The sequence below is a fragment of the Stenotrophomonas sp. 3(2025) genome (assembly GCF_052665395.1).
On record NZ_JBQOIF010000005.1, the window covers coordinates 115,344 to 172,150 of the forward strand.

The window sequence follows — 56,807 nt, forward strand, 5'->3', positions numbered from 1 at the left end:
GCGCGTGTTCGGTGACGGCCTGCACCTGGAGCTGACCCGCACCGGCCGCGATGGCGAAGAGAGCTTCAACCAGTTCGCGCTGATGGCCGCCGGCCAGCGTGGCCTGCCGGTGATCGCCAGCAACGACGTACGCTTCCTGTCACCGTCCGATTTCAGCGCGCACGAAGCACGCGTTTGCATCTCCACCGGCCGCGTGCTGGATGACCCCAAGCGCCCGCGCGAGTACAGCGACCAGCAGTACCTGAAGTCGGCCGAAGAGATGTGCGCGTTGTTCGCCGACATTCCCGATGCGATCGACAACACGCTGGCGCTGGCCGAGCGCTGCAACATCGAGATGCGCCTGGGCACCTACTTCCTGCCCGACTATCCGGTGCCCGACGAGGAGACGCTGGACAGCTGGATCCGCAGCGAGTCGCGCAAGGGCCTGGCCGCACGCCTGGAAAAGAATCCCATCGCGCCCGGCATGACCGCGCAGGATTACAGCGACCGCCTCGAGTTCGAGCTGGACACCATCATCAAGATGGGCTTCCCCGGCTACTTCCTGATCGTGGCCGACTTCATCCAGTGGGGCAAGGCACAGGGCATTCCGATCGGCCCGGGCCGTGGTTCGGGTGCGGGTTCGCTGGTGGCCTGGGCACTGCAGATCACCGATCTGGACCCGCTGCCGTACAACCTGCTGTTCGAGCGCTTCCTCAACCCCGAACGCGTGTCGATGCCCGACTTCGACATCGACTTCTGCATGGACCGCCGCGACGAGGTCATCGACTACGTTGCGCGCAAGTATGGCCGCGAGCGGGTCAGCCAGATCATCACCTACGGCACCATGGCGGCCAAGGCGGTGGTGCGCGACTCCGGTCGCGTGCTCGGCTTCCCCTACGGCCTGGTCGACGGCGTCGCCAAGCTGATCCCGAACATCCTCGGCATCTCGCTGAAGGATGCGATGGGTGAGGGCAAGGACAGCGAGATGGCTTCGCCCGAGCTGATCCAGCGCTACCAGAGCGAGGACGACGTCCGCGACCTGATCGACCTGGCACGGCAGCTGGAAGACCTCACCCGCAACGCCGGCAAGCACGCCGGTGGCGTGGTGATCGCGCCCGAGCCGTTGAGCGAGTTCTGCCCGCTGTTCGCCGAACACGATGAAGACGGCCGCGGCAAGAATCCGGTCACCCAGTTCGACAAGAACGACGTTGAAGAAGTCGGCCTGGTGAAGTTCGACTTCCTCGGCCTGCGCACGCTGACGATCATCGACTGGGCGGTGAAGGCGATCAACAAGCGCCACGAGCGCGCCGGCATTCCGCCGGTGGACATCACCCAGCTGCCGCTGGACGATGCGCCCACCTACAAGGACATCTTCGCCTCGGGCAATACCGGTGCGGTGTTCCAGTTCGAATCCTCGGGCATGCGCCGCCTGCTGAAGGACGCCAAGCCCGACCGTTTCGAAGACCTGATCGCGCTGGTGTCGCTGTACCGACCCGGCCCGATGGACCTGATTCCCTCCTTCGTCGACCGCAAGCACGGGCGCGAAGACGTGGAGTATCCCGATCCGCGCACCGAGCGCATCCTGCGCGACACCTACGGCATCATGGTGTACCAGGAGCAGGTGATGCAGATGGCGCAGATCGTCGGCGGCTACTCGCTGGGCGGCGCCGACCTGCTGCGCCGTGCGATGGGCAAGAAGGTGCCGGCGGAAATGGCCAAGCACCGCGAGATCTTCCGCGAAGGTGCGGCCAAGGACGGCGTCGGCGAAGCCAAGGCCGATGCGATCTTCGACCTGATGGAGAAGTTCGCCGGCTACGGCTTCAACAAGTCGCACGCCGCCGCCTACGCGCTGGTGAGTTACCAGACGGCCTGGCTCAAGCGCCATTATCCGGCCGAGTTCATGGCCGCGACGCTGTCTTCGGACATGGACAACACCGAGAAGGTGGTCGGTTTCCTGGACGAGGTGCGCAACCTTGGCCTGACCGTGCTGCCGCCGAAGGTGAACCAGTCCGCCTTCATGTTCGAAGCGGCCACGCCGGACACCATCCAGTACGGCCTGGGAGCGATCAAGGGCGTCGGCCAGGGTGCCTGCGAAGCGGTGGTGGAGGAACGCCTGCGCGGCGGTGACTACACCGATCTGCTCGACTTCTGCACCCGCATCGGTTCGGCCAAGCTCAACCGGCGCACGCTGGAAGCAATGATCAACTGCGGCGCGCTGGATGAGCTGGGCCACAACCGGGCCTCGCTGATGCTGCAGCTGCCGGAAGTGATCAAGGCCACCGAGCAGATGGCGCGCGAGCGTGCGTCCGGCCAGAACTCGCTGTTCGGCGGCCCCGAGCCGGGCGTGCGGGCCATCCACCTGGAGCTGCAGGAAACCGACGAATGGCCGTTGCTGCAGCGCCTCAACGGCGAGCGCGACACGCTGGGCTTCTACCTCAGTGGCCACCCGTTCGACCCGTGGCGCGATGATGTGCGCGATCTGGTCGGTACCGACCTCGGCTCGGTGGAGAAGATCTGGAGCGCCAACAGCAACAGTGGTGGCGGCGAGAAGCGCTGGCGTCCGGAAGTGCAGACCGTGCTTGCCGGCCAGGTGGTCGGCGTGCGCCGCAAGGGCGAGAGCCAGATCTTCATCCAATTGGAAGATGGCCGTGGCCGCGTCGAATGCAGTGCGTTCTCCGATGCCATGGCCGAGTTCGGCCACCTGATGACCAAGGACCGTATCCTGGTAGTCAAGGGCGGCCTGCGCGAAGACGAATTCAATGGCGGCTTCGCACTGCGCATCCGCCAGTGCTGGGACTTCGACGAGGTCTGTGCGAACTACGCCACGCGCCTGTCGCTGCGGCTGGACCTGCGCCATCAGCGGCCGGTGTGGGAGCGCATCGACGCCCTGCTGGACCGCCATCGCCCCGGCCGCACGCCCCTGCGCCTGGACCTGCTGCTGAAGGGCCCCGATGGCGGCATCGCCGGCATGCTCGATGTTTCCGGGCAGAGCGCGGTGCGCGTCGATTCCAGGCTGATGGAGGCGCTGCGCGCCGAACCGGCAGTGCGCACGCTGAAGGTGCGCTACAGCCCGCCATGGGCCAGCTGAGGCTCGCCCCACCCCGTTTCCGCTTTCCCGCTGCATACGTCAAGGACGATTGCCCGTAATGAAGAACCTGCTGTTGCCGATGATGGCCGCGCTCGCGCTGGCCGGCTGCTCCTCCAAGGTCGATTTCGAGATCGACAACCCGACCGATGCGCCGCTGGCGATCAGCATCGATGGCAAGGACCTGCCGGTGGCTGCGCACGCCTCGCGACCGATCAGCCTGGCTGCCGGTGAGCATCACCTGCACACCGACCGCCTGGGCGAGGTGCGCTTCATCGTCTATGCCGACGGCCGCGGCGGCCTGATCAATCCCAGCCTCAGCGAGTACGTGACAGCGCGCGAGATCTATGTGACCGGCGAGGACAAGCTGAAGAACTTCGGTGTCAGCGGCCTGGGCATCGAGCTGGGCGGTGTCGAGTTCAAGGGACCGTTCGAAAAGCACCACGGCCTGTTCATCGACAAGACCTGGAACTTCGGCGTGCGCGAGCCGTTCCCCGAGGAACAGGTGGTTGCGCACGTGGATTCGACCGGTGGCAGGATCAGCACCAAGATCTTCACCGCGCCGGAATTCATCACCTACATCGAGGCCAGCATGGGCGAACCCGGTGCCTACAAGCGCGAGCAGCCCGCCGGCTACGTGGCCCCGGCCTACACGCTGGAACCGGCTCCGGCGCTGCCCGCGCTGGACCCGGCCTTCGAGGCCCATGCCGGTCCGGTGCGCGACCTCTATGCCCGCTGGCTGAAGGCCACCACGGCCAGCGAGCAGAAGGCCCTGCGCAAGGAAGACTTCCAGGCGCAGATGGCCTTCACCCAGGCCACCATGACGCTGGGTGCGAAGCTGCCGGTGGCGGCCAACCAGGCCTACAACGACTTCGTGACGATCCGCAGCACCGAAATGGCCCGCAGCGCGCTGGTCCTGCCCTGAACCGGCGGCCAGCGGCTCGACTGGCGCCGCCGGCCCCCACTGCGCTACCGTCGGCTTCCAGACGAAGGCGTACGGGCCGTTCCTGCGCATTCGGCTAGAATTCCCCTCTTCTTTACACGACGGCTTCCGATGAATCCGAACTACCTCGACTTCGAGCAACCCATCGCCGACCTGGAAGCCAAGATCCAGGAACTGCGCAACGCCAGTGCCGGGCCGGCGGTCAATGTCGAGGCCGAAGTGCATGCGCTGCAGGACAAGCTGCGCGTGCGTACCGCACAGATCTTCCGCAACCTGACCTCGTGGCAGGTGCTGCAGCTGGCCCGCCATCCGTCGCGCCCGTACACCGCCGACTACATCCGCATCATCTGCGATGAGTTCCAGGAACTGGCCGGCGACCGTGCCTTCGCCGACGACAAGGCGATCATGGGCGGCCTGGCCCGCATCAATGGCCGCTCGGTGATGGTCATCGGCCACCAGAAGGGCCGCGACACCAAGGAAAAGATCAAGCGCAACTTCGGCATGCCCAAGCCGGAGGGCTACCGCAAGGCGCTGCGCCTGATGAAGATGGCCGAGCGTTTCGGCCTGCCGGTACTGACCCTGATCGACACCGCCGGCGCCTGGCCAGGCATCGATGCCGAGTCGCGCGGCCAGTCCGAAGCGATCGCGCGCAACCTGATCGAAATGGCCGAGCTGAAGGTGCCGATCATCTGCACCGTGATCGGTGAAGGCGGCTCGGGCGGCGCACTGGCGCTGGGCGTGGGCGATCGTACCGTGATGCTGGAATACGCGGTGTACTCGACCATCACCCCGGAAGGCTGTGCTTCGATCCTGTGGAAGGATGCCGGCAAGGCCAAGGATGCCGCCGAGCAGCTGGGCCTGACCGCCCCGCGCCTGAAGGACCTGGGCCTGGTCGACAAGGTCGTACGCGAGCCCACCGGCGGCGCCCACCGCAACCCGACGCAGATGGCCAAGCGGTTGAAGGCCGTGCTGCTGAACGAGCTGGACGCGCTGGATGCGCTGTCCACCGAAGAACTGCTGGACCAGCGCTACAAGCGCCTGCGCAGCTACGGCACTTACGAAGCGGCCTGAGCCTCTGCTCGAGGCGTTACTTTTCTTTTTGCGAAAAGAAAAGTAACCAAAAGAAACGCTCCGCCAGCCGCGAGCCGGTGTGCTCTGCACACCGGTTCCCTGCGCTCCTCAGTCCCCTGATTCACCGAGAAGCACAGGGCACCGGTGCGTAGCACCGGCTCGCGACCTGGCGGCGTGTTCTTTGGTTACTTTCTTGCACGAGCAAGAAAGTGACATGTTCGAGAGCTCCAGATCTCAGAACGGCTTGGCCAGCACCAGCCAGACGATCGGGATGAAGGCCAGCAGCGGGATCTCGTTGATCCAGCGCAGCGCGCGCGACGACGGCAGCGCCCTGCCCCTGGCCACGCCCTTCAGCAGCCGCCCGATCCAGATGAAGTACGCCAGCAGCACCACCACCAGGCCCAGCTTGGCGTGCAGCCACCCTGCGCCACCCGGGGCGACCATGGTCGGGAAATCCGGAATCACCTTGTAGCCCAGCCACAGCACCAGGCCGAGCACGAACGCCAGGCCGAACATCGAATGGCCGAAGCGGTACAAGCGCATGCCCATCAGCTGCAGGCGCTCGACCACCGCCGGCTGCCCCGCCGTCTCGGACAGGTTCACCAGGATGCGCGGCAGGTAGAACACCGTGGCCATCCACGCCACCACGAACACGATGTGGAAGGTCTTGACCCAGTAGTAGCTCTGCATGCGCTCGCTCCGGCGGCTGGCGTGGATGTGCGCGTATTGTCGCAGTAGAGCCAGCCCATGGGTGGCTGGCGCGACACATCGACGCATGACGTGCTGCAACGCCGTACGATAGACGCCGATTTCACGACTGCACCCGAACGCCATGGACAAGACCTACGACGCCGCCTACTTCCAGCGCTGGTACCGGCACGCCGACATCGGCAGCAGCGCGCGCCTGGCGCGCAAGGTCGCCCTCGCCGTGGCGACGGCCGAGTACTACCTGGAACGACCGATCCGCAGCGTGCTGGACGTCGGCTGTGGCGAAGGGGCGTGGCGCGCGCCGCTGCTGAAACTGCGTCCGAAGGTCGAATACCTCGGTTTCGACAGCAGCGAGTACGCTGTGCGCCGCTACGGCCGGACCCGCAACCTGCACCTGGCCAGCTTTGGCGATTTTGCCTGGCTGCGACCCTGCGCCCCGGTCGACCTGCTGGTCTGTTCGGACGTGATGCACTACGTGTCCAACCGCGAATTGCGCGCAGGCCTGGCCGGTGTCGCCGAGCTGACCGCAGGCGTTGCGTTCCTGGAGACCTTCGCCGCCGAAGATGAATTCGAGGGCGACCACGACGGCTTCCAGTCGCGCCCGGCCCGCTGGTACCGGCGCGAGCTGGCCCGCCAAGGCTTGCAGGCAGTCGGGTCCCACCTCTGGCTGGGGCCAGCGCTGGCCACCGAAGCGACTGCGCTGGAACAGGCGGCCCGCTGAATACGGGCAGTGCGTCTGCTTAACGTCCGGGACAGCCGGATGCGCTATGCTGCGCGGCAACATAAGACCATACATATTCGGTCGGCATGCTCTATCAACTGCACGAACTGACCCGCAACCTGCTCGCCCCCTGGGTGCACCAGGCCCAGGCCAACGCCAAGTTCTTCGCCAACCAGGGACACTGGTGGTCGCAGATGCCCGGCGCTGATCGCCTGGCCGCGGTCAATGAGCTGTTCCATCGCATCGGCAAGGATTACGAGAAGCCCGAATGGGGCATCAACGAAATCGAGGTCGAGGGCGAGCGCGTGCCGATCGTGGTGCACGAGGAACTCAGCAAGCCGTTCTGCAAGCTGCTGCGCTTCAAGCGCCACAGCAACGAAGCCGACCAGCTGCACACCATGCTCAACCAGCCGTTCGTGCTGGTGGTGGCGCCGTTGTCGGGCCATCACGCCACGCTGCTGCGCGACACCGTGCGCACGCTGCTGCGCGACCATCGTGTCTATGTGACCGACTGGGTGGACGCGCGCATGGTGCCCGGCAGCGAGGGCGAGTTCGGGCTGGACGACTACATCGCCTACATCCAGGAGTTCATCCGCCATCTCGGCGTGGAGCGCCTGCACGTGGTCAGCGTCTGCCAGCCGACCGTACCGGTGCTGGCCGCGGTTTCATTGATGGCCAGCCGCGGCGAAGCGACACCGCGCACGCTGGTGATGATGGGAGGCCCGATCGACGCGCGCTGCAGCCCGACCGCGGTCAACAACCTGGCCACGCAGAACCCGTTGTCGTGGTTCGAGAACAACGTCATCCACACCGTGCCGGCCAGTTATCCTGGTGCCGGCCGCCGCGTGTATCCCGGTTTCCTGCAGCACGCCGGCTTCCTGTCGATGAATCCCAGCCGCCACTTCAGCTCGCACTGGGATTTCTACACCGACCTGGTGAAGGGCGACCTGGAAGATGCCGACGCGCACCGTCGCTTCTACGACGAGTACAACGCGGTGCTGGACATGCCGGCCAAGTACTACCTGGACACCATCTCCGTGGTGTTCCAGGACTTCCTGCTGCCGCGTGGCGAGTGGGTGGTCAACGGCGAAAAGGTCGACCCGTCGGCAATCCGCGATACCGCGCTGCTGAGCATCGAAGGCGAGCTGGACGATATCGCCGGCCTCGGCCAGACCGAAGCGGCGCAGGCACTGTGCAGCGGTATACCGGCCGAACGCCGTGAACACTTCATCGTGGATGGTGCAGGCCATTACGGCATCTTCAGCGGCCGCCGCTGGCGCGAAGTGGTGTACCCGAAGGTGCGTGACTTCTTCGCCGCGCATGCCGAAGCCCCGGCCGCGAAGGCCACGAAGAAGAAGAGCAACGTCACCCCGCTGCGCCGCAAGGCGGGGTAGCACCATCGCATTCGCGCTGTCGCTCCCACGATGCGCCGCGCGCATCGTGGGCCCCTGCCGCACCATTCATCCAATCCCCCGCCGCTTCGCGGCCGCCCCCTGACTCAGGGGGCTCTGCTCCAGCACGCGTCCGCGCCAAGCGTTCTGGGCCCATGCCCTTACAGGCGCACCAGCAGGTTCTTGGCCAGCATGCCGTGCAGCTTGCCGATGCCGCGTGCCAGGTGCATCGTCAGCAGCAGCAGCAACACACCCACCGCTGCTACCCCGATCGCCACCAGCGGCGAGGCCGCCATCGGCAGTACGTTCACGTCGTTGATGTAGATGCCGGGGATGTCGCCGCTGAAGATCGCCGCCACCGGTGCCCAGATCAAGCCCAGCGACAGCGACAGCAGGGTCACCGCGATGGTGAAGTAGATGATGCCCAGCGGCAGCATCAGCACGAAGTACAGCAGGGTCAGCCAAGTGCGACCATCGGTGAACATGTCGCCGATACGCTGCAGCCAGCTGCGGCTGCGGTCGGTGTACTGCGGCCGGCGCGGCATGCGCTCGCCCAGCAGCGCTTCCACCAGCCGCCCTTCCAGCAACGCCAGTCCACGCACCGAGCCGAAGAACAGCACGGTCAGCGGGACGCCGATGATCAGGATCAACAGGCCCAGCGACAGCGACAGGCCGGTGACCACCCAGGTGAAGAAGAAGATGCCGGTGGCCAGCGACAACAGCATGTAGAACAGCGCGCCGTAGGTGTGCGGATCCGTCACCACGCCGAAGAAGCGCGCCAGCAACGAGCGTTGCATGGGTGCTGCCGGCTGCGCCGCCGGTGCCGCACCGCTGGCCTCGGCCGCTGCACGCAGCACTGGGCCGGTGTCGGCCCGCGGCGTGCGCAGCGCGCGGTTCACCGTGAGCTCGGTTTCGCGATAGATCTCCGCCACCTCGTCCGGTGCACCGTAGCTGCCGGCGACGTCGGCGATCACCTCGGCTTCGCTGCGGCCGGGTTGCGCCGCCAGTTCCGAGCGCAGGTATTCCTCGGCGTCGTACAGGGCGTCCTGCACCATCGCCGGATCGGCACCGTCCAGCGCCGCACGCAGCTGCGCCAGGTACTGCGGGATGGTGCTGGGCAGACGGATGCCTGCCAGGTCCAGGTCGTTCATTGCGGTATCCCCTCCAACACGGAATCGACGGAATCACGGGTGTCGCGCCAAGCCTGGCGCCATTGCTGCAGCACCTCCCGGCCACGCGCGTTGATGCGGTAGTAGCGGCGCGGCGGCCCGCTGCTGGACGGCTCCACATGGCTCTCCAGCAGGCCGGCGCCCTCCAGGTTGCGCAGCACCGGGTACAGCGCGCTCTGCTTGCCACTGAGCACGCCCTCGCCCACCCGTTCCAGCTCCTTGGCGATCAGATAGCCGTACAGCGGCTCACCTGCGCGGGCCAGCACTGCCAGCAGGGCCAGTGACACGGTTCCGGCGCTGAGCTCCTTCTGGAACTTCTTCAGGTGGACATCGTCCTCGGACATGACCGGCCCTCCACTACGTTGAAGTCCACAGTAGTGCGAAGTTCGGTATAGCGAATGTGTCGTTAGTCATCCTGCCGGTTGGCGTGGCCGTGCCGCTCGCGCAGAATCGAGGCCTCGTTCATGTTCCGGGGATCCCATGCCGCACCGTCGACGCCTTGCCCTGACCGCCCTCGCCCTGGCCTGCCTGCTGCCTGCAATGGCCAGCGCAGCCACGCCCTACCGCAGCCCGCAGCAGATCCTCGATGCCTCGGCCGCCAGCGACTGGCGCACGCCGGACCCGGCCAACCTGCTGTACATGGACCTGCCTGCCGGGCGGGTGATCATCGAGCTGGCGCCGCAGTTCGCCCCACACCATGTCGCCAACATCCAGACCTTCGCCCACGAGCACTTCTGGGACGGCACCAGCATCTACCGTTCGCAGGACAACTTCGTGGTGCAGTTCGGCGATGCCGACGCCGACGATGCCGCCAAGGCCAAGCCGTTCGGCAGCGCGCAGCGCAAGCTGCCGGCCGAGTTCGAGCGTGCCAGCGCCGGCCTGAAGGTGAGCGTGCTACCCGACCGCGATGGCTGGGCAGCACAGACCGGCTTCGTCGACGGCTTCCCGGTCGGCCAGGACCCGCAGGCCGGCAAGGCTTGGCTGGCGCACTGCTACGGCATGCTCGGTGCCGGCCGCAGCAACGAGGAAGACAGCAGTATCGGTGCAGAACTCTACGTGGTGACTGGCCAGTCGCCGCGCCAGCTGGACCGCAACATCACCCTGGTCGGCCGCGTGCTGAAGGGCATGGAACTGCTCAGTGCGATCCAGCGTGGACCGGCACCGATGGGTTTCTACACCGACCCGAAGCTGCGCACACCGATCGTGTCGATCCGCAGCGCCAGTGACGTGCCCGCGGCCGAGCGCACGCCGATCCAGGTGCTGCGCACGGATTCAAAGACCTTCGCCGATACGGTGGAAGCGCGGCGCAACCGCGTGGATGATTTCTACAAGCGCCCTGCGGGGCATATCGACCTCTGCAATATTCCGGTGCCGGTGAAGTAACGCCGTCGCGGGTTCTGCGCGTGGCGCGTGCTGAAGGTGCTTCACCTTTCATGGGCGTTACTTTTCTTTGTACGCAAAGAAAAGTAACCAAAAGAAACGTTCCGCCGGTCACGAGCCGATGCGCGTTGCGCATCGGTGCCCTGCGCTCCTCGGCCCGTCGAGGGACGGCGCGGGAACTCGCTGCGCTCAGACACCCGCGCCTCTTCGCCCTCGCCGGACCTGCGGTGCTCGGCTCGCTCAAGGCGGACCCAGATCAAAGGCCGCAGCTGCACCCAGTAGATCCACGCCATGCGTGGATGCACTTGCTGTTGATCTTGACCTTCCAGCCCGCCTTGGGCGAGCCGAGCATCGCAGGGGAATCAGGGGCGAAGAGGTGCCGATGTCTGAGCGCAGCGAGTTCGGCACCGTCCCCTGATTCACCGAGAAGCGCAGGGCACCGACGTGCGAAGCACGGCGGCTCGCGACTTGGCGGCGCGTTTCTTTTGGTTACTTTTCTTTTCGCGCGAAAAGAAAAGTGACGCCCATGAACGATGAAACACCTTCAGCACGCGCCACGTGCAAAACACCTCAGCCCTTCTGACTCACCGCCACGCTACCCAGAATCAACGCACCGGCAATCAGCATCTGCAGCGTCACCGGCTCGCCCAGGAACAACCAGGCGAACGCAGCACCGAACAGCGGAACCAGATAGGTCACCGTTGACGCACGCGACGGGCCGATGCGGCCGATCAGGCGATAGAACATCAGGAAGGCGAATCCGGTGCAGACCACGCCCAGCGCGATCGCCGCGCCCCAGGCCTTGCCTGGGATCGGACCCTGCGGCAGATGCGTGAGCGCCATCGGCAACAACCACAATGAGGCGCACGACAACGTGGCAGCGGCGGCAGCAGCCGAAGGCAGACCGGTCATGTGCCGCTTCACCAGGTTCACGCCCAAGCCGTACAGCAGCGAGGCGGCGGCACCGGCCAGTACGGCCGTGCCGATGCTCAGCCCCGAGATCTTGGCCGTGGCCAGCACCACCACGCCGGCAAAACCGACCAGCAGCGCGCCGGCACGGCGTACACCGATCTTCTCGCCGAAGAACAGGAAGGCGATCAGTGCGGCAAACAGCACCGTCATCGCATTGCAGATCGCACCGATCGCAGCCGGCGCACGCTCTGCGGCGTAAGCGAACAGCACGAACGGCAACGCCGAATTGACCAGGCCGATCGGCGCCAACCACAACCAGCGGCGCGGCGGGAACTGCGCGCGTGCGCGCCACAGGAACGGCAGCAACACCAGTGCGCCCAGCACCAGCCGTACCTCGACCAGGGCGAACGGCCCGAATGAAGGCACTGCCACCCGCATGAACAGGAACGAGCAGCCCCAGATCGCGCCGAGCAGGGTCAATTCCAGCGGTGTGCGCCAATCACGCTCGGTCGCTTGGGGTATCGCATTCATGTGCTGTGTCCGTTGCTCATCGTGGCGCTGTTCCGGCCACACAGGATCAGCCGCAGACGCCCGCTGCACAAGCGCGTAGTATCGCTGCCAGCCACAAATATGGTTTGAGGCTGGACATGCTGCTACGCCCTTCCCTGCTTCCCGCCCTGGCCGTTTTCGCGGTCGCTGCGCGCCATCAGAACTTCGCCCAGGCCGCGCAGGAACTGCATCTGACCGCCAGCGCGGTCAGCCACCATGTGCGACGCCTGGAAGAGGTGCTGGCCACGCGCCTGTTCCTGCGCCATGCACGCGGGGTACGCCTGACCGCCGAAGGCCGGCAGTTGGCCGATGCCGCCAGCGCCGCGTTCACCGATGTCGCCGCCGTCGCCCACCATCTGCAGCCGGACGCGGACAGCGTGCCGCTGCGGATCGCGACGCTGCGCTCGCTGTCGTACTGCTGGCTGCTGCCACGGCTACCGCGTTTCACCCAGGCCCATCCACACATCCGCATCGAGCTGCACACCGGCAGTGGCCTGGACCGTTACGACGAGAACGGCCCGGAGGTCGGCATCCGCTACGGACTGGGCCAATGGCCCGGACTGCATGCGCAGCACCTGATGGACGACAACCTGTTTCCCGTCGCGTCCCCGGCGCTGCCGGGAGTCGAAGCGCTGCTGGACCCGGCACGCATCGCCGAGCTGCCGCTGCTGAGCGATCTGTCACCACAAGGCTGGCGCGATTGGTTCCGCCATGCCGGCGTGCGTCCGCCGTCACCGTTGCCGGCGATGCACACCTTTGCCGACAGTACCGACGCGATGCGCGCGGCGGTGTACGGCATGGGCGCGGTGCTGGCGCGTACCCACGTCGCCCAGCCGTACCTGCAGCGCCATGAGCTGGTACGCCTGCCTGGCCCTGCACTGAAGGCACGCTATGCCTATTACGTGGTGCATGCCGAAGGGCGGCCGCCCAGCCCCGCCGCACGGCTGTTCATCGACTGGCTGCTGGGCCAGGCAGCGGATGAGCGCACGCCGGTACCGGCGTTGCCGGACAGCCTGCTCGGCCGCCCGAGCACACCCGGCTGACTGCGCCCTCACCCGATCTTTGCCCAGCGCTGGCTAGGCTGCAGGCGAACCCCACAACGTGCTTCCGCCATGGCCCTGCTGCGACTGCGAATTACCGGAACCGAAGATGATGCCCGCGCGATCAGCGACCTGCTGCTCGGCCTGGAAGGCATCGAACACGTCGAAGAGACCGACGACCTGATGCCGCACATGGATGACGATGATTCCAGCTCGGCCGGCCTGTCCGACGACATCGGCCCGGGCACCCACGAACTGGAAGTGGAAGTAGGCAACGAGAGCACCGCGCAGAAAGTGCGCGATGCGGTGCAGGAACTGGCACTGGAACTGGATGTGTTCGTCGAATACGAGACCGACGAAGGCTGAGCGTTCGCCGGGCATGGCCCGGCGCCACCGGAACAGACGGCGCATGGCCGACGCTACCGACGTGCCTCGAGCATCGGGTAGCGCCGGGCCATGCCCGGCGAATACGCGGCGCGGTTCGATCAGGGCTTGCGGCGTCGGCGACGCCACCACGCCCGTACGCCCCAGGCCGCGATCAACGCCAGCACCGCCACCGGCAACAACGCGGCGGCGGCACGGATCAAAAATGCCACGCTGGTGCTGAGGATGCTGCCCGACTCGCTCAACGCTTCGCCGATTTCGCTGCGGCTGCGTTGGCCGGAGGTGGTGTCGAAATGCATCGTCACCAGCTGCGTATCGATGCGCCTGCGCTGCTGGGCGGCATCCTTGGTGGCCTGCTCCACCCCCGCTTCGATCTCCGACAGGCGCGTGGTGATCGCCATCAGATCCTCGATCTTCAGATCGCCGCGGTCCTGGTAGGACAGCAACCGCGCGTGCTCCTTCTCCAGCCGTGCCTTGGTCAGCGCAGTGTCGGCCACCTGCTGGGCCAGGTCCTCGGCACGCGTGTTGCGCGCCTGCAGCGTGCCGCCCTCGCCGGCCAGGCCGATCAACGATTCCACGCCCTTCGGCGCAATGCGTACCTTGACCTCGCCACTGGGCTGTTCGCCACTGCGCTGATCCACCTGCAGCACCGCGCACTCACCGAACTTCGCGTTCTGGCACGCCTGCGCGACCTGCTGGATGCGCGGGGCGATCTGCGCTGCTTCCAGCTGCACCTGTACATCGTGCTCATAGGCCAGGAACGCGCCTTCCGGCGAGGCCACGCCCGCTTCGGCGGCACCACCGGCATCGGCGGCCCTTTCACCCTGCTTGGCGCAGGCAGCCAGCGCGAGCAGTAATGCCGGCACGATCATCACGCGCGTCCACACGCGAGGAGCCGTCATCGCGAGGCTCCGTCGAACGAGGTGATCGACAATCCACCCAGCTCCACCTGTGGCAGGCAGCGCACGTTGATCGCCACCATCGGCAGGCCGCTGCGCGGATCCACTGCCTCGCTGTACGGCGCGGTGCCGCACTCACGGCAGTGATGGTGATCGATGTTATGGGTGTTGAACTGGTAGGTCGCCACGTCGGCGATATCGGTGCCCAGCTGGAAGGCCTCGCGCGGGGCGAACCAGAGCAGGCTGCCGCGGCGGCGGCACATCGAGCAGTTGCAGTCGATGACGTCCTTGATGGGGGCGTCGGCCTGCACGGTGAATGCGATCCTGCCGCAATGGCAGCTTCCCTGGTATTCCATGTCCCGCGCTCCGCTGGAGAGTCCTTGTATGCGCCCATGGTAATCCTATGGCACGGGGACAAAGCAGCCCCGGGGGCCTATGCTCGAGGATTGACCCCGTACAGGAATGCCGATGCGCCCGCATCTTCTTGCCCTCGCCCTCGTCGCCGCCCTCGCCGGTTGCCAGCCGGCCGATGCCCCGACCAACGGTTCCACCCCGGCCGCCAGCCAGCAGGCCGGAGATGCGGCGGTCGACGCCGCCTTCGCCGACCTGTCCAAGCGTGCCCTGGATACCTGGATGCAGCTGTCCCCGGTCAGTGCCACCCAGATCGGCGACCACCGCTATGACAGCGAGATCGACGACCTGAGCGCGGCCGGCCAGCAGAAGACCGTGGACGCCTACAAGGGACTGCTGGGCGAGCTGGACAAGATCGAGGTGGCCAAGCTGGGCCGCGAAAACCAGGTGGATGCAGCGATCCTGCGCAACCAGCTGCAGTCGGAAATCTGGAATGCCGAGGTCATGCAGTCCGGCAAGTGGGATCCGCAGCTGTACAACGGCGTTGCCGGCAGCGCGATCTACGGCCTGATGGCACGCGAGTTCGCGCCGCTGCCCGAGCGCCTGAAGGCCGCCACCGCGCGCATGGAGAAACTGCCGGCGATCTTCGCCCAGGCCCGCGAAAACCTGGATCCGGCACGCGTGCCGAAGATCCATGCCGAGACGGTGGCCAAGCAGAACAAGGGCATCCTCAGCATCGTCGATACCTTCATCACCCCGCACATCGGCGAGCTGCCGCAGGCCGACCAGCAGCGCCTGCAGGCCGCCATCGACGGCCTGAAGAAGGCCGTGGACGAACAGCAGACCTGGCTGGACAAGACCCTGGTGCCGAACGCCAAGGGAGACTTCCGCATCGGTGCGGAAAAGTACGACCAGAAGCTCAAGTTCGCGCTGAATTCCTCGCTGTCGCGGCAGGAGATCGGCGAGCGTGCACGCGCCGAACTCAAGCGCGTGCGCGAGGACATGTACGGCATCGCGCAGACCGTGCTGAAGGACAAGCCGGGCGCACCGGAAATGCCGGCGCAGCCGACCGACGAACAGCAGCAGAAGGCGATCGAGGCCGCGCTGGAGCTGGCCTACGCTGACAAGCCGGCGCGCGACAAGGTGGTCGACGACGCCAAGGCCGCACTGGAGCAGTCCACTGCGTTCGTCCGCGAGCACGACCTGATGACCCTGCCCGACGCGCCGGTGGACATCATCCTGATGCCGGAATTCCAGCGTGGCGTGGCCGTGGCCTATTGCGATTCGCCGGGCCCGCTGGACAAGAACCTGAAGACCTTCTATGCGGTTTCGCCGATTCCGGACGACTGGAACGACAAGCAGGTCGATTCGTTCCTGCGCGAATACAACTCGCGCATGATCCACCTGCTGAGTATCCACGAGGGCACCCCGGGCCACTACCTGGAAGGCTGGCATTCGGCCAAGTTCCCCTCCACCCTGCGCGCGGTGCTGCGCTCGGGCCTGTTCGCCGAAGGCTGGGCGGTCTACACCGAGCGCATGATGCAGGAGCAGGGGTACCTCAACAACGACCCGTTGTTCCACCTGGTGCAGCTGAAGTTCTACCTGCGCACGATCTCCAACGCGATCCTCGACCAGGGCGTGCACGTGGACAACTGGGATCGCGAGAAGGCGATGCACCTGATGACCCACGACGCCTTCCAGCAGGAAAGCGAAGCCTCGGGCAAGTGGGTGCGTGCGCAGCTGACCTCGGCTCAGCTGCCGACCTACTTCGTCGGTGCGCAGGAACACTTCGACACCCGCAAGGCGATGCAGGACAAGCTGGGTGACAAGTTCAACCTGAAGGCGTACCACGACCAGATGCTGTCCTACGGCGCACCGCCGGTGCGCTTCGCACGCCAGCTGATGCTGGACCAGCCGATCGAGTGATGGATCGGGTGTGAGGTGAAGGAAAACGGCCCGGGGAGACCCGGGCCGTTTCTTTATCCGTGTGGCACGGCATCCGCGCATGGCGTGGACCTACTGTTGCGCATCCACCATGCGGCGTTGGTCATCGCTCCGCAGCGACAAAGCCACCGGTCTGCCGTGCCCACAAGCGCGCGTACAGTCCGCCGGCCTCGATCAGCTCGGCATGGCTGCCGGTCTCGACAATGCGGCCCTGGTCCATCACCACCAGCCGGTCCATGCGCGCGATGGTCGACAGGCGATGGGCGATCGCGATCACCGTCTTGCCGCCCATCAGCTCGTCCAGGTTGTCCTGGATGGCCGCTTCCACTTCCGAGTCCAGTGCCGAGGTCGCCTCGTCCAGCACCAGGATCGGGGCGTCCTTCAGCAGCACACGGGCAATGGCGATGCGCTGGCGCTGGCCACCGGACAGCTTCACCCCGCGCTCGCCGACATGCGCGTCGTAGCCACGACGCCCTTCGCCGTCGACCAGCGTGTCGATGAAGGCCTCCGCGCGCGCCTTGGCCACGGCCGCGCGCAGCTGCGCGTCGGTCGCATCGGGACGGCCGTACAGCAGGTTGTCGCGGATCGAACGGTGCAGCAGCGAGGTGTCCTGGGTGACCACGCCGATCTGCTGGCGCAGGCTTTCCTGGGTGACGTAGGCGATGTCCTGATCATCGATCAGGATGCGACCGCTTTCCAGGTCATACAGCCGCAGCAGTACGTTCACCAGCGTCGACTTGCCGGCACCGGAGGGGCCGACCAGACCGATCTTCTCGCCCGGCTTCACCACCAGGTCCAGGCCGGCAATCACGCCGCCCTTCTTGCCGTAATGGAAATGGACATCCTGGAAGTGCACACCGCCACGAGTCACCTGCAGCGGCACCGCATCCTCGCGGTCCTGCACGGTCAGCGGCTGGGCGATGGTGGTGATGCCATCCTGCACGGTACCGATGTCTTCGAAGATGCCGTTGATGGTCCACATGATCCAGCCGGACATGTTGTGGATGCGGATCACCAGGCCGGTTGCCAGGGTGATCGCGCCGACGGTGATGTGTCCGCCGTTCCACAGCCACAGTGCCAGGCCACAGGTGCCGGCGATGAGGAAACCATTGACGATGGCGATGGTCAGGTCCATGCCGGTGGTGATCCGGGTCTGCGCGCGGTGCTTGACCGCCAGCTCCTGGATCGAATCGGCGACATAGGCCTGCTCGCGGCCGCCGTGGGCGAACAGCTTCAGGGTGGGAATGTTGGTGTAGCCATCAACGATGCGTCCCATCGCCTTGGAGCGCGCCTCCGAGGCGATCCAGGCCCGTTCCTTCGCGCGCGGCACGAAGTAGATCATGATCACCACGTAGGCCAGCAGCCACAGGATCAGCGGCACCATCAACCGCCAGTCGGCCTGCGCGAACAGGTACAGCGCGGTGCCGGTATAGACCACGATGTACCACAGCGAATCGACCATCTGCACTGCCGACTCGCGCAGCGAGGTGCCGGTCTGCATCACCCGGTTGGCCATGCTGCCGGCGAAGTCGTTCTGGAAGAAGCTCAGGCTTTGCCGCACCACGTAGTTGTGCATCAGCCAGCGCGATCGATTGCTCAGCCCCGGCACGATGGCCTGGTTGACCAGCAGGTTGTGCAGGCCGACCAGGATCGGGCGCGCGATGACGGTGATGAACAGCATCCAGCCGAGCGTATCGGCATGGCGCTGGAAGAAGTCCGCGCCGGGCTGCTCGGCAACCATGTCGACGATGCGACCGAGGAAATCGAACATCGCCACTTCCACCAGCGCCAGCAGCAGGCCGGCGACCAGGGTGGCCAGCAGCACCGGCCACACCGGCCGCAGGTAGTGCAGGTAGAACGGCACCACGTTGCGCGGTGGCATGCGCCCGTCAATGGGCGGAAACACCGGAATCAGGGATTCAAACCAACGGAACATCGCATTCCCTCGCCATCGATAGCCGGCGGAGTATCCCACGCCGCGTGTGTACGCCGGCCGACGATCACCACCGGTTCCGGGTGGCGCCGGGCCATGCCCGGCGGATCGCCTGCAACCGCGCTACGCGCTCGCCGGACGTGGGCCGGCGCTACCCGTCCGCTCGGCCAAACGATAGCGCCGCGCCCGGCGGCGTCATTTCACCGGCGTGAACAGCAGATCCTGGAAATCGAAGCTGAAATCGGTCAGGTCCGAGATCGGCTGCATGCGCACCTCGCGCACTTTTCCATCCGGGTCCAGGCTGAAATTGACGAAGGCATCGGCATTGAGCGAGCGGTCGTCCCAGCGCACGATGAAGGTGTCGTGCTGCCAGTGCTCCAGACGGCCGCTCAGCTGCGCGGTCTTTGCAAAGCGCAGGCGCAGGCCCTTGCCTTCCGCCGTCACCACCATGTCGCCATACCAGCGGTCGCGGTAGGTGGCCGCATACCCGGCCAGCGGCAACGACGGCCTGCTGCCCTTGTCACGCTCGGCCTGGTGCCTGGCCCACGCTTCGTCGGCCTTGTCCTGGCCCTTGGCCACGCCCTTGGCATAGGCATCCACCCAGTCGTGCTTTTCACCGCCAAGGTAGGCATCGAGCACGCTCAACGTGATCGCATTGAAGGCCGCACCCACTTCCTGGTTGGTCAGCACCACCACGCCCAGCTTCTCGCCCGGCACCAGGGTCAGCCGCGAAACCATGCCCGGCCAGCCACCGGTGTGCCAGACCAGCTTCTGCCCGCGGTAGTCGCTCAGGCTCCAGCCCTCGCCATAGCCGGCGAAGTTGGCCCGCGCCGGCGCCAGCTCCGGCACGCTCGGCGCCGGGATCGTCTGCGGCGTGATCATCTGCCACATCTGCTGCTGGCTCTTGGCGGTGAACAGCGCAGTGCCATCGGCCAGCTTGCCTTCGGCCAGCTGCACCTGCATCCAGCGTGCCATGTCGTGGGCACTGGAATAGATGCCACCGGCACCGGCATTGTTCGACCAGGTCAACGGTGCAACGGTGCGCAGGTCCTTGAAATCGTACTTGGCGTGGCCGACCGCAGCATTGTCGCCGGCCTTGAGGTGATCGGCGTTGTAGCGCGTGCCGGCCATGCCGACCTTGTCGAAGATGCGTGTCTGCAGGAACTGCTGGTAGCTCATTCCCGAAACGTGCTCGATCACCTGCTGGGCGACTGCATACAGGATGTTGTCGTAGGCATAGCGCTCGCGGAAACCGCCCTTCAGCGGCACCTGGCCGAGGCGCTGCACGACTTCGGCATTGCTGTAGGAGGTGGTCGGCCAGAACAGCAGGTCGCCCGCGCCCAGGCTCAGGCCGCTGCGGTGGGAAAGCAGGTCGCGGATCGTCATCTGCCCGGTCACGAACGGATCGGACATGCGGAACGATGGCAGGTGGTCGATCACCTTGTCGTCCATCTTCAGCTTGCCGTCCTCGGCCAGCAGATTCAGCGAGGTGGCAGTGAAGGCCTTGGTGTTGGAGGCGATGGCGAACAGGGTATCGGCCTCGACCGGCGCCGGCTTGCCCAGCTCACGCACGCCCCAGCCGCGTTCCAGCACCACCTGCCCGTCCTTGACCACGGCCACGGCGATACCGGGCACGTCGAACTGCGCGCGCACGCGCTCCACGGTCGCATCCAGGTCCTGCAGCTGCTGCGGGGTCGCCGCATTGGCCATGGTCGTGCACGCAAGCAGCACGGCTCCTCCGATCCAGGTTTTCATCCAGCACCATCTCCGAACAGGGGTAGCGGCCATGTGCAGGCCGTCACCGGGGTTTCGCGCGATGGTAACGGCCCCGGGTGCAGCCTGCCCTGTGCCATAGGAGGGGTGTCATGGGTGCGAACGGCCAGAGCAGCAACGGCTCCACCATCATTCCGTGCCTGCGTTACCGCGATGCGCTGGCGGCCATCGACTGGCTGCAGCGCGCGTTCGGTTTCCACGCGCAGGCCGTGCATGCCGACGGCGATACGGTGCATCACGCGCAGCTGGTATTCGGCCAGGGCATGATCATGCTCGGATCTGCCAGCAACAGCGGCGAATGGGCCAAGCTGGCGGTGATGCCCGATGAAGTCGGCGGCCGGCAGACCCAGAGTGCCTGCGTGATCGTCACCGATGTCGACGCCCACTATGCCCGGGCCAAGGCTGCCGGTGCGCGCATCGTCATCGACATTGCCGACCAGGCCTACGGTGGACGTGGCTATGCCTGCGCCGACCCGGAAGGCTACCTGTGGTGGTTCGGCAGTTACGATCCATGGCGGGCGGAACACACGCAATGACTGCACGGCAAGCGTCTGCGGCGCCGGTCCGCTGCGGTATCGGCGGCTGGGTGTTCCCGCAATGGCGTGGGGGCGCCTTCTATCCGCCAGGATTGATCCAGCGCGAAGAGCTGGCCTATGCCAGTCGTGCGTTGCGCTGCATCGAGATCAACGGCACCTTCTACCGCACCCCGACAGCGGCCCAGTGCGCGCAATGGGCAGCGCAGACGCCGGAAGGTTTCCGGTTCTCGATGAAGGCCCCGCGTCATCTGGTGCAGCGTCGCGACCTGTCGTCCACGATCGAGGCGGCCAGCGCGTTCCTGCAGGCGGCCGTCGCACTGGGCGACCGGCTGGGCCCGTTGCTCTGGCAGTTCGACCCGCAGCACCCGGCCGATGCCGCGGCGCTGGATGCCTTCATGGCACAGCTGCCCAGGCAGCTGGATGGAACGGGGTTGCAGCATGCGTTGGAGGTGCGCAACGCCAGCGTCCATGGGCCGGAACTGGTGCAAGCGGCGCGCCGGCATGGCGTGGGCCTGGTGATCGAAGACAGCGACGAATCGCCATTGCATGGCGACATCACCGCGGGCTTCGTCTATGCACGGATCAAACGCAGCCAGGCCCGACTGGCCGAAGGTCTTCCCCAGCCGATGCAGCAGCGCTGGGCCACGCGCGCGCGGTGCTGGGCCCGGGGTGAGGCGGTGGACGACCTGCCCTGCCTGGCCGCACCGTCCCCTGCCGCGCCGCGCGAGGTCTACCTGCTGTGCATCGGCGCCGGCAAGGTGCGCAATCCGGCGGCGGCGATGGCGCTGCAGCGGGTCATCGACGGCGCCAGCGGTCCACTGCCCACAGCAGTGTCCAGCCCAGCACGAACACCCCGCCGACGCGCAGCACGCTGAGGCCGAATGCGCGCGAACCGATCCGCTGTACTTCCAGGAACGGATACGGTGCGCTGCCCAGCCACGAGGCCGTGAGCATCGCCCAGCCCAGGTAGGCCAGCGGCACCAGCAGGACCACACCCAACGCACGCCAGCGCAGGCCACCATGTGGCAGCAGCGCCGCCCAACCGGCCAGATACAGCAGCGGCACCACGTAGTGCAAGCCGGCATCGGCCCACCATTGCAGGCCAGTTGGCTGCCACAGCCCCTGCAGCGCCAGCAGATAGATCAGGCCGGTCACGCCGATGCACAGTGCCAGGGTGGCGGCCACTGTAGGTCGCAGTGCGCGGCCGCTGCAGAGCCAGAGGCAGCCCAGGCACACGGCCAGATTGCTGAGGATGGTGAAGTAGCTGAAGAAGCGCAGGCTCGCCACGCCGGGTCCGCGGCTGGCGCCGATGCCGCGCATCAGCAGGGCAAACTGCAGCAGCAGCGATGCTGCCGCGACCAGCGCGGTCAACAGCGCCCAGCCGCGCAGCAGAAGAAAACGGGCAGCAGGCATGCACGGCTCCTTCGTGGCAACGCCGCGAGCATGCCACAGGCATCGCCGGCCGAGGCGGCTTGCCGCACAATACGCCGATGAGCACACCCGACACCCGCAAAGCGCTTTGGCAGATCCACTTCTGTGTCCTGCTGTGGGGCGTCACCGCCATCCTCGGCAAGTTGATCACCCTGCCGGCGCTGCCGCTGGTGTGGTGGCGGATGCTGCTGGTGGTGGCGATGCTGGCGTTGCTGCCGCGGGTCTGGCGCGGGTTGCGCACCTTGCCGCTGCGGCTGGTCGCCGGCTATGCCGGTATCGGCGCGCTGGTGGCCCTGCATTGGCTGACCTTCTACGGCGCGGTGAAGCTGGCCAATGCCTCGGTTGCCGCCACCTGCATCGCCCTGGCACCGGTGTTCACCTCGATCATCGAGCCCTGGGTGGCCAAGCGTCCCTTCCAGCTGCGCGAACTGGCCTTCGGCCTGGCGGTGCTGCCCGGTGTGGCGCTGGTGGTGGGTGGCGTGCCCGACGGCATGCGCCTGGGCGTGTTGATCGGTGCGCTCTCGGCCCTGCTGGTGGCAGTGTTCGGCTCGCTCAACAAGCGCATGGTCAGCCATGCAGATCCGCTGACGGTCACCGCACTGGAACTTGGCGCCGGCACGCTCACCCTGACCCTGCTGGCACCGCTGATGCCGTACCTGCTGCCAGCGCTGGCCAGCCCGTTGTGGATCGTTCCCGACCTGCACGACGGCATCCTGCTGCTGGTACTGGCTGGCGCCTGCACGCTGCTGCCGTTCGCCCTGGCGCTGGTCGCGCTGCGCCATCTCAGCGCCTACACCGTGCAGCTGGTCACCAACCTGGAGCCGGTCTACGCCGTGTTGCTGGCCGTGGTGCTGCTGCGCGAGCAGCACGAAGTCACCCCGTGGTTCTACCTGGGCGTGGCGATCATCGTCGGTGCCGTGTTCCTGCATCCGCTGCTCAACCGCCGCAAGCGCGTGCAGCATCCTGAACTCCTCGGAACATCCGAAGCGCGCAACATCGCCGATTGAGCGCGTCCGCGCACTGCGTGGATCTTCCCGGCACCCGTCTCAGCGCTGCGGCCAATGCCAGGCCGGTGCATCCAGCAGGCCCTGCCCGCTCAGCAGCGTGCGCCCGTGTTCCTTGTGCAGGTGCATTGAATGGCACTGTGGTGCCTGTTCCAGCGCGGCAATCAAGCGCGTGGCGTGCGATACCACCCAGACCTGGCTGCGTGCACTGGCGGCGATGATCAACCGTGCCAGCGCCGGCAGCAGGTCCGGATGCAGGCTGGTCTCCGGCTCGTTGAGCACCAGCAGCGGCGGCGGCCGTGGCGTGTGCAGGGCCGCGGCCAGCAACAGGAACCGCAGCGTGCCGTCGGACAATTCGGCCATCGACAATGGCCGCAGCAGACCGGGCTGGTGGAAGCGCAGCGCGAGCCGGCCATCCAGTTCCTCGAAGCTGACCGTCGCCCCCGGGAATGCATCCCCGATCGTCCGCGCCAGCGCCTGCGGATCACCGATTTCCAGGATCGTCACCCAGGCGGCGGCGAGGTCGCGGCCGTCGTGGTGCAGCACCGGGGTACGGGTCGCCATTGCCGGTTGTCGCGCCGGTGCATCGGCATCGCTGCGGAAGTGGTCGTAGAAGCGCCAACGGCGGATGTACTCGCGCAAGGTGATGGCTTCCGGCATGCGCTGTGGATCGCCCACCTGGGTGAACAGGCTGTCGAACAGCGAAAGACGGTCGTCCACCAGGTCCCAGCCGCGTGCGTGCCGCTGCCGCACCAGCGCACCGCGGCGGTCGACCAGCAGATTGGCGCTGCGCAGGAACGGCCCTGCCCAGATCGCTTCAGCCTTGATCTGCGGGTCCAGCGCGAAAGCTGATCGGCTCGGTGGCGGATAGCCGAGGTCGATGGCGTAGCCGAATTCATCGGTGGCGAAGCCCAGCTTGAGCCCCAACGATTCCTGGCGCGGCCCGCCCTGCAGCGGGATCTCACCGGCCAGCACGCGGCGGTCGATCTTTTCCGGACCGGCCCACAGCGCCGAGCCCAATCCACCCTCCCGCGCCAGTACCGCTGCAACACCGCCCTGCGCGGTTTCCGCCAGCAGGCGCAGCGCGCGGTACAGGCTGGATTTGCCACTGCCGTTGTCGCCGGTGACCACGTTGAGCCGCTGCATCGGCAGCACCAGCGCATGCAGCGATCGGTAATTGGCGATGGCCAGGGTCTGCAGCATGGTCGACGTCCTTGCGGTGAGACGTTGAGGGTGCCGTACGGGTATCGCAATGGCTGCGACTGCACGCAAAGGCCCGGGCCATCCACGCATCGCGTGGATCCACCGCAGCCGCGCGGGCGGTCAGGGCGCCACTTCCACCCGGTTGCGGCCGGCGCCCTTGGCCCGGTACAGCGCGGCATCGGCACGGGCCAGGGTCTGGTCAGACGTTTCACCGGGCTGGTGCTGTGCCACACCGATGCTGATGGTCACCGGGAAGCCCAGCGGCAGGTTGGACACGGCTACCCGCAGGAACTCGCATTGCAGTTCGGCGGTACGCAGGTCCGCGTCCGGCATCAGTGCCACGAATTCCTCGCCGCCATAGCGCGCAGCCAGGCCCCCACCGGCGAAGTGCGAGCGCAGCAGCGCCCCCAGTTCGGCCAGCACCCGGTCGCCGGTCGCGTGGCCCTGGAAATCATTGATGTGCTTGAAATGATCGATGTCCAGCAGGGCCACGCAGGTCTGCCGGTCCCGGCCATCGACGGCAATCACCGCCTCGTCCAGCGCCGCTGCCAGTGCCCGCCGGTTGGGCAGGCCGGTCAGGGCGTCGGTACGGCTCTGTTCGGCCAGGTCGGCATTCTGGGCCAGCAGCACATCGTGATACTCCGACAGCAGGCGTTCGTAATCGTTGCGCTCAAGCATGTGCCGCTGGATATCCAGGGCGAAACGGCGCAGCTCCATCACCACCATCACCTGCCGCGACAGCGCGGCCAGCGCTTCGGCCTTGTCGGTCGCCAGCTGCTGCGGCCGCGCGTCGAACACGCACAGGGTTCCCAGCGGCAGGCCGTCGCTGCTGATCAACGGCGCACCGGCATAGAAGCGCACATGCGGGTCGCCGGTCACCACCGGATTGTCGTGGAAGCGGACGTCCTGCAATGCATCCTCAACCACCATGATTTCCTGCGGCTGCAGGATCGCGTGGCCGCACATCGACTCGCTGCGCAGGTTCTCGGTCGCGGCGATGCCCTGCATCGACTTGAACCACTGGCGCTCGACGTCGATCAGGGTCACCGCCGCCATGGTCGTGCCACACACCGCCTTGGCGATGGCCACCAGGTCATCGAACGAGCGTTCGCGCTCGGAATCGAGGATCCGGTAGCGGTACAGCGCCTCCAGGCGCAGCGCTTCGTTGGCGGGCTTGTCGGGCTTGATCATGCAGCGTCACGTTCCGGCAGGGCGCCGCAAAGTCTAGCGGATGCGGGCGGCCAATCTGCATTGCGGTAGTGCCGGCCGTTGGTCGGCTCCCTGATGTTCATTGCCAGCACCGTGCAGTTGCCGGCCAGCGGCCGGCACTACCGGTCGTTGCTTACCAGTCCTGCTGCTGCGGCAACAGGCCGTGAAGCTCCTGCTCGGTCAGGTTGCGCCACTGGCCCGGCTTCAGTGCACCGATCTTGATGTTGTCGATACGTACGCGGCGCAGCTGGGTCACGCGGTAGCCGAACTCGGCCGCCATCAGCCGGATCTGCCGGTTCAGGCCCTGCTGCAGGGTGATGCGGAAACCGAACTTGGCGATGCGCGAGGTACGGCACGGCAGCGTCATCTGGTCGTGGATGCGCACGCCACGCGCCATGCCGCGCAGGAATTCGTCGGTGACCGGCTTGTTCACTGCCACCAGGTATTCCTTCTGGTGGCCGTTCTCGGCGCGCAGGATCTGGTTGACGATGTCGCCGTTGCTGGTCATCAGGATCAGGCCTTCGGACTCCTTGTCCAGGCGGCCGATCGGGAAGATGCGCTGTTCGTGGCCGACGAAGTCGACAATGTTGCCCTTCACCGTGCTTTCGGTGGTGCAGGTCACGCCCACCGGCTTGTTCAGCACGATGTACACGTGGCGGCGGGCGCCCGGCTTGCGGGCAGTGCGCACGCGCAGGGGCTGGCCGTCGACCAGCACCTTGTCATCCTCGCCGACCACCGCGCCGGTGCCGGCGGCATGGCCATTGACGGTGACCCGGCGGGCGGCGATCAGGCGATCGGCCTCGCGTCGGGAGCAGAAGCCGGTGTCGGCGATGTATTTGTTAAGTCGGCTGGTCATCGCCCCATTATCCGGCATCACCGCCCTTCCCGCCTCATGCCGTGGTCAACGGATCTTCGGTTTCGCCATCGAACACCCGGTTGCGGCCACTGCGCTTGGCCACGTACATGGCGTGGTCGGCGCGCCGCAGCAGCGCGGCCAGGTCATCTTCGGCCGGCCGCCACTGTGCCATGCCGATGCTCGCGGTCACCTCCAGAGCGGGCACCTGCAGGTCCCGGCAGGTCTCGGTGATGCGCTGGCGCAGGCGTTCCAGGCGGGTGGCCGCAACCTCACGCGGCATGCCCGGCAACAGCAGCAGGAACTCCTCGCCCCCCATCCGCACCACCTGGTCCTCGCTGCGGACAGCGGCGCGAAGCGCGCGGGCCACGGCCACCAGCACCTGGTCGCCGATCTCGTGGCCATGGCGATCATTGATGTCCTTGAACAGATCGATATCGAGGAAGCCGATCACCAGCGGCCCGCTCTCACGCTCGCCGTCCTGCAGATGCTGGGCCAGCTGCTGCAGGCCGGCACGGCGGTTGGGCAGGCCGGTCAGCATGTCGGTCTCGGCGAGCTGGCGCATTTCATCGCGCTGCTGGCGCAGCCGGCCCAAGCGCAGGTTGAGCGCATAGGCCGCCATCATCAGCAGCCAGGTGACCGCCAGCTGCAGGGCCTCCACCCGGTATTCCATCAACCAATGCGCGCTGGCGGCGTCTGCCACGATCAGCACCAGCATCGGCGCCAGTGCGGCCAGTCCGGCCAGCGACCAGACATCACCGCGCAACCGGGCCCAGATGCCCATCGCCAACGACAGCGCACAGCCGACGACGAACGTCCCGTGCAGGACCTGCGCGACCACGACCAGTCCATCGCGCTGCAACCACGGCACCAGGGCCGCCAGCGCGAGCAGGGACCACAACACCAGCTGCTGGCCCACGCGCGAACGTGGCAACACGCGGTCGCCGCCGTTCAGGCGCCACAGCGCCGGCAGCACCAGTGCCTGGGTCGCTGCAGTCAGCGCCAGCAGCCACCAGTCACCGCGCCCGCCGACCCGCAGCCACGGCTCGGGATAGCCGCTGAGACCGCCCAGGATCGACTGCCACAGCACCAGCACCAGGGTGGCACCGATGTACATCAGGAAGCTGCGGTCGCGGGTGGTCAGGTAGGCCATCAGTGCCGACAGCGCCAGCGCGATGGCCACGGCGATGCATGCGGCGCGCACCAGCAGCCGGGCAGTGTCGTTCTGCTGCACCGGGCTGGGCGCACCCAGCTGCAATGTGGGAACCCAGCGCGCCTTCAGCGGCGTCTGCCAGGAAACCAGGAAGGGCTCGTGGCTGCCGGCAGCGGGTACCGCCACCATGCCGATGCCCGCACGGAAGCGCGAATCGCGGGTGCGCGCATCCTGCATGTTGCCGCAGATCTCGCGATCACCGTGCTGCAGCCGCACTTCGCCGGCAAAGATGTTGAAGACATCCAGCGCCTGCGGCTGCCCGGACCAGCCTTCTGGCGGTGCATTCACCCGTGTCTGCTGGCGCGGCCCGGCCAGCATCTCCGGCGTGCACGCGCGATGGGGCGTAGGTTCGGCTGTCGCGGTGCCGACCAGAAGGTAATCGCGGCCGGCGTCGACGCTGCGCGCATGGCCCAGCCACGGCAATGCCAACCACACCAGCAGCAGGACAAGCACCGCCCCTGTTTCCAAACGCACCTGCCTGCCGCCCACGCCACGTCCTGTTCCTGCTTACGTCCGCGCCCACTGCGCGTCGCCCCTGGCGGCATTATCGCAGCGGAATGCACCACCGATGTGTAGACCAAAGTGGCGGGGGTGTTGGCCGGGCTGCCGCCCGGCACCCGCAGAGGCCGGAGCCGAAGCAACAGCGAAAGCGGCTACCGAGGTGGGCGGGGCGGTATGGGCAGGCAGGACACGCCGTAAACCCATCCATGGGGGCTCGATGGCGCCTTGCTCGTGTGCGCCGTCCTGCGCACACGGCAAGACCGGGGTTGGGCGTCCTGCCCAACCCGCTCGAGGGCATGCCTCGGGCCCATGGCGCCAACGGTCCTGCCTGCCCATACCGCCCCACCCCTGACAGTTCCCGCGCGTAGTAGATCCACGCCATGCGTGGATGGACGTTCATACCGATTTCGAGATCATCGAATGGATTGGATTTCATCCACGCATGGCGTGGATCTACGTGCCGACCAAGGTCGACACCCACCAGGAGCAAGTCATGCCATCCCGACAGATTGTGGAGATCTGTCGAAGGCGGGGTGGGTCCGGTTGCGGGGGCGTGAGCGCCATGGATGGCGCGACCGAGCCTACAGGGACGTACTTGCGGCGTCCCCCGCAACCGGACCCACCCCGCCATCCCACGGAATGCAGCTGTTGCTGTTGCTGTTGCTGTTGCTGTTGCTGTTGCTGTTGCTGTTGCTGTTGCTGTTGAGGTTGAGGGTGCCGGGCACAGCCCGGCCGCAGCACCTTCAGCCGGCAGCCGATGGCCCCTGCGTACCGGCCAACCGCATCGGCCGCAGGTCAGCCAGGGTCAGCCGTTCCAGCGGCTGCGGCCGTTCGATGGCATACCCCTGCAGCCCCTGCACGCCCATCCCGGCCAGCGCCTCGGCAATTTCGCTGGTCTCCACCCACTCGGCCACCACCTCCATCTGCAGTTCGCGGCCCAGCTCGCTGATCGCGCGCACGCTGGCACGGCTGACCGGATCGGTGTCCATGTCGCGCACGAACGCACCATCGATCTTCAGAATGTCCGCCGACAGCTGCCGCAGATAACCGAACGAGGACAGGCCCGAGCCGAAATCGTCCAGCGCCACCCGGCAGCCGCGCGCCTTGACCGCGTCGATGAAGGCACGCGCCTGGCTCAGGTTGCCGATGGCCGCTGTTTCGGTGATCTCGAAACAGAGCTTGGACGCCAGCGCGCGGTTGCGCTCCAGCAGGTCGCAGACGAAGGCCAGGAATCCCGGCTCGGCGATCGACTGGGCCGATACATTCACATTGCACAGACCCAGCTGCCGCACGTGCGCCGGGCACACCTGCAGGTGGCGGAACAGCAGGCCGAGCACATGCCGGTCCAGCACCACCGCCATGCCGTAGCGCTCCACGGCGGGCATGAACTGGCCCGGCAGGTGCAGCACGCCGTCACTGTCACGCATGCGCACCAGCACTTCGTAATGCAGGTAGGAAGGATCGCCGACCTTGGCGATGCGCTGCGCATACAACAGCATCCGGTTCTCGGCCATGGCGCGACTGACGCCCTGCAGGCGTTCGGCCTCCAGCCGCCGCTCCTCCAGCGCCAGCCGGTTCTCGTTGAAGCAATGCACGCGGTTGCGACCGGCCTGCTTGGCCGCATAGCACGCGCTGTCGGCCGCGCTCATCAACCAGTTCACGTCCGGCGCCTCGGCCGTCACTTCCACCACGCCGACGCTGCAGCTCAACTGGGGGCTGCCCTCGCTGACCGGGAACGTGGCCTGGCCCAGGTTGCGGATCAGTCGCTGCAGCACCCGCTTGGCTTCATCCTGGTTGGCGCGGGCAAGGAACACCGCGAACTCGTCTGCCCCCAGGCGGCCGACCCAGTCGCCATCACGCACCGCGCCGACCAGGTACTCGGCGAAACTGCGCAGCATCTGGTCGCCGGCCGCGTGGCCGAAGCTGTCGTTGACCAGCTTGAAATGGTCCAGGTTGATGTAGCCCAGGGCATGAGTCCCACCATCGGAGCGGACCTGCAGCAGCGATTTTTCCAGCAGGCGCTCGATCTCGCGACGATTGATCAGTCCGGTCAGTGGGTCATGGCTGGCGTGGTGCTCAATCTCACGTGCCAGGGCATGGTTCTGGCTGACATCCTCGACGATGGCGAACACCGACAGGCGGCCACCGCTGGTGGTGCGCACGCCGGTGCCACTCCAGCGTCCCCACACCAGGCTGCCATCACGACGCCGGAAACGCAGTTCGCCCGGTCGCAGCTGACGTTCCCAGTCGATGCGGCCACTTTCATCGATCACCAGCTCGCCCTCCATCAGCAGCTCGGCCAGCGACATCTGCAGCAGCACGTCCCGACGATGGTCGAGGATGTCGGCCATCGCCTGGTTGGCCTCCACCACCCGGCCGCCGGCATCCAGTTTGAGCATGCCGACGTTGGCCTGGTAGAACGCCGCACGGAAACGGCTTTCATGCTCGGTCAGATCCTTGCCGACCCGGCGCGCCAGGGCCACCGCCATCAGGCTGATCAGCAGCACCGACAAGCCGCCTACGGCGAGGGTTGCGATGCGCACCGCGCGGGCCATGCGCAGCAGGGCCTGCGAGAACGCCTGCGCCTGCCCGCGCAGCTGGTGGTCGATGCCACGCAGCCGCTGCAGGTAGTCATCCACGGCTGCCCCGTCCAACGGTCCTGTGCCATGGCGGCGTTGCAGTTCCTCCGCCAGCGCCTGCATGGCCAGCAGGTCCGCGTCGGTCTGCCGCCACAACCAGGTGGCTTCGCGGAAGGCTCCGACGTTGCGCGCATGGCGGAACGAGAAGATCAGCCGGGGGATGTCGGCGCGGGCATTGCCCCCACGCAGAAATCCGGCCCGGGCTGCCGCCTCGTCCGGTTCGGGTTGCTCCAGCGCCATGCGGGCCTGCAGGTCACCCAACGGAACCTGCAGTGCCCGCTGGGCATCCTGCAGATCCTGCAGATGGCCACGCGCCAGGTAACGGCTGAGCGCTGCGGTGGCGTCCTGCTGCCCCCGCGACCAGTAGCCCTGGCCGGCGATCCACGCCGTCGATGCCGCCTGCAGTTCCTGGATCACCGCTGACAGCGCGACCAAGCCGATCGCCATGCCCGTCAACAGCGCAAATCGCAGTCCCAGCCCGCGGGTCATCGGCACCCGTCGGCGCTGCTGGTCCATGCCACTCCTACCCATCCTGGATCCCCCGAATGTGCTGCGGTGACAATCTCCTACGGAACCGCGCCAGCCTAGAACCGCAGATGTGTGGGCCATGCGAAACCGGACCCGGCCGGTGATCGGCAGCGGCGGCCGGGCCGCCCTGGCACCATGCAAACAACAACGCCAGCCCGGAGGCTGGCGTTGTTCGTCTACTTCAGCGCGGCTTAGAAGCTGCGCGGGCCACGTGGCTTGTTGAAGCCATCACGACGCGGCGGACGGCTGTCGCGGTCGCCGCCGGGGCCACCCGGACCGCTGCGACGCGGAGCTCCCGGGCCACCCGGACCGCCCGGACCACGCTTGTCGAAGCGCGGCTTGAACGGACGCGGCGCCGGATTGATCTCTTCACCGGCCGCCAACGGGCGCATCTGCAGCTGCTGGCCGGACACCCAGACCTTCTGCAGATGGGTCAGCACGTCCGACGGCATCTGTGCCGGCAGATCCAGCAGCGAGAAATCGTCGTGGATGTCGATACGGCCGATGAAACGGCTTTCCAGGCCGGCTTCATTGGCGATGGCGCCGACGATGTTGGCCGGCTTCACGCCATGCTGGTGGCCGACCGAAATGCGGTACGTCTCCATGCCCTGCTCCGGTGCACCGCGCGGCGGCACGTCACGGCGCGGGCGCTGCTCGAAGCCACCCTCGGCATCGTCACGACGCGGGCCACGCTCGAAGCGCGGGCCGCGCTCGTTGCGGTCGCCACGTTCCGGGCGCTCAGTGCGCTCGAAACGCTCGCGCGGCGCACGCTCTTCGCGCGGCGCGCGCACCGGCGGCTGCAGCAGGAACGGGGTATCGCCCTGCATCATCTTGGCCAGTGCAGCGGCCACTTCGATGGCCGGCACGTTCTGCTCGGACTCGAAACGCTCCAGCAGCTGGCGGTAGAAGTCCAGGCCGCCCTGGCCCAGGGTCTCGGTGATGCGCGAGGTGAACTTGTTGATGCGGGTGTCGTTGACCGCTTCCACGCTCGGCAGCTGCATTTCCTCGATCGGCTGGCGGGTCGCACGCTCGATCTGGCGCAGCATGCCCTTTTCGCGCGGGGTGGCGAACAGGATCGCTTCACCGCTGCGGCCGGCACGCCCGGTACGGCCGATGCGGTGCACGTAGCTTTCGGTGTCGTACGGAATGTCGTAGTTCAGCACGTGGCTGATGCGTTCCACGTCCAGGCCACGAGCGGCCACGTCGGTGGCGACCAGGATGTCCAGCTTGCCTTCCTTCAGCATGGCGATGGTGCGCTCACGCTGGGCCTGCTGCATGTCACCGTTGATGGCGGCAGCGGCCAGGCCACGGGCCTGCAGCTTGCTGGCCAGTTCCTCGGTACCGGCCTTGGTGCGCGCGAAGACGATCATCGCGTCGAACGGCTCGACTTCGAGGATGCGGGTCAACGCGTCCAGCTTGTGCATGCCGCTCACCCACCAGTAACGCTGGCGGATGTTGGCCGAGGTGGTGGTCTTGTTCGCGATGGTGACTTCGACCGGGTCCTTCAGGTAGGTCTGCGCGATACGGCGGATGGCCGGCGGCATGGTGGCCGAGAAAAGTGCCACCTGGCGCTTCTCCGGCAGCTTCTTCAGCACCGCTTCGACGTCGTCGATGAAGCCCATGCGCAGCATTTCATCGGCTTCGTCCAGCACCAGCGTCTTCAGCTCGGACAGGTCCAGCGTGCTGCGGTTCAGATGGTCGATGACGCGGCCGGGGGTACCGACCACGATGTGCACGCCGCGGCGCAGGGCCGACAGCTGCTGGCCGTAAGGCTGGCCGCCGTACACCGGCAGCACGCGGAAGCCGGGGATCTTCGAGGAATAGGACTGGAACGCTTCGGCAACCTGGATGGCCAGCTCGCGGGTCGGGGCCAGCACCAGGGCCTGCGGCTTGATCTGCTGCAGGTCGATGTTGGACAGTACCGGCAGCGCGAAGGCCGCGGTCTTGCCGGTACCGGTCTGGGCCTGGCCCAGCACGTCGCGGCCTTCCAGCATCGCCGGGATGGTGGCAGCCTGGATCGGCGACGGCGTTTCGTAGCCGATGGCAGTGACGGCCTGCATGACAGAATCGGACAGGCCGAGCTGCGCGAACTGCAGCTGCGCTTGGGTTTCTTGGGACATGGGGAACTCCGAAGGCACTGCCACGAGCATGGCAGGCGAAAAAAAAGGGGGCTTCCGCGCTTTGGGCGCCCTTCTTATCGCGTGCCCTGGCGCTGCTCGGTTGGAGCTGAGGTTTTACTCGCTCAGAGCGGAATGATACCGCACTGTGCCTGAACAAGGTGTACAGGAAACCGCCGACACGCCGTTACGGCCCGCCGTGGCGCACAATAGGTGTCCATTTTACCGCCGCGGGCCCTGTCCTGCAGCGCCTGCCCCAGGAAACCCCGTTCCATGCAGATCCTCGAATTCGACCTCGACGGCGATTACGTCGAACTCAAGCAGTTGCTGAAGCTGGCCGACCTGGTCACCAGCGGCGGCGAAGCCAAGATGGTCATCAGCGAAGGCCTGGTGCTGGTCGATGGCGAGGTCGAGCTGCGCAAGGCCTGCAAGATCCGCGCAGGCCAGGTGGTCGAGTTCAACGACAGCCAGATCCGCGTCCTGGCCGCCGCGTAAGTCACCGCGTGGCCGTCAGGCCACGCGCTGGGTCAGGTGGGCGGCAATCAACTGCCGGAACGGTGCCACCCCCTGCGCCACCCGCAACCCGGCCGCCCGCAACAGGCGCGCCGGACGGCGGTCGTCGGTATACAGGCTGGCAATCGCATTGGTCGCTTCATACAGCGGCCGCGCCGCCAGCCGATGCCCGCGCTGGTAGCGGCCCAGCATGCCGGCCGCGGCGATGTCCGCTCCACGCCGCTGCTGCTCGGCGATGCCCTGCGCCAGCCGCTGCGCGCTGGCCAGGCCCAGGTTGAAACCATGTGCGGTGACCGGGTGCATGCCCACTGCGGCATCACCGATCAGTGCCGAACGTTCGCCGACAAAGCGGTGCGCATACACCCCGACCAAGGGATAGGCCTGTGGCGTGGCCACCGGCTGCATGCGTCCCAGGCGGTGTTCGAAGAACCCGCTGATGGCCTCCCCGAACGCGACCTCATCCATCGCCAGCAGCGCTTCGATCTGCCGCGGCGGCAGGGTGATCACCGCCGATGCCTGGCCTTCGTTGAGCGGCAGCAGCGCCATCGTGCGGCCATAGCCGAACCACTCCCACGCTGTGTGGTGGTGATCGCGTTCGACCTGCATCCTGCAGACGAGCATCGATTTGCCGAAGTCACGCATCTGCGCACCGATGCCGAGCATGCGGCGGGTGCCGGAGAAGCGACTGTCGGCACATACCAGCAGCTGCGCATGCAGCTCGCTGCCATCGTCCAGGCGCACCACGTGACCCTGGCTGTCGGCGCGTACCGCCTGCACCTTGCGGCCATCGAACAGGTCCAGCCCATCCTGGCCCTGCACCGCCTGCCAGGCCGCCCGGCGGATCAGATGGTTGGGCACCAGCCAGCCCAACGGCTGGCCATCGACCTGGCTGCTGGCGAAGGTCAGCGCGAACGGCGACCCGCCGTTCAGCACCCGCGCGTCGCGCAGCTCGGCAATCTCGGTCTCGGGCAGGCGTTGCCACAGGCCAAGCTGTTCCAGGCTCTGCCGCGAGGCATGGGTCAAGGCGATTTCGCGGCCGTCGAAGGCCGCCTCGGCCAGGGCCTGGCGCGGCTGTGCCTCGACCAGCCCCACCTGCAGGCCGGTGCTGGCCAGCGCGCGCGCAAAGCACAGCCCGGCCGGTCCGGCGCCGACCACCACCACGTCCATCCTGCGCATGCGCGCCTCCTGCCGTTGATCCAGTCGCGGCCAGCATAGCGCTGCGTGCCTGACCGGCCTTGATCTGGATCAGCTGCGCGTCACAGCAGCGCGAACACCATCGCCAGGATCGCCACGATCGACACCAGCCAGACCAGGCTGCGCACATAGGGCACGCCGGCTGCGTACAGCGGCAGGTAGACAACACGTGCCCAGAAGTAGACCTGCGCCGCCAGCGCGGTGGTGTCGCTGCCACGCCCGGCCAGCACCACCGCAATCGCAGCGGCGGCGAAGAACGGGAAGGTCTCGAAGAAGTTGGATTGCGCCCGCTGCAGTCGTCCAGCCAGGGGACTCAGCGGCTTGGACGAGTCGTCACGTGCGGAGGCGTTCCATTTCATCCCGCGCTCGCGGGTGACCACGGTGGAGGCGGCAAAGATGTAGACGAAACCCAGTAGCATCGCCCACGCCAGCATCGTCAGTTCGGTGGCCATCGTCGATCTCCGTCAGGGGCTGGATGCGCGCAGGCTGTAGCCGGCCAGGCGCCAGGTCTGGTCTTCGTCGAAGCGGAACGACACCAGCTCGCGTACCGGCTGCGCGCTGTTGGCGAAACGGGTCGGGAAGCTGACGTTGATGTACAGGCCCTCGGGCACGGCAGCACCTGCAGCGTATTTCACGCGGGTGATGGTCGGCTGGCCACGCCCGGCCAGCGCGCCAAGACGCGTGCGGTCTGCCGCAAGCTGGCTGACGAAGGCCGCCTTGGGCACTGCGCGGCGGGCAACCGCCGAGGCGCCGTCCCACAGCTCACCGGACCGATTGGCGTCGACCAGTTGCGCAGCCTTCAATGCGGCACTGCCCATTTCCGCGTCCTGTTTCTGCACCTGCGCCTGCTGGGCCGGGCTCAGCGCCGGCGTGGCAGCGGTCGCCGGCTTCGCGGCCGTCGGTGCGCTCGGCGCGGGGCGAGCCGGGGCCGGTGCGGGCGTGGCCGGCGCCGGCGTTTGCGCCAGTGCAGCCAGGGGCAACAGGGACAGCAGCAGGAGCACGCGCTTCATGGACACCGCCGGTTCGATGGAAAGAACCGCAGTCTACGCCAGCGCAGTGAGTGGACCGTCAGCGCGCCTGGACGCTGCCTTCCACCGCGCCCGCCTCGGCCTGCGCCGCCGGTGCCGCCGATGCCGCGGGCAGCTGCTCGGCCACCGGCGGCTGCTCCGGCGGTGCCGGGGGCAGCGTAGCCACGTCGATCTCCGACAGCGGGCTTTCCTCCGGGCACACCGGGTCGGGGAAGCCGAAACGCTGCTTCAGCGACTGGCCACAGCTGTTGATCGATTCCATGTCGGCACCGTCGCGCTTGCACTGCTGGTCGAACGCCACCAGGAACGCATCCTTGCGCTGCACGAAGTCGTCGCCGCAGGTACGCATCTGCTTGATCCGCTCCAGGTCGTCCTGCACGGCGTTGGTCCCGTCCAGGCCGTACTGGCGAAGCTCTTCGGCCGTCAGCAGGCGCAGGCTGCGGTTGGGCACGGTCATCATCAGGTCGGCCACACCCACCGCCACACCATTGCGCTGCAGATAATCCTTCACGTTGTCATAGACCTCGTGCAGCTCGCGGTTGAGTTCCGCACGCGAAGTGGCCTTGGAACTGATGCGCATCATGCGGTGGATGCCGACCTTGCCGGTCAACAGCCGGTTGTCGCCGGCAGCCAGCACGAACACGCAGGCGCTGTGGCAGATCGAGCCCTCGCGCACCCAGATGGTCCAGCCGGATTCGCCGATGCTGTCGCCGGCAACGATGGCCGATTCCACCTGGCCACCGCTGGAATCCAGATCCAGGATGCGCTTGTGGATCTGCAGCTCGTCGGCGACCACGGCCAGCCGCCACATCATCTCGGCAAACCCGGGGTTGATCTTGCCGTTGTAGCGCACACGCAGCAGGCCACGCTCGGCGCATGGCGCCAGCGCCTGCTTCAGCTGTTCGCGCTGCAGGCCTTCCAGCTCAACACCATCGCCGCCGTCGCCGGCGTAATCGGTGGTGCAGCTGACCCAGGCCTTGCCGTTTTCCAGCTGCGCCTGCGGCCAGGGCCGATCAGCCCGGCTGCGCGCCTGTGCCGGCGGAGGCGGCGCATCGGCGGCATTGATCGACACCATGTTTTCACCATCACTGGCCGGGGCTCGCGTGGCCTTGTCGGCAGCAGTGACGTTGCCGGGGTTCTCCAACTGGCTGCAGCCCGCCAGGGCCAGGCACAACAGGGGCAACCAGCGGAGTTTGGCGGACATCGGGCAACCGGATTCAGACAGGCAAGAACCACAGTCTACCCGTCCACGACGCGCATTCAGCGCCCGCCACTGAACCTGTTCTGACCCTCTGACCCTGTCATTTCCCGTCCCAGCGACATCCGACATCCCACACAACATTGCGTGGATCCACCATGTCGACCAAGGTCGACACCCACCAACAGCAGCGGGAACCTGTCGAAGGCGGGGTGGGTCCGGTTGCAGGGGTGTCCGCGGCATGGATGCCGCGGCCAAGCTTACAGGGACGTACTTGCAGCGTCCCCTGCAACCGGACCCACCCCGCCATCCCACGGCTAGCCCGCTGTTGCTGTTGCTGTTGCTGTTGCTGTTGCCCTTGCTGCTGCCCTGGCTTGAAGGCCTCTGCGGGTGCCGGGCGCAGCCCGGCCAGGCCCCTCCAGCATCCATGTCCGAATATGGCGAGTACTACCGCCCGCAGGCGCCTAGACTGGCGCCATGGATACCGCACTCGCCCTCGACACTGCCGCCTGCGATCGCGCCCGCCTGGCCCGTGATGCGCGCTTCGACGGCGTATTCTTCACCGCCGTGCGCAGCACCGGCATCTACTGCCGGCCGGTGTGCCCGGCGCCGCCACCGAAGCCACGCAACATCACCTATTTCCCCACGGCAGCGGCCGCTGCGTCCGCCGGCTATCGCCCCTGCCTGCGCTGCCGCCCCGAGCTGGCCCCGCTGGCACAACAGGCGCTGGCCGGACAGGCCGTGCAGCGTGCCCTGGCGCTGATCCATGCCGGCTTCCTGCAGGACCAGCCGGTGGCCGAGCTGGCAGGAAAGATCGGCCTCAGCGCACGCCAGCTGCAACGCCTGTTCGTCGAACGGCTGGGCGCAACGCCAGGGCAGATCCACGCAACCCATCGCCTGCTGCTGGCCAAGCAGCTGCTGACCGAAACCACGCTGCCGGTGACCGACGTGGCACTGGCCGCTGGTTACAACAGCCTGCGCCGCTTCAATACGGCATTCCTGCAGGGCTGCGGCATGGCGCCTACCGTACTGCGCCGCCAACACCATCCCCTGGCCGCCGACGATGGCGGGCTGGTGCTGCGCCTGGGCTATCGACCGCCGCTGGATTTCCCCCGCATGCTGGCCTTCCTGCGCAAGCGCAGCCTGCCCGGCATCGAACTGATCGGGGAAGACAGTTACCAGCGCGTGTTGGGCACAGCCGAGCGCCCCGCCCTGCTGCGCGTCACCGCCGACCCGAAGCGGCCCGAGCTGCGCCTGCAACTGGGCGCGGTCGACCCACGCCTGATTCCGGACATCGTGCGCCGCGTGCGCCGCGTGTTCGACCTGGACGCCGACCTGCAGCAGGTGCACGCAGCGCTGGGCGACGAACCGCTGTTGGCGCGCGGCATCGCCGAGCGCCCCGGCCTGCGCGTGCCAGGCGGATGGGACGGCTTCGAGGTGGGCGTGCGCGCGGTACTGGGCCAGCAGGTCAGTGTGGCCGCGGCCACCACGTTCGCGCGTCGGCTGGTCGATGCCTACGGTGCGCACCTGCCCGGCATGCCGTCCGAATTCGACCGTCAGTTTCCAGCGCCGGACGCACTGGCCGACGCGCCGCTGGAATCGATCGGCCTGCCACGCAGCCGCGCCGCCACCGTGCGCGCCCTCGCCGCAGCCTGCGCCAGCGGCCAGCTGGACTTCGGGCCGGGGCAGGCACTGGAGGAATTCGTCGCCCGCTGCGTGGCCCTGCCCGGCATCGGCCCGTGGACGGCGCAGTACATTGCCCTGCGCGGGCTGGGCCAGCCTGATGCCTTCCCCGCCGGTGACCTGGTGCTGCAGCAGGTGCTGGGCCACGCACAGGGCCAGCGCCTCAGCGAACGTGCCGCCGAGGCCCGTTCGCAATCATGGCGCCCGTGGCGCGCCTATGCCGTGCTGCATCTGTGGCACCTGTCCGGCACGTTCGTTGGAGAACCCTCATGAACCTGTTGTTCGATCGCTTCGATACACCGATCGGTGAACTGACCATCGCCGGGGATGAGAATGGCCTGGCCCACGTTCTGTTTCCGGAAAACCGCCATCCTGCGCGCGGCCGCGAGCACTGGCATTACGCGCCCGGCGCATTGCCGGAGGCGCGCGAACAGTTGCTGCAGTACCTGCACGGTGAGCGCAGCGGTTTCGACCTGGTGCTGGCACCGCATGGCACGCCGTTCCAGCTGCGCGTCTGGCATGCGTTGGCGTTGATTCCCTTCGGCCAGACCTGGAGCTACCTGCAGCTGGCGCAGCAGCTGGGTCAGCCGACGGCGACCCGTGCGGTCGGCGCGGCCAATGGCCGCAATCCGTTGCCGATCGTGCTGCCGTGCCATCGCGTGATCGGCAGCAACGGTACGTTGACCGGCTTCGGTGGTGGCCTGGAAACCAAGGCAGCGTTGTTGCGGCTGGAGCAGCGACAGGCACCGCTGTTTGCATGAGGGTTGGAGGCAGGGCTGCGCCCTGCACCCGCTACAAGCCAGAGCAACATCAACGTCGACATCAACGTCCAAAGCGGGCTATCCGTGGGTGGTCGGGGCGGTGTCGGATTGATTCGTTCCGGTAGATCCACGCCATGCGTGGATGGAAGCATCCGTAATCTGTCTGGAGAAGAGCCCCCTTGTTGTTCAAGGGGGCGCGCCAAAGGCGCGGGGAAGGTGAAATGCGTGGACACGCCAGCGCGCCACAGGCGCGATGGCGTGTCTTGGGTACGTCATTGCTGCGGATTATCATGGCCGGATGACTTCCGTACGCCTGACCTGCACGCTGGCGCTGCTGCTGCCCCTGGCCGCATGCACCACCACGCCTTCGCCTTCGACAACCATCGCTGCACCTGCCGCGGAGGCGAATACGCCGCCCGCCAGCCCGCCGAAGCTGCTGTTGATCTCCATCGACGGCCTGCGCGCTGATGCTCTGGATCGCGGCCTCACCCCGAACCTTCAGCGGATCATCGACGGTGGTGTGCGTGCGCGCTGGATGACGCCCTCCTATCCCTCGCTCACCTTCCCCAACCACTACACACTGGTCACCGGCCTGCGTCCGGACCACCACGGCATCATCAACAACAGCATGGACGATGCCGCGCTCGGTCGCTTCGCGCTGCACGACCGCACTGCGGTGACCACCAGCGGATGGTGGGGCGGCGAACCGATCTGGGTCGGTGCCGAGAAGGTCGGTGTGCGCACCGCCACCACCTCATGGCCGGGCAGCGAAGCCGAGATCCAGGGCACACGGCCCAGCCAGTGGCGCATTTACGATGCCAAGGAACCGCTGGAGCAGCGTGCGCAGACGGTGCTCGACTGGCTGTCGCAGACCGATGCCGATGCGCCGCGCCTGACCACGCTGTACATGGAGCACGTGGACAAGGCCGGCCACAACTTTGGCCCCGAATCCAGGCAGTACACCGAGGCCATCGTGCATGCCGACCGGATCATCGGCCAGGTGCTCGATGGCCTGCAGCAGCACGCCCTGGCCGACAGCACCAACGTGATCGTGGTCTCCGATCACGGCATGGCGTCGGTACCGGAGGGCCAGGTGATCGCCCTCGAATCGATGGTTGACCCTGCCATCGCGCGCAACGTCAGCGCAGGCCAGTCGGTCGGCTTCGCGCCGGTGGTGGGACGCGAAGCAGAGGCCGAGCGTGCCCTGCTCGGTCGCCACGCACACTACGAATGCTGGAAGAAGGAGAACCTTCCGGCCCGCTGGCATTACGGCACCCATCCGCGCGTGCCGGCCATCGTCTGCCAGATGGATGAAGGCTGGGACGCGCTGACGCGCGAGAAGATCGCCAAGCGCGAGCACGCCGATCGCGGCTCACATGGCTACGACAACGCGTTGCCGTCGATGCGCGCGGTGTTCGTCGCCCGTGGCCCTTCATTCCGGCAAGGCCTGGTGATCGACGGTTTCGACAATGTCGACGTCTACCCGCTGCTGGCACACCTGCTGCAGGTGCCGGAAGCGGCCAACGATGGCAACGCGCAGACGCTGCAGAAAACCCTGCGCTGATCGCGGCGCCATGCCCTGGCCATGGTCAAAAAAAAACGCGGCGCCGAGCGCCGCGTTTTTCTTTGGACCGGTCGGTCGGCGGATCAGCCGGCCTTGGCCACTGCCTTCTTGGCCACAGCCTTCTTCGCCGGAGCCTTGGCCACGGTCTTCTTGGCAACCGGGGCGGCGGCGCCTACGGCGACCTTGCTCGCGGTGTGCGAACGGGCGTTGCCGTAGCTGGCGTTGTAGCGCTTGCCCTTGGCGGTCTTGCGGTCACCCTTACCCATGTCTTCAACTCCTCAAATGTGAAATCTGGTTACCCCGTACTGACACGGGTTCGGCGGGGCCGCCTTGCTGGGCGCCCCCGCGCACGATCGGAAAGCCTACCACGGAGCGCCTAGTGCGCGCAGCTGGCGTCATGCACGTGGCCGTGGTTCAGGCGCAGGTTGACCAGGTGCGCGATGCCGACCAGCAGGCCGCCCAGGGTCATCACCACCGCATGCGGCACCGCGTTGTGGTGCAGCGGGTCGTACAGCACGCCGGCCCACAACGCGACCAGGCCGGGAATCAGGAACGCCAGCGCACGCAGCGCCCCATGCCGCCGATAGCCCCAGACCAGGCTGAACAAGCCCAGCAGGGTCACGAACACCACCAGCGCCTTCTCCACGCCATCGCTGAGCCAGAAGGACAGGCCAAGCGACGGGGCCGCTGCCAACAACAGTGGAATGACCGCGCAGTGCACCGCGCAAAGCATCGAACCGGTGGCGCCGAAGCGATCGAGCAGGTGGCGCAGGCGTGAGGGCAAAGGCATGACTTCCAGCAGGGCGACGAATCGTTATGGAATAATATAACATCGTTTCCCGACCCGCACGGTTCCCCTCCCCCTGTCCCGCCGACGGGATTCGTGCGCCACCCGATTGATACAATGTAACAAAGGACCGCCCATGCCCACCCGTCACCCTCGCCTCAAGCCGCATTCCCTGGCCTTGGCGCTTGCTGCGCTGCTGCCCTCCGTCGCCTTTGCGGCCTCCGACGATGATTCGCATCGTGACCGCCACCTGACCGAGCTGTCCTCGGTGCAGGTCACGGCATCGCCGCTGCAGGGTGATGCCGAATCGCTGGCGCGCCCGGTCGAAGTGCTGTCCGGTGAGCGCCTCGATGAGCAGAAGGCCGGCACCCTCGGTGACACCGTCGCCAAGCTGCCCGGCGTGCAGAGCACCTTCTTCGGCCCCGGCGTCGGCCGCCCGATCATCCGTGGCCAGGAAGGTCCGCGCGTGGCCGTGCTGTCCAACGGCATGGGCAACATGGACGCCTCCACCGTCAGCGCCGACCATGCCACCAGCATCGAGCCGTTCCTGGCCGACCAGATCGAAGTACTGAAAGGCCCGGCTACCCTGCTGTTCGGCAGCGGCGCGATCGGCGGTGCGGTAAACGTGGTCGATGGGCGCATTGCGCGCGAACTGCCGGATCGTCCGCTCAGCGGCCGTGCCGAGCTGCGTGGCAATTCGGTCAACGACGAACGCAGCGGCATGTTCCGCCTGGACGGCGTAAGCGGCAATGTCGTGCTGCACGTGGATGGCCTGGTGCGCAATGGCGATGATTTCCGCATTCCCGGCTACGCGGTGATCGACGGCCTGGAAGACCACCACGATGACCACGACCACGCGGGCGAGGAAGGCGAAGAGCCGCGTCGCGGCCGCCTGGACAACAGTTCCATCCGCACCCGCGCCGGTGGCGTCGGCGCCACCTGGCTGGGCGAAGGCGGCTACTTCGGCGCCTCGGCCAGCACGTACCGCACCAACTACGGCATCCCCAACGGCGCCCACGTGCATGCCGACGGCGATGGCCACGACCATGATCACGACCACGACCATGGCGAGGAGGAGGAAGGTGAAGAGCACGACGTGCGCATCGACATGGTGCAGAACCGTTTCGAGACCAAGGCCGGCATCTACAACCCGGTATCGTTCCTGAAGAACGTCAACGCGCGCGTGGCCTACACCGACTACGAACACGTGGAGCTGGAAGCCGGCACGCCGTCCACCCGCTTCACCAACCGCGGCATCGAAGGCCGCCTGGAAGCGGTGCAGCAGCAGATCGGCGGCTGGGACGGCGCCTTCGGCCTGCAGTTCGGCAACAGCGATTTCGGCGCCAAGGGCGAAGAAGCGTTCGTGCCCGATACCGGAACCAGGAACATCGGCCTGTTCGTTCTGCAGGAAAAGCAGTTCGGCCCGTTCAAGATGGAACTGGGCGGTCGCCACGACCAGGTCAAGCTGGACCCGACCGGCGACTACCGCCGCCGCAAGTTCGACGCCACCAACCTGTCTGCCGCCGGCATCTGGAAGCTCAACGATGCGGTCGACCTGCGCATCGGCGTGGACAGCTCCGAGCGTGCACCGACCAACGAGGAGCTGTACGCCGCCGGTGCGCACATCGCCACCCGTTCGCTGGAAATCGGTGATGCCAACCTGAAGACCGAGCGCGGCCAACGCATTGAACTGGGCATCCACACCCACAGCGAGCGCCTGGACTTCTCCGCCGCGATCTACCAGACCAGGTTCAAGGACTTCATCTACCTGGCCGACACCGGCATCACCGAGAGCCTGCCGGTGCGCACCTGGACCCAGCAGGACGCGGTGTTCAAGGGCGCCGAGGCCGAAGCGCTGGTGCACCTGTTCGAAGGCGGCGCCGGTGATTGGGACCTGCGCGTGTTCGGCGACTACGTGCAGGCCAAGCTGGACGGCAACGGCAGCCGTACCCTGGACATCGCCGTGCCACACGGTGACCACAACCACAACTACAGCGTGGAACTGGCCAACACCGGTTACCTGCCGCGCATCGCCCCGGCCCGTGTCGGCGCCGACCTGCGCTGGGCGAAGGATGGCTGGCGTGCCTCGGTGGGCGCGGTGCGTTACAGCCGGCAGAAGGACGTTGCGCAGAACGAGGAGCCGAGCAACGGCTACACCCTGGTCGATGCGCACCTGGCCTACCGCTGGGACCGCAGCGACAGCAACAGCTACGAGTTGTTCCTGGATGGCAGCAACCTGACCAACCGCGAAGTGCGTCCGCATACCTCGCTGCTGAAGGATTACTCGCCGCTGCCGGGTCGTGGTGTCGCCTTCGGGATCCGCGCGTTCTTCTGATGAGGCATCCACGCATGGCGTGGATCTACTGGAAAGTGCATCCACGCATGGCGTGGATCTACGGGGGGCCGCGTGGCCTCCCGTTTTTTTTGCGCCCCGCCCGCCATCACGCATCCGTCACAAAGATGTGCGTACGACAACAAGCGGACAATCCCGTCGCCATCTGTCTCTCGCCATCCGGACATTTGTGTCCGAAAATGAAGCCATGACCACCCAACGTGCCGATGCCGCTGCCCGCCGAGCCCTCATCCTCGATGCTGCCGACCATGTGTTCGGCCAACACGGCGTCACCGCGCCGCTGGACCTGGTGGTCGAGCGTGCCGAAGTCGGCCGCGCCACCCTGTATCGCAATTTCCCTGACCGCACTGCGCTGATCCAGGCGCTGCTGCAGCGCACGGTCGACCGCATCCGCCGCCAGGTCGAGCAGCTTGGCGACCGCGACGACGCCCTGTTCGAGGTGTTCGAAGGCATGGCCCAGCGCATCGTCGATTCGCCGGCTCTTGCCGATTACTGGCGCGCGGTCGATTCGGACGTGCCGGCCATGCGCACCGCACGCGAGACCGTGCGCGACCTGCTGGAAGCCCCCATCGCCCGCGCCAAGGCCGCTGGCCTGTGCCGGCCCGACCTGGAGAAGACGGATATTTCACTGATCTCGGGCATGCTGGGGGCGGCCCTGCGCGGCAAGACCCGCGATGAGCGCGCCCAGCTGGCCGGGCGTGCCCTGCAGCTGTTGCGCGGGGGACTCCAGGGAGCAGCCAGCGGGGAACGCTGATGGTGCAGCCGTACCTCAAGCCGGTTCCGGATTGGGAGGAGCACGAGAAGCCGACCATGCCCGGTTCGGCATCGATGCCCTGGCACCCGCCTTACCGGCGTGCAGCCTATGCGCTGGTGTCGCTGCTGGTGGCCATCACCGGCGGCCTCGGCAACGCGCTGGTAACGGCCAACCTGCCCTTCCTGCAGGGGCAACTGGCACTCACTCCCACCCAGGGCAGCTGGCTGGTGGCTGCCTACGCCATGGTCAACGTGACCGCCAATCTGCTGGCCTTCAAGTTCCGCCAGCAGTACGGCATCCGCCTGTTCGCCGAGATCGGCCTGGGGCTGTATGCGGCGCTGGCGGTGCTGCACCTGTTCGTCGGCAGTTTCGAGACCACCATGCTGACCCGCGCCGCCAGCGGTTTCGCCGGCGCGGCCTGTTCGACGCTGGGGACGCTGTACATGCTGCAGGCGCTGCCGCGGCGATTCACCGGCAACCTGCTGGTGATCGGCGTTGGCCTGTCGCAGCTGGCGGTGCCGATTGCCTGGATCGTCTCGCCCGGCCTGGTCGATACCGGCCAGTGGCACCAGCTGTATTCGTTCGAAGCAGGACTGGCGCTGTGCGCGTTTGCCGCCGTGGTCGTGCTGAAGCTGCCGCCGGGCATCCAGGTCAAGGCCTTCGAACCGCTGGATTTCCTCACCTTCGCCCTGCTCGCGCCTGCCGTCGCCCTGCTGGTGGTGGTGCTGGCCCAGGGCTACACGCGCTGGTGGTTGAACACGCCGTGGCTGGGCTGGGCGCTGATCGCCTCCATCGTGCTGACCACCACCGCACTGATCATCGAACACTACCGGCGCAACCCGCTGCTGCAGATCCGTTGGCTGTCGACCCTGCCGGTGATGCACTTCATCGTCGGCGCCTTCCTGATCCGCTTCCTGACCACTGAACAGTCCTACGGCGTGGTCAACCTGATGCGCACGCTGGGCATGGGACCGGACCAGATGCGGCCGCTGTTCGTGGTGATCCTGGCCGGCGTGGTCACCGGCATCGCCGGTGCGTCACTGACCTTCGGCCCGAAGCGCCTGATTGCGCAGTTGCTGATGGCGATCCTGCTGCTGGGTGCCGCCGCGTTCTTCGACCAGCACCGCACCAGCCTGGATCGCCCGCACGACTTCTACATCAGCCAGTTCCTGGCGTCGGTGGGCGCCGGCATGTTCATGGGCCCGCTGATCATGCTCGGCATTTCCGCCGCGTTGAAACAAGGCGTGGACCACATGATCACCTTCCTGGTGACATTGTCGATCACGCAGACGCTGGGCGGACTGGCCGGCTCGGCCGTGCTGGGAACATTCCAGCTGCATCGCGAGCAGCTGTATTCCAGCGCGCTGACCAGCCAGCTCGATCCAGCCGACCCGGTGGTGGCACAGCGCCTGCGCATCCAGCAACAGCTGTACGCAGCGCAGATCACCGACCCGGTGCTGCGCAGTGCCCAGGGCAGCGCGCAGCTGGCGCAGACCACCCGCCGCGAAGCCAACGTGCGAGGCTTCAACGATGTGTTCACCCTGAGCGGCTGGCTGGCAATCGGTTTCCTGTGCTGGTTGCTGCTGCTGTCGCTGCGTACCGCAGTACGCAAACAGTGGCGCAAGCGCCATCCTTCCTCCCCCGCTGCGGCTGCGACCGCGGCACCGCGCTGAGTCCACCGTCATGCCTCCCGTCCCGCCCCGTCCAGACGACACCGACGCTGCCGAGAACGTCACCCCGCCGCCACCCACCGACGCGGCACCGGCGGCGACGCCGGCCGCGCCCGCCGCCGCGCCGAAGTACCTCAAGCCGAGTTCGCGCAGCGTGGTGGTGATGGTGGTGGTGGCCCTGCTGGGCATCGCGCTGATCCTGCGCGCCTGGCACCTGTGGCCGTTCACCAGCAGCGTGATGGTGACCGACAACGCCTACGTGCGCGGTCAGATCACGGTGATGGCGCCGCAGGTGAACGGCTATGTGACCGACGTGCTGGTGAAGGACTTCCAGCACGTGAAGCAGGGCGAGCCGCTGCTGCGCATCGACGACCGCATCTACGCGCAGCGGGTGGCGCAGGCGCAGGCCACGCTGGACAGCGCGCGCGCGGCCCTGGCCAATTCGGACCAGTCGCAGGCGCAGAACCGCGCGCAGATTGCTGCGGCGCGTGCCACGCTGTCGGCCGGCCAGGCCGAGCTGCAGCGCTCGCGCAACGAGGCAAAGCGCTACGAGGAACTGGCGGCGCAGCAGCTGGTGTCCATCAACGACCGCGACAAGTTCCGCACCAGCCAGGCCTCGGCGCAGGCCAGCGTGCAGCAGTCGCAGGCGCAGATCCGCATCGCCGAAGAAACCCTGGTCTCGACCCAGGTCTCGCGCAAGAGCCTGGAAGCGCAGGTGGAAAGCGCGCAGGCACAGCTTGAGCTGGCCCGCATCGACCTGGCCAATACGGTGATCCATGCGCCGCGCGATGGGCAGATCAGCGAAGCCAGCGTGCGCGTGGGACAGTACGTAGCCGCCGGTTCGCAGCTGCTGTTCCTGGTGCCCGACGCATTGTGGGTGGTGGCCAACTACAAGGAGGGCCAGACCTGGCAGATGAAGATCGGGCAGCCCGCCTCGTTCTCGGTGGATGCGTTCCAGGGCCAGGTGCTGCGCGGACGCGTGGAGCAGATCGCGCCGGCCACCGGATCGGAGTTCAGCGTGCTGCGCCCGGACAATGCCAGCGGCAATTTCACCAAGGTGGTGCAGCGGCTGCCGGTGCGGATCTCGATCAACGGGAACCAGGAACTGGCGGCGCGGTTGCGGCCGGGCATGTCGGTGATCATGCGGGTGGATACCGCGTCCAAGCCGATGGACTAGGGCGCCGGCCCGGTGGAGTCGAGCCATGCTCCATGCTCGGCTGCATTGTTATGAAATGGGGTCAGATCCCTTTGCCACTGGCAAAGGGATCTGACCCCAATCCCGAGGAAGCCGGCCAGCGGCCGGCACTACCCTCGCATCAACCTGCGCAACGGGCGCAGAGTCCGTGTACTTCCAATGTCTGTGCCTGCGGTTGGAAGCCGAGCTCCTTGGCCCGCTTTTCCAGCTGGGTCACGATCTCACGGTCTTCCAGTTCCACCGCGCTGTGGCAGCTGTTGCAGATCAGGAACGGCACCGAATGGGCCGCACTGCTGGGGTGGTGGCAGGCCACGAAGGCATTGACCGATTCCAGCTTGTGCACGAAGCCATTGGCCATGAGGAAGTCGAGCGCGCGGTACACAGTGGGCGGGGCGTCAGCGCCCACACCCTTGCCGTTGCGCACCCACTCCAGCAGCTCGTAGGCCTTGACCGGCTTGCCGGCCTCGGCGATCAGCTTGAGTACGTTGGCGCGGATGGGGGTCAGGCGCAGCCCGCGCTCGCGCGAGACACGCTCGACCACCGCCACGAAATCCGACGCGTCGTGGACATGGTGGTGCGGGGCCGTACAGGCGGTTTTGGCGGACATGCGCGTTCTCCAGTTCGGGCGTGGGCCGCAGGGCTCAGGCCGTTGCTACCTTGGTGATGGCCACATCGATGCGTTTCAAGGCCTGCTCGCGGCCGGCCAGGTACACGGTATGGGAAATGTCAGGGCTGACCTGGGTGCCGGTGATGGCCACGCGCAGCGGCTGGGCGACCTTGCCCATGCCCATTTCCAGCGCGGCGGCTGCATCGTGCAGGGCCACGCCAACGGCCTCGGCGGTCCACTCCGGCAGGGCTGCCAGCAGCTCGCGGGCCTTGCCCAGCGGCAGTTCCGCACCGGCCTTGAAGTGCTTGGCCACGGCCGCTTCATCGTATTCGTTCAGCGGCTGGTACCAGACCACGGCCTTCTCGGCCATTTCCTTCAGGGTCTGCACGCGCTCGCGCAGGGCGATCACCACGTCCACCGGCGCCGGGCCAGCGGCCACGTCCAGGCCCAGCTTCTGCAGCTGGTAGACCAGGTGCGGCACGATCGCGGCCGGCTCCTCGGTCTTCAGGAAGTGCTGGTTGACCCAGCCCAGCTTGGCCATGTCCAGGCGCGAGGCCTTGGAATTGCAGTCCTTCACATCGAACAGATCGATCAGCTCCTGGCGGCTGAACAGTTCCTGGTCGCCGTGCGACCAGCCCAGCCGGGCCAGGTAGCTCAGCAGTGCATCAGGCAGGTAGCCGGCGTCCTTGTACTGCATCACGTCGGCCGCGCCGGTGCGCTTGGACAGCTTGGCGCCCTGCTCGTCCAGGATCATCGGCATGTGGCCGAACTTCGGCACCGGTGCGCCGATGCCTTCGTACAGGTTGATCTGGCGCGGGGTGTTGTTGATGTGGTCGTCGCCACGGATGACTTCGGAGATCTTCATGTCCCAGTCGTCCACCACCACCGCGAAGTTGTAGGTGGGGTAGCCGTCCGGACGGAAGATGACCATGTCATCCAGCTCGCTGTTGGCGATCTCGATGCGGCCCTTGATCAGATCATCGAACACCACCGTGCCTTCAAGCGGGTTCTTGAAGCGGATGACTCGGTTCGGGTCGTCCCTGTACGGCAGGCCCTGCTCGCGGGCAGCGCCGTTGTAGCGTGGCTTTTCCTGCCTGGCCATCGCGGCCTCGCGCATGGCGTCCAGCTCTTCGCGGGTTTCGTAGGCGTAGTACGCCTTGCCGTCGGCGATCAATTGCTCGGCCACTTCCTTGTACCGGGCGACGCGCTCGGTCTGGTAGAACGGGCCTTCGTCGTAGTCCAGGCCCAGCCACTCCATCGCCTCCAGGATCGCATCGATCGCACCCTGGGTGCTGCGTTCACGGTCGGTGTCCTCGATGCGCAGCACGAACTCGCCGCCACGATGGCGGGCCTCCAGCCAGCAGTACAGCGCGGTGCGGGCGCCACCGATATGCAGGTAGCCGGTGGGACTGGGGGCGAAGCGGGTGCGGCAGGTCATGGAGGGCTCGAGGAACGGGTATCCCCCGATTTTACCAGCCCTCCGCCCCCTGCGGAAAAAGGGGACGGAGGGATCAAGTCGCTATTGCCGCGCTCCCGGGAGAACGCCGATGCAGCGGAGGGGAAACACGACTTGATCCCCTCCGTCCCTTTTTCAGGGCTCGGGCTTGCGCGGGAACGGCTGTTCGCGCATGGCAGCGTGGTAGGCGAAGGAGGCGACGATGGCGGCGGCCTGCTTCAGATCTTCCGGTTCGGCGTGGTCCCAGGTGTCCAGGTGGCTGTGGTGGACGTTGCTGAAATAGTCCAGCTTGTCCTGGATGAACTGGAAGCCCGGCAGGCCGATGCGGTCGAAGCTGATGTGGTCGGTGCTGCCGGTGTTGCGGGTGGCCACGGTGGTTGCACCCACGTCATGGAACGGGGCGAGCCAGGCTTCGAAGATCGGCATCGCCGCCAGGTTTTCCTGTGCGTAGATGCCACGGAAGCGGCCCGAGCCGTTGTCCATGTTGAAATAGACCTGGAACTTGCCGTAGTCGCGGGTCTTCTGCAGGGCACCGGTCGGTTCGCGCAGCGAGGCCGGCAGCGCCTTCTGCGCCGGGTCGGTGGGCTCGGGGAATCGACCGAAGTGCTTGGCCACGTAAGCCTGCGAACCGATCAGCCCCTGTTCCTCGCCACTCCACAGCGCAACCCGGATGGTGCGCTTGGGCTTGGCACCGCTGGCCTTGAGGATGCGCATGGCCTCCATCATCACCGCCACGCCGGCGGCGTTGTCGGCCGCGCCGGTGCCGCTGTGCCAGGAATCCAGGTGCGCGCCGATCATCACCACCTCGTCCGGCCTGCTGCTGCCACGGATCTCGGCCAGGGTGTTGTAGCCGGGCTGGTCGGCCTCGTCGGTGAAGCGTGCGGCCACATCCACGCGCAGGCGCACGCTCTGCTTGGCTTCCAGCGCGCGTACCAGCGGATTGAAGTGCTCGGCGATCATCGCCAGTTCGGGAATGCCGACCGCTTCACCGGCCTTGCGCGAGCCGCCACCGGCCACGCGGATGATGCCGTTGTCCCAGCTGCTGATGCTGATCGAGGCCAGCGCGCCTTCTTCAACGAAGAATGCGTTGACCTTCGCCGCCAGCGCCTGCTTCTCCTGGTATTCCTTGACCCGCTTGGCGCGGTCGGCGGCCACGTCCTTGTCCTTGGGCAGGGTGAATTCCTGCAGGCCTTCCAGCGAGGTGGCGTCGTGCCGGTGCGAATCGGCGTCGGTGCCGCGCTTGTATTCGCGTGCCTCGCCCAGCAGCAGGATCTTTCCACGCAGCTTGCCGCGATATTTCTCGATGTCCTCGGGCTTCTTGATGTCCACCTGCAGCAGGTCGCCCTCGACCGGCCCGTTGGTGCCCGGCGTCCACGCCTTGGGCAGCGCATGCAGTGGCTGCACGCGATCGCCCAGCATCTCCACGCTGGCCGAGGTGAATTCCCAGCCACGGCCGAATTCGTCGAAGGCTTCGTCATGGACATTGTCCAGCTTCCATTCGCTGAACTTGCCACGGGTCCAGGCGTTGGCACGCCCCATCGCCGGCGAATTGGTCAGGCGCGGCCCGATGCGTTCGGTGAGGTAGCTGAAGGTATCCATCACCTGCGACTTGTGGAACGCCTGCTGGCGGATCTTGCCGACCATGTCCAGGTCCACCGGCTCGCGCTGCTGCGCCACCGCATTGCCCCCCATCGCCAGCGCTACTGCCAGCACGCCCCACTTCAGCCCGCTCCACGTCAACACGCCGCACCCCTGCCTTTCGGCTCGATCATCATCCGCTCGAGTCTAGCCAGCCGCGGCGCCCGGCCCCCGTCCCATCGGTCATGGGCATCTGGTAGATCCACGCCATGCGTGGATGGCGCCTTCCCACCGAAGAGCGGTGCGGACCAAGGTCCGCACCCAGCAGAGGCCCCGTAGAACACGCCACGCGTGGATGGGCCTTCCGCTGTCACCCCTTCCACCCCAGCCACAGCTGCGCGCGTTCGGGCAACAGCAGCAGCCAGTGCCGCTGGTCGATACTGCTGCAACCAAACACCGCCGCATGTTCCGGCCAGTCTGCTGGCAGCCCGTCGATGCCGATCTCCGACAACGCCGCCGCCCCGGCCTTCCATGGCCGGTAACGGGGCACCTTGCCGGCGAGCGCGCCGCGTCCGTGCCGCGCCTCCCGCAACCAGTCCAGCCCGCGCCGCTGCAATCCTTCGCAGGTGACGGCGGCCAGCTGGAAGCGGACCAGGCCGGGCGCGATCCGTGCCCCCGGCAAGGCCGCCAGCACCCCATGGGCCTGCAGCAGTGCATCCACCTCCAACAGCGCGGGAATGCCCTGTCGTGCCCGTTGCTGCAATCCTTGGCGCCAGCCCATGGCGTGCCCCTTACTTCTGTTCGGCCAGGGCGTACCAGTCAACCCGACGGGTCACCCACATCGCCAGCGCGAGGATCACGAACAGCAGCAGCGAGCCCATCAGCAGTGCATTGTTTTCCGAGACCAGCAGCCCATACAGCGCGCCGTACAGCACCGTCAGCATCGCGGCGAAGCCCAGGCCCCGCTTCCAGTGACCCAGCACATTGGCCAGGTACACCGCCTGCAGGCTGATGCAGGCCAGCGCGGAAACCAGGTAGGCCTGCCAGAAGGCGATGTGCTCGGACAGGCTGATCAGCAGCAGGAAGAAGATCGCCAGCGCCAGGCCGACCATCAGGTACTGCAGCGGATGGATGCGCAGCGACTTGATCAGTTCGAACAGGATGAAACCAACGAACGTCAGCACCACGAACAGCACGCCGTACTTGGAAGCGCGGTCGGCCTGGGTATAGGTATCGACCGGGTCGACCAGCGAAACCTGCACCGCCTGCGCATCCAGGTCATCGCCCTCGCGCAGTCGCTGCTGTGCGTCCGATGCCAGCGAGGAAACGGCCCAGCGTGCATCGAAGCCCTGTGCATCCACACTCCGCTCGTTCGGCAGGAACGCACCGGCAAACGACGGGTGCGGCCAGCTGGACCGCAGCGCGATCTGGTTGTCATCGCCCACCGGCACCACCGACAGCGAGCGGCTGCCATCGAGCTGCAGTTCCAGTTCCACGCTGCTGGCCGCCAGGATGCCTCCGGTGCGGGCGATGCCGGCGATCGGTGCATGCAGCCCACGGCCCAGTGCGGATGCGCCGGCCACGCCCGGCAGCAGCTTGACCTGCTGTCCATCAACCCGCAGGTTCGGCGTACCAACCAGGCCACGCGCATCGGACACGCCCAGCGCGATGTAGGCCTCGCCATAGGTCATGCCATCGTGCTCCGGGTAGTCGTCCTCGCTGAAGGTCGCCTTGAGCTGGCCATTCCAGCTGTACACCGGCACCTTGAACAGGCCGACCGAGCGCTGGCTGGGCAGCAGCTCGCCACTGATCTGCAGGGTGGCCGGCGGCTGCAACCAGTAACCCTGGGTGGTCTGCAGCTCGGTCTTCTTGTTGCCCTGCGCATCGACCACTTCCACCTGCTCGCGCTTGGACCACGGCACCACGCGCACCGGCCCGACCACGCGCTGGGTACCGGCACGGCTTTCGGCCACCCGCGAGTAGGCCTCTTCGCGATAGGCGCTGCGCTCGGTGATGACGCTGCGGATCAGGAACAGCGGGATCAGCAGCAGCAGGATCAGGCCGCCGACAATGGCGAACCGCAGCAGCATCTTCAGGGATTTCATCGTCCATCCTCGTTGGAGAGGACTGCAGGATGGACGGCTGCCGTGAGCAGGGTTTGTGGCGAATTTGAAGCGGGTGTGAAGTCAGCGCCGCAGACGCTGGCCCGGTATCGCCAGCGGCAGCCACAGGCTGGCCACGGTGCCGCCGCCTTCGCGCGGCTGCAGGCTGGCGCGGCCGTCATGCAGGCGCACCACTTCCTGCACGAAGGGCAGGCCGAGGCCGGAACTGCGGCGGCCGGTGCCGGGCCGGGCCAGCGAATAGAAGCGCTCGAACACGCGCTCGCGTGCGTAGTCGGGAATGCCCGCGCCACGGTCGGCAACCTGCAGGCGTACGCCCTGCCCGTCCAGCTGGGCATCCAGTTGCACCTGTGCCCCGGGTGGCGAGAACGCAATGGCGTTGTCGATCAGGTTGTGCAGCGCTTGCCGCAGCAGATAGCCATCGCCCTGCACGCGCAGGTCGGGCACCTGCTCGATATGCAGCTGGACACCTGCGGCCTGCGCGCGCACCTGCGCCGCCGCCGCGGCTTCCTGCAGCAGCACCGGCAAGGCGATCGGATCACGGGTCTGCAACCAGCCGTGCTGCTCGACCTCGGCCAGCGCCAGCAGCTTGTCGATGGTTTCGGTCAGCCGTTCCTGCTGGTCGACGATGCTGCGTGCGAAATGCGCACGGTCGGCGTCGGCCATCGGCTCCTGCAGCAGTTCGGCGGCACCGCGGATCGCCGCCAGCGGGCTTTTCATCTCGTGGGTCAGCGATTGCACGTACTGCTCGACGTACGCCTTGCCTTCCAGCTTGCGCCGCATGGTCTCCAGCGCCTGGCCAAGATCGCCGATCTCGTCGCTGCGCCGCTTTGGCGGCGGCACCGGTTCACCGGCGCTGACCGCGCGCGCATAGCGGCTGAGCTGGCCCAGGCCGTTGGTCAGCCACATCGTCACCAGCACGCCCACCAGCGCCGACAGGCCGATCAGCCACGCACCGCGCTCGATGATGGCGCGCTGGCTGGCGGCGATGAACGGATCGATGCTGCGGTTGGGCTGGGCCAGGCTGAGCACGCCGATCAGCGTGCTGCCATCGGCCGGGTCGTACACCGGCGCGGCCACGTGCATCACCGTGTTGCTGTCATCGCCCGGCGTTTCCGGGCTGGAGCGCGCACCGTATTCGCCGCGCAGGGTGCGGTAGACATCGTTCCAGCGCGAATTGTCGCGGCCCACGTCGCGGCCCAGCGAATCGTAGATCACGATGCCCTTGGCGTCGGTGATCGTCACCCGGTAGTCCAGCGCACGCTTGGGAAAGCGCCAGACCATCGCCTTCAGGTCGCGCTGCCGGGCCTTGGCCAGGTCGCGGGTGAAGGTGCCATTGCGGATGGTGCCGGCCTTGACGTCGGCGGCGGCCATTTCCGCCAGCACGTTGGCCGCATCCACCAGGGTCGATTCCATCGCCTGGCGCACGCCCGGCTTCACTTCGTTGACGAACACGCGCATCACGAAGAACGCGGCGATGCCCACGATCAGGAAGAACCCCAGGAACAGCTTCAGGACCAGACGCACGCCTCAAACCTCCAGGGCGTAGCCGAGGCCGCGATGGGTGCGGATCGGCTCACCGCTGGCGCCGGCCGCACGCAGCTTGGCGCGCAGTGTCTTGACGTGGGTGTCGACGGTGCGGTCGGCGCTGTCGGCGGCGCTGTCCCAGCCACGGTCCATCAACTGGGCACGGCTGAGGATCGCGCCGGGGCGCTGCAGCAGCGCCTCCAGCAACGCATATTCGTAGCGGGTCAGGTCCAGCGGATGGCCCTGGAAGCGGATGCGGCGGCCATCGCGATCGATGGCGAAGGCACCGTGTTCCTGCCAGCCGCTCTCGACGGACGGCGCCACCGCAGCGGGCGTGGCACGCCGCAGCCGGGCGCGTACCCGCGCCACCAGCTCGCGCGGCGAGAACGGCTTGGCCATGTAGTCGTCCGCCCCCAGCTCCAGGCCCAGTACGCGGTCGAGTTCGTCGTTGCGGGCGGTCAGGAAGATCACCGGCACCTGCGCCACCGGCCCTGGCAGGGCCCGCAGCCGGCGGCAGACCTCGAAACCACTGAGGTCCGGCAGGCCGACATCCAGCACCACCAGGTCGATATCGCCGGCCTGCAGCTGCTGCAGCGCCTGCCCGCCCAGCAGGCAATGGCTGGCGGCGTAGCCTTCGCTGCGCAGCGCATAGAGCACGGTTTCGGCGATGGCCGCTTCGTCTTCGACCACCAGGACATGGGTAACAGAGGCTGTCATGGCGCGCAGCATAGCCGCTGCGGCCCTTGCCCCGTACACTGCCGCCCATGAACTATCGCCACGCCTTCCACGCCGGCAACCACGCCGATGTCCTCAAGCACATCGTGCAGCTGGCCCTGATCGACAGCTTCAAGCGCAAGGACAGCCCGTTCTTCGTGCTCGACACCCACGGCGGTGCCGGCCGTTACCTGCTGGCCAGCGAAGAAAGCCGCAAGACCCTGGAAGTCGAATCCGGGGTCATGCGGCTGATGGCCCAGCCCAAGCTGCCCGAGGTGGTCGAGCGCTACCTCAAGGCGGTGCAGGCCGACAATCCGGTCGGCGCGATGATCGCCTACCCCGGCTCGCCGCTGCTCAGCGCGCAGGCCATGCGCCCGCAGGACCGCATGGCGGTGTGCGAGCTGCAGGAGGATGAGGCCGCTTCGCTGAAGACCCTGTTCGCCCATGACAGCCGCGTCGGCGTGCACCCCGGTGACGGCTATGCGCTGCTGCGCTCGCTGCTGCCGCCCAAGGCCAACGGTGCCAAGATCGGCCGCGGCCTGGTCCTGATCGACCCGCCCTACGAAGCCCAGGACGCCGAGTACCAGGCGATCCTTGCCGCGCTGGCCGAGACCCTGGCGCGCTGGCCGCAGGCCACCT

49 protein-coding genes (2 of these 49 cut by a window edge) are annotated in these 56,807 nt (G+C 67.0%); 21 read left to right on the forward strand and 28 right to left on the reverse strand.

What is annotated here, in order from left to right:
* From dnaE to ACUXVE_RS05800, 3 genes are all read left to right on the forward strand, one after another.
* On the forward strand, positions 1-3,067 hold the 3' portion of the coding sequence (gene dnaE / locus ACUXVE_RS05790) for a DNA polymerase III subunit alpha (RefSeq protein WP_222390134.1). The gene continues 512 nt to the left of window position 1, outside the view; only the last 3,067 of its 3,579 coding nucleotides appear in the window; its start codon lies beyond the left edge, outside the window; its stop codon occupies positions 3,065-3,067.
* Positions 3,068-3,125: 58 nt separating this feature from the next.
* Complete coding sequence (locus tag ACUXVE_RS05795) at positions 3,126-3,989, forward strand: hypothetical protein (protein ID WP_445513980.1); 864 nt, start codon at positions 3,126-3,128, stop codon at positions 3,987-3,989.
* A 129-nt stretch (positions 3,990-4,118) separates the two neighbouring features.
* On the forward strand, positions 4,119-5,078 hold the full coding sequence (locus ACUXVE_RS05800; RefSeq protein WP_208082245.1) for an acetyl-CoA carboxylase carboxyltransferase subunit alpha: 960 nt from the start codon (positions 4,119-4,121) through the stop codon (positions 5,076-5,078).
* Between the two features lie 234 nt (positions 5,079-5,312).
* Here ACUXVE_RS05800 and ACUXVE_RS05805 read toward each other — a convergent pair whose 3' ends face one another.
* Positions 5,313-5,768 carry a CopD family protein gene (locus ACUXVE_RS05805; RefSeq protein WP_099844244.1) on the reverse strand — a complete coding sequence of 152 codons (456 nt, stop codon included), beginning with the start codon at positions 5,766-5,768 and terminating at the stop codon, positions 5,313-5,315.
* A 142-nt stretch (positions 5,769-5,910) separates the two neighbouring features.
* Here ACUXVE_RS05805 and ACUXVE_RS05810 point away from each other — a divergent pair, with 142 nt between their 5' ends.
* Entirely contained in the window at positions 5,911-6,507 is a 597-nt protein-coding gene (locus ACUXVE_RS05810; protein ID WP_445513981.1) for a class I SAM-dependent DNA methyltransferase, read from the forward strand.
* An 86-nt stretch (positions 6,508-6,593) separates the two neighbouring features.
* Complete coding sequence (locus tag ACUXVE_RS05815; protein ID WP_222390138.1) at positions 6,594-7,901, forward strand: polyhydroxyalkanoate depolymerase; 1,308 nt, start codon at positions 6,594-6,596, stop codon at positions 7,899-7,901.
* A 158-nt stretch (positions 7,902-8,059) separates the two neighbouring features.
* On the opposite strand, the gene ACUXVE_RS05820 is transcribed toward ACUXVE_RS05815, so the two are convergent.
* Together ACUXVE_RS05820 and ACUXVE_RS05825 are read right to left on the reverse strand one after the other, a co-directional pair.
* Positions 8,060-9,049 (reverse strand): sensor domain-containing protein, encoded by a 990-nt coding sequence (locus tag ACUXVE_RS05820; protein WP_093817739.1) that lies wholly within the window; start codon positions 9,047-9,049, stop codon positions 8,060-8,062.
* Positions 9,046-9,411 carry a PadR family transcriptional regulator gene (locus tag ACUXVE_RS05825; protein ID WP_033830706.1) on the reverse strand — a complete coding sequence of 122 codons (366 nt, stop codon included), beginning with the start codon at positions 9,409-9,411 and terminating at the stop codon, positions 9,046-9,048. The genes ACUXVE_RS05820 and ACUXVE_RS05825 overlap by 4 nt, the downstream gene beginning before the upstream one ends.
* Before the next feature lie 136 nt (positions 9,412-9,547).
* Here ACUXVE_RS05825 and ACUXVE_RS05830 point away from each other — a divergent pair, with 136 nt between their 5' ends.
* Positions 9,548-10,450, forward strand: a complete 903-nt coding sequence (locus tag ACUXVE_RS05830; protein WP_445513982.1) for a peptidylprolyl isomerase — start codon at positions 9,548-9,550, stop codon at positions 10,448-10,450.
* 567 nt (positions 10,451-11,017) lie between these two features.
* Here ACUXVE_RS05830 and ACUXVE_RS05835 read toward each other — a convergent pair.
* Positions 11,018-11,890, reverse strand: a complete 873-nt coding sequence (locus ACUXVE_RS05835) for a DMT family transporter (RefSeq protein ID WP_025877696.1) — start codon at positions 11,888-11,890, stop codon at positions 11,018-11,020.
* Between the two features lie 116 nt (positions 11,891-12,006).
* Here ACUXVE_RS05835 and ACUXVE_RS05840 point away from each other — a divergent pair, with 116 nt between their 5' ends.
* On the forward strand, positions 12,007-12,951 hold the full coding sequence (locus ACUXVE_RS05840; RefSeq protein WP_222390142.1) for a LysR substrate-binding domain-containing protein: 945 nt from the start codon (positions 12,007-12,009) through the stop codon (positions 12,949-12,951).
* 69 nt (positions 12,952-13,020) lie between these two features.
* On the forward strand, positions 13,021-13,314 hold the full coding sequence (locus tag ACUXVE_RS05845; RefSeq protein WP_025877698.1) for a hypothetical protein: 294 nt from the start codon (positions 13,021-13,023) through the stop codon (positions 13,312-13,314).
* Between the two features lie 119 nt (positions 13,315-13,433).
* Here ACUXVE_RS05845 and ACUXVE_RS05850 read toward each other — a convergent pair whose 3' ends face one another.
* Together ACUXVE_RS05850 and ACUXVE_RS05855 are read right to left on the reverse strand one after the other, a co-directional pair.
* Complete coding sequence (locus ACUXVE_RS05850) at positions 13,434-14,234, reverse strand: DUF4349 domain-containing protein (RefSeq protein WP_445513983.1); 801 nt, start codon at positions 14,232-14,234, stop codon at positions 13,434-13,436.
* Positions 14,231-14,587, reverse strand: coding sequence for a GFA family protein (locus tag ACUXVE_RS05855; protein ID WP_093817734.1), 357 nt, complete (start codon positions 14,585-14,587; stop codon positions 14,231-14,233). The genes ACUXVE_RS05850 and ACUXVE_RS05855 overlap by 4 nt, the downstream gene beginning before the upstream one ends.
* 112 nt (positions 14,588-14,699) lie before the next feature.
* Here ACUXVE_RS05855 and ACUXVE_RS05860 point away from each other — a divergent pair, with 112 nt between their 5' ends.
* A complete protein-coding gene (locus tag ACUXVE_RS05860) occupies positions 14,700-16,508 on the forward strand; it encodes a DUF885 domain-containing protein (RefSeq protein WP_025877701.1) in 1,809 nt (602 codons plus the stop codon).
* Positions 16,509-16,629: 121 nt separating this feature from the next.
* Here ACUXVE_RS05860 and smrA read toward each other — a convergent pair whose 3' ends face one another.
* Together smrA and ACUXVE_RS05870 are read right to left on the reverse strand one after the other, a co-directional pair.
* Positions 16,630-18,462 carry a multidrug efflux ABC transporter SmrA gene (gene smrA / locus ACUXVE_RS05865; RefSeq protein WP_445513984.1) on the reverse strand — a complete coding sequence of 611 codons (1,833 nt, stop codon included), beginning with the start codon at positions 18,460-18,462 and terminating at the stop codon, positions 16,630-16,632.
* Positions 18,463-18,654: 192 nt separating this feature from the next.
* A complete protein-coding gene (locus ACUXVE_RS05870; RefSeq protein ID WP_093817732.1) occupies positions 18,655-20,214 on the reverse strand; it encodes a serine hydrolase in 1,560 nt (519 codons plus the stop codon).
* Between the two features lie 110 nt (positions 20,215-20,324).
* Here ACUXVE_RS05870 and ACUXVE_RS05875 point away from each other — a divergent pair, with 110 nt between their 5' ends.
* Together ACUXVE_RS05875 and ACUXVE_RS05880 are read left to right on the forward strand one after the other, a co-directional pair.
* Positions 20,325-20,768, forward strand: coding sequence for a VOC family protein (locus tag ACUXVE_RS05875; RefSeq protein WP_033830702.1), 444 nt, complete (start codon positions 20,325-20,327; stop codon positions 20,766-20,768).
* Positions 20,765-21,643, forward strand: coding sequence for a DUF72 domain-containing protein (locus tag ACUXVE_RS05880; protein WP_445513985.1), 879 nt, complete (start codon positions 20,765-20,767; stop codon positions 21,641-21,643). The genes ACUXVE_RS05875 and ACUXVE_RS05880 overlap by 4 nt, the downstream gene beginning before the upstream one ends.
* Here ACUXVE_RS05880 and ACUXVE_RS05885 read toward each other — a convergent pair.
* Complete coding sequence (locus ACUXVE_RS05885; protein ID WP_445513986.1) at positions 21,564-22,181, reverse strand: Pr6Pr family membrane protein; 618 nt, start codon at positions 22,179-22,181, stop codon at positions 21,564-21,566. The genes ACUXVE_RS05880 and ACUXVE_RS05885 overlap by 80 nt on opposite strands.
* 77 nt (positions 22,182-22,258) lie before the next feature.
* Between ACUXVE_RS05885 and ACUXVE_RS05890 the strand changes: the two genes are divergently transcribed.
* On the forward strand, positions 22,259-23,206 hold the full coding sequence (locus tag ACUXVE_RS05890) for a DMT family transporter (protein WP_445513987.1): 948 nt from the start codon (positions 22,259-22,261) through the stop codon (positions 23,204-23,206).
* Between the two features lie 39 nt (positions 23,207-23,245).
* Here ACUXVE_RS05890 and ACUXVE_RS05895 read toward each other — a convergent pair whose 3' ends face one another.
* The 6 genes from ACUXVE_RS05895 to ACUXVE_RS05920 all read right to left on the reverse strand — a co-directional run bounded on the left by ACUXVE_RS05895 (position 23,246) and on the right by ACUXVE_RS05920 (position 33,469).
* Positions 23,246-24,406 carry an AAA family ATPase gene (locus tag ACUXVE_RS05895; RefSeq protein ID WP_445513988.1) on the reverse strand — a complete coding sequence of 387 codons (1,161 nt, stop codon included), beginning with the start codon at positions 24,404-24,406 and terminating at the stop codon, positions 23,246-23,248.
* Between the two features lie 120 nt (positions 24,407-24,526).
* Complete coding sequence (locus ACUXVE_RS05900; RefSeq protein WP_059063565.1) at positions 24,527-25,597, reverse strand: GGDEF domain-containing protein; 1,071 nt, start codon at positions 25,595-25,597, stop codon at positions 24,527-24,529.
* A gap of 151 nt (positions 25,598-25,748) precedes the next feature.
* Positions 25,749-26,471, reverse strand: coding sequence for a pseudouridine synthase (locus tag ACUXVE_RS05905; RefSeq protein WP_093817726.1), 723 nt, complete (start codon positions 26,469-26,471; stop codon positions 25,749-25,751).
* 34 nt (positions 26,472-26,505) lie between these two features.
* Complete coding sequence (locus tag ACUXVE_RS05910; protein ID WP_445513989.1) at positions 26,506-28,170, reverse strand: diguanylate cyclase; 1,665 nt, start codon at positions 28,168-28,170, stop codon at positions 26,506-26,508.
* A 755-nt stretch (positions 28,171-28,925) separates the two neighbouring features.
* Entirely contained in the window at positions 28,926-31,352 is a 2,427-nt protein-coding gene (locus ACUXVE_RS05915) for a putative bifunctional diguanylate cyclase/phosphodiesterase (RefSeq protein ID WP_445513990.1), read from the reverse strand.
* A 188-nt stretch (positions 31,353-31,540) separates the two neighbouring features.
* Positions 31,541-33,469, reverse strand: coding sequence for a DEAD/DEAH box helicase (locus ACUXVE_RS05920; RefSeq protein WP_093817723.1), 1,929 nt, complete (start codon positions 33,467-33,469; stop codon positions 31,541-31,543).
* A gap of 270 nt (positions 33,470-33,739) precedes the next feature.
* Between ACUXVE_RS05920 and ACUXVE_RS05925 the strand changes: the two genes are divergently transcribed.
* Positions 33,740-33,961, forward strand: a complete 222-nt coding sequence (locus tag ACUXVE_RS05925; protein WP_025877723.1) for an RNA-binding S4 domain-containing protein — start codon at positions 33,740-33,742, stop codon at positions 33,959-33,961.
* Positions 33,962-33,976: 15 nt separating this feature from the next.
* Here ACUXVE_RS05925 and ubiM read toward each other — a convergent pair whose 3' ends face one another.
* The 4 genes from ubiM to ACUXVE_RS05945 form a co-directional block, all read right to left on the reverse strand.
* On the reverse strand, positions 33,977-35,155 hold the full coding sequence (gene ubiM, locus ACUXVE_RS05930) for a 5-demethoxyubiquinol-8 5-hydroxylase UbiM (protein ID WP_222390158.1): 1,179 nt from the start codon (positions 35,153-35,155) through the stop codon (positions 33,977-33,979).
* Between the two features lie 80 nt (positions 35,156-35,235).
* Positions 35,236-35,625 carry an MAPEG family protein gene (locus ACUXVE_RS05935; RefSeq protein ID WP_025877726.1) on the reverse strand — a complete coding sequence of 130 codons (390 nt, stop codon included), beginning with the start codon at positions 35,623-35,625 and terminating at the stop codon, positions 35,236-35,238.
* A 12-nt stretch (positions 35,626-35,637) separates the two neighbouring features.
* Positions 35,638-36,183, reverse strand: coding sequence for a DUF4019 domain-containing protein (locus ACUXVE_RS05940; RefSeq protein ID WP_445513991.1), 546 nt, complete (start codon positions 36,181-36,183; stop codon positions 35,638-35,640).
* 58 nt (positions 36,184-36,241) lie between these two features.
* A complete protein-coding gene (locus ACUXVE_RS05945; RefSeq protein WP_088100442.1) occupies positions 36,242-37,405 on the reverse strand; it encodes a COG3904 family protein in 1,164 nt (387 codons plus the stop codon).
* Between the two features lie 471 nt (positions 37,406-37,876).
* On the opposite strand from ACUXVE_RS05945, the gene ACUXVE_RS05950 reads away from it, so the two are divergent.
* From ACUXVE_RS05950 to ACUXVE_RS05960, 3 genes are all read left to right on the forward strand, one after another.
* The gene (locus ACUXVE_RS05950; protein ID WP_445513992.1) at positions 37,877-39,355 is read left to right on the forward strand and encodes an AlkA N-terminal domain-containing protein; all 1,479 of its coding nucleotides are present in this window, start codon (positions 37,877-37,879) and stop codon (positions 39,353-39,355) included.
* A complete protein-coding gene (locus ACUXVE_RS05955; RefSeq protein ID WP_088100443.1) occupies positions 39,352-39,843 on the forward strand; it encodes a methylated-DNA--[protein]-cysteine S-methyltransferase in 492 nt (163 codons plus the stop codon). The genes ACUXVE_RS05950 and ACUXVE_RS05955 overlap by 4 nt, the downstream gene beginning before the upstream one ends.
* 298 nt (positions 39,844-40,141) lie before the next feature.
* The gene (locus ACUXVE_RS05960) at positions 40,142-41,407 is read left to right on the forward strand and encodes an alkaline phosphatase family protein (RefSeq protein ID WP_222390167.1); all 1,266 of its coding nucleotides are present in this window, start codon (positions 40,142-40,144) and stop codon (positions 41,405-41,407) included.
* Between the two features lie 83 nt (positions 41,408-41,490).
* Here the strand turns inward: ACUXVE_RS05960 and ACUXVE_RS05965 are convergent, their stop codons facing one another.
* Positions 41,491-41,673: a 30S ribosomal protein THX gene (locus ACUXVE_RS05965; protein ID WP_025879339.1), complete on the reverse strand. Its 183-nt coding sequence runs from the start codon at positions 41,671-41,673 to the stop codon at positions 41,491-41,493.
* Positions 41,674-41,783: 110 nt separating this feature from the next.
* Entirely contained in the window at positions 41,784-42,197 is a 414-nt protein-coding gene (locus ACUXVE_RS05970; protein WP_025879338.1) for a MerC domain-containing protein, read from the reverse strand.
* 133 nt (positions 42,198-42,330) lie between these two features.
* On the opposite strand from ACUXVE_RS05970, the gene ACUXVE_RS05975 reads away from it, so the two are divergent.
* The 4 genes from ACUXVE_RS05975 to ACUXVE_RS05990 all read left to right on the forward strand — a co-directional run bounded on the left by ACUXVE_RS05975 (position 42,331) and on the right by ACUXVE_RS05990 (position 48,148).
* On the forward strand, positions 42,331-44,529 hold the full coding sequence (locus ACUXVE_RS05975) for a TonB-dependent receptor (RefSeq protein ID WP_445513993.1): 2,199 nt from the start codon (positions 42,331-42,333) through the stop codon (positions 44,527-44,529).
* Between the two features lie 205 nt (positions 44,530-44,734).
* Positions 44,735-45,301 carry a TetR/AcrR family transcriptional regulator gene (locus ACUXVE_RS05980; RefSeq protein ID WP_025879336.1) on the forward strand — a complete coding sequence of 189 codons (567 nt, stop codon included), beginning with the start codon at positions 44,735-44,737 and terminating at the stop codon, positions 45,299-45,301.
* Positions 45,301-46,974: an MFS transporter gene (locus ACUXVE_RS05985; protein ID WP_025879335.1), complete on the forward strand. Its 1,674-nt coding sequence runs from the start codon at positions 45,301-45,303 to the stop codon at positions 46,972-46,974. The genes ACUXVE_RS05980 and ACUXVE_RS05985 overlap by 1 nt, the downstream gene beginning before the upstream one ends.
* A 10-nt stretch (positions 46,975-46,984) precedes the next feature.
* Complete coding sequence (locus ACUXVE_RS05990) at positions 46,985-48,148, forward strand: HlyD family secretion protein (RefSeq protein WP_445513994.1); 1,164 nt, start codon at positions 46,985-46,987, stop codon at positions 48,146-48,148.
* A gap of 139 nt (positions 48,149-48,287) precedes the next feature.
* Here ACUXVE_RS05990 and ACUXVE_RS05995 read toward each other — a convergent pair whose 3' ends face one another.
* From ACUXVE_RS05995 to creB, 7 genes are all read right to left on the reverse strand, one after another.
* Positions 48,288-48,773, reverse strand: a complete 486-nt coding sequence (locus ACUXVE_RS05995; protein ID WP_025879333.1) for a Fur family transcriptional regulator — start codon at positions 48,771-48,773, stop codon at positions 48,288-48,290.
* 34 nt (positions 48,774-48,807) lie between these two features.
* Positions 48,808-50,211 (reverse strand): glutamate--tRNA ligase, encoded by a 1,404-nt coding sequence (gene gltX / locus ACUXVE_RS06000; RefSeq protein WP_033830686.1) that lies wholly within the window; start codon positions 50,209-50,211, stop codon positions 48,808-48,810.
* 153 nt (positions 50,212-50,364) lie between these two features.
* The gene (locus ACUXVE_RS06005; protein WP_051562478.1) at positions 50,365-51,921 is read right to left on the reverse strand and encodes a M28 family metallopeptidase; all 1,557 of its coding nucleotides are present in this window, start codon (positions 51,919-51,921) and stop codon (positions 50,365-50,367) included.
* A gap of 256 nt (positions 51,922-52,177) precedes the next feature.
* The gene (locus ACUXVE_RS06010; RefSeq protein ID WP_134832207.1) at positions 52,178-52,588 is read right to left on the reverse strand and encodes a hypothetical protein; all 411 of its coding nucleotides are present in this window, start codon (positions 52,586-52,588) and stop codon (positions 52,178-52,180) included.
* A gap of 10 nt (positions 52,589-52,598) precedes the next feature.
* Positions 52,599-53,912, reverse strand: coding sequence for a cell envelope integrity protein CreD (gene creD / locus ACUXVE_RS06015; protein WP_445513995.1), 1,314 nt, complete (start codon positions 53,910-53,912; stop codon positions 52,599-52,601).
* 81 nt (positions 53,913-53,993) lie between these two features.
* A complete protein-coding gene (gene creC / locus ACUXVE_RS06020; protein ID WP_445513996.1) occupies positions 53,994-55,454 on the reverse strand; it encodes a two-component system sensor histidine kinase CreC in 1,461 nt (486 codons plus the stop codon).
* Between the two features lie 3 nt (positions 55,455-55,457).
* Entirely contained in the window at positions 55,458-56,183 is a 726-nt protein-coding gene (creB, locus tag ACUXVE_RS06025) for a two-component system response regulator CreB (protein WP_093817711.1), read from the reverse strand.
* 35 nt (positions 56,184-56,218) lie between these two features.
* Between creB and ACUXVE_RS06030 the strand changes: the two genes are divergently transcribed.
* A protein-coding gene (locus tag ACUXVE_RS06030; protein WP_093817710.1) for a 23S rRNA (adenine(2030)-N(6))-methyltransferase RlmJ crosses the window boundary here: on the forward strand, positions 56,219-56,807 show its 5' portion. 269 nt of this gene lie beyond the right edge of the window; 589 of the gene's 858 nt are visible here — the first part of the coding sequence; it begins with the start codon at positions 56,219-56,221; its stop codon lies off the right edge, out of view.

Coding starts and splice junctions, on each gene's coding strand:
- ACUXVE_RS05860 (WP_025877701.1), top strand. CDS start 14,700: ATGCGCCCGCATCTTCTTGCCCTCGCCCTCGTCGCCGCCCTCGCCGGT.
- ACUXVE_RS05955 (WP_088100443.1), top strand. CDS start 39,352: ATGAACCTGTTGTTCGATCGCTTCGATACACCGATCGGTGAACTGACC.
- ACUXVE_RS06005 (WP_051562478.1), bottom strand. CDS start 51,921: ATGGGGGGCAATGCGGTGGCGCAGCAGCGCGAGCCGGTGGACCTGGAC.
- ACUXVE_RS05945 (WP_088100442.1), bottom strand. CDS start 37,405: ATGTCCGCCAAACTCCGCTGGTTGCCCCTGTTGTGCCTGGCCCTGGCG.
- ACUXVE_RS05825 (WP_033830706.1), bottom strand. CDS start 9,411: ATGTCCGAGGACGATGTCCACCTGAAGAAGTTCCAGAAGGAGCTCAGC.
- creD (WP_445513995.1), bottom strand. CDS start 53,912: ATGAAATCCCTGAAGATGCTGCTGCGGTTCGCCATTGTCGGCGGCCTG.
- ACUXVE_RS05845 (WP_025877698.1), top strand. CDS start 13,021: ATGGCCCTGCTGCGACTGCGAATTACCGGAACCGAAGATGATGCCCGC.
- ACUXVE_RS05855 (WP_093817734.1), bottom strand. CDS start 14,587: ATGGAATACCAGGGAAGCTGCCATTGCGGCAGGATCGCATTCACCGTG.
- ACUXVE_RS05915 (WP_445513990.1), bottom strand. CDS start 31,352: ATGGGTAGGAGTGGCATGGACCAGCAGCGCCGACGGGTGCCGATGACC.
- ACUXVE_RS05895 (WP_445513988.1), bottom strand. CDS start 24,406: ATGCTGCAGACCCTGGCCATCGCCAATTACCGATCGCTGCATGCGCTG.
- creB (WP_093817711.1), bottom strand. CDS start 56,183: ATGCTGCGCGCCATGACAGCCTCTGTTACCCATGTCCTGGTGGTCGAA.
- ACUXVE_RS05960 (WP_222390167.1), top strand. CDS start 40,142: ATGACTTCCGTACGCCTGACCTGCACGCTGGCGCTGCTGCTGCCCCTG.
- ACUXVE_RS05840 (WP_222390142.1), top strand. CDS start 12,007: ATGCTGCTACGCCCTTCCCTGCTTCCCGCCCTGGCCGTTTTCGCGGTC.
- ACUXVE_RS05815 (WP_222390138.1), top strand. CDS start 6,594: ATGCTCTATCAACTGCACGAACTGACCCGCAACCTGCTCGCCCCCTGG.
- ACUXVE_RS05965 (WP_025879339.1), bottom strand. CDS start 41,673: ATGGGTAAGGGTGACCGCAAGACCGCCAAGGGCAAGCGCTACAACGCC.
- ACUXVE_RS05900 (WP_059063565.1), bottom strand. CDS start 25,597: ATGATCAAGCCCGACAAGCCCGCCAACGAAGCGCTGCGCCTGGAGGCG.
- ACUXVE_RS05890 (WP_445513987.1), top strand. CDS start 22,259: ATGAGCACACCCGACACCCGCAAAGCGCTTTGGCAGATCCACTTCTGT.
- ACUXVE_RS06010 (WP_134832207.1), bottom strand. CDS start 52,588: ATGGGCTGGCGCCAAGGATTGCAGCAACGGGCACGACAGGGCATTCCC.
- ACUXVE_RS05805 (WP_099844244.1), bottom strand. CDS start 5,768: ATGCAGAGCTACTACTGGGTCAAGACCTTCCACATCGTGTTCGTGGTG.
- ACUXVE_RS05980 (WP_025879336.1), top strand. CDS start 44,735: ATGACCACCCAACGTGCCGATGCCGCTGCCCGCCGAGCCCTCATCCTC.
- ACUXVE_RS05810 (WP_445513981.1), top strand. CDS start 5,911: ATGGACAAGACCTACGACGCCGCCTACTTCCAGCGCTGGTACCGGCAC.
- ACUXVE_RS05990 (WP_445513994.1), top strand. CDS start 46,985: ATGCCTCCCGTCCCGCCCCGTCCAGACGACACCGACGCTGCCGAGAAC.
- ACUXVE_RS05925 (WP_025877723.1), top strand. CDS start 33,740: ATGCAGATCCTCGAATTCGACCTCGACGGCGATTACGTCGAACTCAAG.
- ACUXVE_RS05985 (WP_025879335.1), top strand. CDS start 45,301: ATGGTGCAGCCGTACCTCAAGCCGGTTCCGGATTGGGAGGAGCACGAG.
- ACUXVE_RS05905 (WP_093817726.1), bottom strand. CDS start 26,471: ATGACCAGCCGACTTAACAAATACATCGCCGACACCGGCTTCTGCTCC.
- ACUXVE_RS05920 (WP_093817723.1), bottom strand. CDS start 33,469: ATGTCCCAAGAAACCCAAGCGCAGCTGCAGTTCGCGCAGCTCGGCCTG.
- ubiM (WP_222390158.1), bottom strand. CDS start 35,155: ATGCGCAGGATGGACGTGGTGGTGGTCGGCGCCGGACCGGCCGGGCTG.
- ACUXVE_RS05975 (WP_445513993.1), top strand. CDS start 42,331: ATGCCCACCCGTCACCCTCGCCTCAAGCCGCATTCCCTGGCCTTGGCG.
- ACUXVE_RS05800 (WP_208082245.1), top strand. CDS start 4,119: ATGAATCCGAACTACCTCGACTTCGAGCAACCCATCGCCGACCTGGAA.
- ACUXVE_RS05950 (WP_445513992.1), top strand. CDS start 37,877: ATGGATACCGCACTCGCCCTCGACACTGCCGCCTGCGATCGCGCCCGC.
- gltX (WP_033830686.1), bottom strand. CDS start 50,211: ATGACCTGCCGCACCCGCTTCGCCCCCAGTCCCACCGGCTACCTGCAT.
- ACUXVE_RS05940 (WP_445513991.1), bottom strand. CDS start 36,183: ATGAAGCGCGTGCTCCTGCTGCTGTCCCTGTTGCCCCTGGCTGCACTG.
- ACUXVE_RS05850 (WP_445513983.1), bottom strand. CDS start 14,234: ATGACGGCTCCTCGCGTGTGGACGCGCGTGATGATCGTGCCGGCATTA.
- ACUXVE_RS05835 (WP_025877696.1), bottom strand. CDS start 11,890: ATGAATGCGATACCCCAAGCGACCGAGCGTGATTGGCGCACACCGCTG.
- smrA (WP_445513984.1), bottom strand. CDS start 18,462: ATGTTCCGTTGGTTTGAATCCCTGATTCCGGTGTTTCCGCCCATTGAC.
- ACUXVE_RS05880 (WP_445513985.1), top strand. CDS start 20,765: ATGACTGCACGGCAAGCGTCTGCGGCGCCGGTCCGCTGCGGTATCGGC.
- ACUXVE_RS05795 (WP_445513980.1), top strand. CDS start 3,126: ATGAAGAACCTGCTGTTGCCGATGATGGCCGCGCTCGCGCTGGCCGGC.
- ACUXVE_RS05830 (WP_445513982.1), top strand. CDS start 9,548: ATGCCGCACCGTCGACGCCTTGCCCTGACCGCCCTCGCCCTGGCCTGC.
- ACUXVE_RS05995 (WP_025879333.1), bottom strand. CDS start 48,773: ATGTCCGCCAAAACCGCCTGTACGGCCCCGCACCACCATGTCCACGAC.
- ACUXVE_RS05935 (WP_025877726.1), bottom strand. CDS start 35,625: ATGGCCACCGAACTGACGATGCTGGCGTGGGCGATGCTACTGGGTTTC.
- ACUXVE_RS05875 (WP_033830702.1), top strand. CDS start 20,325: ATGGGTGCGAACGGCCAGAGCAGCAACGGCTCCACCATCATTCCGTGC.
- ACUXVE_RS05970 (WP_025879338.1), bottom strand. CDS start 42,197: ATGCCTTTGCCCTCACGCCTGCGCCACCTGCTCGATCGCTTCGGCGCC.
- ACUXVE_RS05885 (WP_445513986.1), bottom strand. CDS start 22,181: ATGCCTGCTGCCCGTTTTCTTCTGCTGCGCGGCTGGGCGCTGTTGACC.
- ACUXVE_RS05870 (WP_093817732.1), bottom strand. CDS start 20,214: ATGAAAACCTGGATCGGAGGAGCCGTGCTGCTTGCGTGCACGACCATG.
- ACUXVE_RS05820 (WP_093817739.1), bottom strand. CDS start 9,049: ATGAACGACCTGGACCTGGCAGGCATCCGTCTGCCCAGCACCATCCCG.